Source organism: Amaricoccus sp. W119, from assembly GCF_047275745.1.
Lineage (GTDB): Bacteria > Pseudomonadota > Alphaproteobacteria > Rhodobacterales > Rhodobacteraceae > Amaricoccus.
Genome location: NZ_JBKQWU010000018.1, coordinates 1 through 57,057, shown reverse-complemented (window position 1 = coordinate 57,057; position 57,057 = coordinate 1). Strand labels below are relative to the sequence as shown.

At 67.8% G+C, this 57,057-nt stretch carries 48 protein-coding genes and 1 riboswitch (1 of these 49 only partly in view); of the genes, 40 read left to right on the top strand and 8 right to left on the bottom strand.

The genetic code is table 11. The features are described 5' to 3' along the window. Together ilvN and ACLJK8_RS11615 are read right to left on the bottom strand one after the other, a co-directional pair. Nucleotides 1-349, bottom strand: the 5' portion of a protein-coding gene (gene ilvN / locus ACLJK8_RS11620; protein ID WP_413150429.1) for an acetolactate synthase small subunit. It extends 224 nt beyond the left edge of the window; only the first 349 of its 573 coding nucleotides appear in the window; its start codon is at nucleotides 347-349; its stop codon lies off the left edge, out of view. A 15-nt stretch (nucleotides 350-364) separates the two neighbouring features. Next, nucleotides 365-2,119, bottom strand: a complete 1,755-nt coding sequence (locus ACLJK8_RS11615; RefSeq protein ID WP_413150428.1) for an acetolactate synthase 3 large subunit — start codon at nucleotides 2,117-2,119, stop codon at nucleotides 365-367. Between the two features lie 559 nt (nucleotides 2,120-2,678). Between ACLJK8_RS11615 and ACLJK8_RS11610 the strand changes: the two genes are divergently transcribed. The 6 genes from ACLJK8_RS11610 (at nucleotide 2,679) to ACLJK8_RS11585 (ending at nucleotide 12,222) form a co-directional block, all read left to right on the top strand. Beyond that, nucleotides 2,679-3,218 carry a TRAP transporter small permease subunit gene (locus ACLJK8_RS11610; RefSeq protein ID WP_413150427.1) on the top strand — a complete coding sequence of 180 codons (540 nt, stop codon included), beginning with the start codon at nucleotides 2,679-2,681 and terminating at the stop codon, nucleotides 3,216-3,218. A gap of 33 nt (nucleotides 3,219-3,251) precedes the next feature. After that, nucleotides 3,252-4,745: a TRAP transporter large permease gene (locus tag ACLJK8_RS11605; protein ID WP_413150426.1), complete on the top strand. Its 1,494-nt coding sequence runs from the start codon at nucleotides 3,252-3,254 to the stop codon at nucleotides 4,743-4,745. 30 nt (nucleotides 4,746-4,775) lie between these two features. Continuing rightward, complete coding sequence (locus ACLJK8_RS11600) at nucleotides 4,776-5,876, top strand: TRAP transporter substrate-binding protein (protein WP_413150425.1); 1,101 nt, start codon at nucleotides 4,776-4,778, stop codon at nucleotides 5,874-5,876. 256 nt (nucleotides 5,877-6,132) lie between these two features. Continuing rightward, a complete protein-coding gene (locus ACLJK8_RS11595; RefSeq protein WP_413150424.1) occupies nucleotides 6,133-7,311 on the top strand; it encodes a biopolymer transporter ExbB in 1,179 nt (392 codons plus the stop codon). Nucleotides 7,312-7,314: 3 nt separating this feature from the next. Next, nucleotides 7,315-8,598 (top strand): peptidoglycan -binding protein, encoded by a 1,284-nt coding sequence (locus ACLJK8_RS11590; protein ID WP_413150423.1) that lies wholly within the window; start codon nucleotides 7,315-7,317, stop codon nucleotides 8,596-8,598. A 171-nt stretch (nucleotides 8,599-8,769) separates the two neighbouring features. Beyond that, complete coding sequence (locus ACLJK8_RS11585) at nucleotides 8,770-12,222, top strand: pyruvate carboxylase (protein WP_413150422.1); 3,453 nt, start codon at nucleotides 8,770-8,772, stop codon at nucleotides 12,220-12,222. Nucleotides 12,223-12,337: 115 nt separating this feature from the next. On the opposite strand, the gene soxR is transcribed toward ACLJK8_RS11585, so the two are convergent. Beyond that, the gene (gene soxR / locus ACLJK8_RS11580; protein ID WP_413150421.1) at nucleotides 12,338-12,811 is read right to left on the bottom strand and encodes a redox-sensitive transcriptional activator SoxR; all 474 of its coding nucleotides are present in this window, start codon (nucleotides 12,809-12,811) and stop codon (nucleotides 12,338-12,340) included. A gap of 75 nt (nucleotides 12,812-12,886) precedes the next feature. On the opposite strand from soxR, the gene ACLJK8_RS11575 reads away from it, so the two are divergent. After that, on the top strand, nucleotides 12,887-13,600 hold the full coding sequence (locus tag ACLJK8_RS11575) for an MBL fold metallo-hydrolase (RefSeq protein WP_413150420.1): 714 nt from the start codon (nucleotides 12,887-12,889) through the stop codon (nucleotides 13,598-13,600). Between the two features lie 27 nt (nucleotides 13,601-13,627). On the opposite strand, the gene ACLJK8_RS11570 is transcribed toward ACLJK8_RS11575, so the two are convergent. Together ACLJK8_RS11570 and ACLJK8_RS11565 are read right to left on the bottom strand one after the other, a co-directional pair. Then, a complete protein-coding gene (locus ACLJK8_RS11570) occupies nucleotides 13,628-15,115 on the bottom strand; it encodes an NAD(P)H-hydrate dehydratase (protein ID WP_413150419.1) in 1,488 nt (495 codons plus the stop codon). After that, nucleotides 15,115-15,861 (bottom strand): site-2 protease family protein, encoded by a 747-nt coding sequence (locus ACLJK8_RS11565; protein ID WP_413150418.1) that lies wholly within the window; start codon nucleotides 15,859-15,861, stop codon nucleotides 15,115-15,117. The genes ACLJK8_RS11570 and ACLJK8_RS11565 overlap by 1 nt, the downstream gene beginning before the upstream one ends. A gap of 161 nt (nucleotides 15,862-16,022) precedes the next feature. Here ACLJK8_RS11565 and ACLJK8_RS11560 point away from each other — a divergent pair, with 161 nt between their 5' ends. The 23 genes from ACLJK8_RS11560 (at nucleotide 16,023) to ACLJK8_RS11450 (ending at nucleotide 43,964) form a co-directional block, all read left to right on the top strand. Then, nucleotides 16,023-18,707 (top strand): bifunctional acetate--CoA ligase family protein/GNAT family N-acetyltransferase, encoded by a 2,685-nt coding sequence (locus tag ACLJK8_RS11560; RefSeq protein WP_413150417.1) that lies wholly within the window; start codon nucleotides 16,023-16,025, stop codon nucleotides 18,705-18,707. 44 nt (nucleotides 18,708-18,751) lie between these two features. Then, a riboswitch (glycine riboswitch) is annotated at nucleotides 18,752-18,840 on the top strand. A gap of 90 nt (nucleotides 18,841-18,930) precedes the next feature. After that, nucleotides 18,931-20,115, top strand: coding sequence for a glycine cleavage system aminomethyltransferase GcvT (gene gcvT, locus ACLJK8_RS11555; RefSeq protein WP_413150416.1), 1,185 nt, complete (start codon nucleotides 18,931-18,933; stop codon nucleotides 20,113-20,115). 24 nt (nucleotides 20,116-20,139) lie between these two features. Further along, nucleotides 20,140-20,499 (top strand): glycine cleavage system protein GcvH, encoded by a 360-nt coding sequence (gcvH, locus tag ACLJK8_RS11550; protein WP_413150451.1) that lies wholly within the window; start codon nucleotides 20,140-20,142, stop codon nucleotides 20,497-20,499. A gap of 9 nt (nucleotides 20,500-20,508) precedes the next feature. Then, nucleotides 20,509-23,349, top strand: a complete 2,841-nt coding sequence (gene gcvP / locus ACLJK8_RS11545) for an aminomethyl-transferring glycine dehydrogenase (protein ID WP_413150415.1) — start codon at nucleotides 20,509-20,511, stop codon at nucleotides 23,347-23,349. A 405-nt stretch (nucleotides 23,350-23,754) separates the two neighbouring features. Beyond that, nucleotides 23,755-24,120, top strand: a complete 366-nt coding sequence (locus ACLJK8_RS11540) for an NADH-quinone oxidoreductase subunit A (RefSeq protein WP_413150414.1) — start codon at nucleotides 23,755-23,757, stop codon at nucleotides 24,118-24,120. Beyond that, nucleotides 24,117-24,656: a NuoB/complex I 20 kDa subunit family protein gene (locus ACLJK8_RS11535; protein WP_413150413.1), complete on the top strand. Its 540-nt coding sequence runs from the start codon at nucleotides 24,117-24,119 to the stop codon at nucleotides 24,654-24,656. The genes ACLJK8_RS11540 and ACLJK8_RS11535 overlap by 4 nt, the downstream gene beginning before the upstream one ends. A 19-nt stretch (nucleotides 24,657-24,675) precedes the next feature. Beyond that, on the top strand, nucleotides 24,676-25,284 hold the full coding sequence (locus tag ACLJK8_RS11530) for an NADH-quinone oxidoreductase subunit C (RefSeq protein ID WP_413150412.1): 609 nt from the start codon (nucleotides 24,676-24,678) through the stop codon (nucleotides 25,282-25,284). A 90-nt stretch (nucleotides 25,285-25,374) separates the two neighbouring features. Beyond that, on the top strand, nucleotides 25,375-26,589 hold the full coding sequence (locus ACLJK8_RS11525; RefSeq protein WP_413150411.1) for an NADH-quinone oxidoreductase subunit D: 1,215 nt from the start codon (nucleotides 25,375-25,377) through the stop codon (nucleotides 26,587-26,589). After that, complete coding sequence (gene nuoE, locus ACLJK8_RS11520; RefSeq protein WP_413150410.1) at nucleotides 26,589-27,566, top strand: NADH-quinone oxidoreductase subunit NuoE; 978 nt, start codon at nucleotides 26,589-26,591, stop codon at nucleotides 27,564-27,566. The genes ACLJK8_RS11525 and nuoE overlap by 1 nt, the downstream gene beginning before the upstream one ends. A gap of 13 nt (nucleotides 27,567-27,579) precedes the next feature. Beyond that, nucleotides 27,580-28,773, top strand: a complete 1,194-nt coding sequence (locus ACLJK8_RS11515; RefSeq protein ID WP_413150409.1) for a hypothetical protein — start codon at nucleotides 27,580-27,582, stop codon at nucleotides 28,771-28,773. Between the two features lie 95 nt (nucleotides 28,774-28,868). Next, nucleotides 28,869-30,164 (top strand): NADH-quinone oxidoreductase subunit NuoF, encoded by a 1,296-nt coding sequence (gene nuoF / locus ACLJK8_RS11510; RefSeq protein WP_413150408.1) that lies wholly within the window; start codon nucleotides 28,869-28,871, stop codon nucleotides 30,162-30,164. A 3-nt stretch (nucleotides 30,165-30,167) separates the two neighbouring features. Next, nucleotides 30,168-30,653: a DUF3291 domain-containing protein gene (locus ACLJK8_RS11505; RefSeq protein ID WP_413150407.1), complete on the top strand. Its 486-nt coding sequence runs from the start codon at nucleotides 30,168-30,170 to the stop codon at nucleotides 30,651-30,653. A gap of 240 nt (nucleotides 30,654-30,893) precedes the next feature. Next, nucleotides 30,894-32,912, top strand: coding sequence for an NADH-quinone oxidoreductase subunit NuoG (gene nuoG, locus ACLJK8_RS11500; RefSeq protein WP_413150406.1), 2,019 nt, complete (start codon nucleotides 30,894-30,896; stop codon nucleotides 32,910-32,912). A 3-nt stretch (nucleotides 32,913-32,915) separates the two neighbouring features. Then, complete coding sequence (gene nuoH, locus ACLJK8_RS11495; protein ID WP_413150405.1) at nucleotides 32,916-33,953, top strand: NADH-quinone oxidoreductase subunit NuoH; 1,038 nt, start codon at nucleotides 32,916-32,918, stop codon at nucleotides 33,951-33,953. Nucleotides 33,954-33,956: 3 nt separating this feature from the next. Next, a complete protein-coding gene (gene nuoI / locus ACLJK8_RS11490; RefSeq protein WP_413150404.1) occupies nucleotides 33,957-34,448 on the top strand; it encodes an NADH-quinone oxidoreductase subunit NuoI in 492 nt (163 codons plus the stop codon). Nucleotides 34,449-34,458: 10 nt separating this feature from the next. Further along, a complete protein-coding gene (locus tag ACLJK8_RS11485) occupies nucleotides 34,459-35,073 on the top strand; it encodes an NADH-quinone oxidoreductase subunit J (RefSeq protein WP_413150403.1) in 615 nt (204 codons plus the stop codon). 81 nt (nucleotides 35,074-35,154) lie between these two features. Then, nucleotides 35,155-35,460, top strand: a complete 306-nt coding sequence (gene nuoK, locus ACLJK8_RS11480; protein ID WP_413150402.1) for an NADH-quinone oxidoreductase subunit NuoK — start codon at nucleotides 35,155-35,157, stop codon at nucleotides 35,458-35,460. A gap of 4 nt (nucleotides 35,461-35,464) precedes the next feature. Next, on the top strand, nucleotides 35,465-37,690 hold the full coding sequence (gene nuoL / locus ACLJK8_RS11475; RefSeq protein ID WP_413150401.1) for an NADH-quinone oxidoreductase subunit L: 2,226 nt from the start codon (nucleotides 35,465-35,467) through the stop codon (nucleotides 37,688-37,690). A gap of 1 nt (nucleotide 37,691) precedes the next feature. Then, nucleotides 37,692-39,227 carry an NADH-quinone oxidoreductase subunit M gene (locus tag ACLJK8_RS11470; protein WP_413150400.1) on the top strand — a complete coding sequence of 512 codons (1,536 nt, stop codon included), beginning with the start codon at nucleotides 37,692-37,694 and terminating at the stop codon, nucleotides 39,225-39,227. A 66-nt stretch (nucleotides 39,228-39,293) separates the two neighbouring features. After that, nucleotides 39,294-40,733, top strand: coding sequence for an NADH-quinone oxidoreductase subunit NuoN (gene nuoN / locus ACLJK8_RS11465; protein WP_413150399.1), 1,440 nt, complete (start codon nucleotides 39,294-39,296; stop codon nucleotides 40,731-40,733). 2 nt (nucleotides 40,734-40,735) lie between these two features. Then, on the top strand, nucleotides 40,736-41,500 hold the full coding sequence (locus tag ACLJK8_RS11460; protein ID WP_413150450.1) for a biotin--[acetyl-CoA-carboxylase] ligase: 765 nt from the start codon (nucleotides 40,736-40,738) through the stop codon (nucleotides 41,498-41,500). 12 nt (nucleotides 41,501-41,512) lie between these two features. Next, entirely contained in the window at nucleotides 41,513-42,280 is a 768-nt protein-coding gene (locus ACLJK8_RS11455; protein ID WP_413150398.1) for a type III pantothenate kinase, read from the top strand. Between the two features lie 10 nt (nucleotides 42,281-42,290). Then, complete coding sequence (locus ACLJK8_RS11450) at nucleotides 42,291-43,964, top strand: ribonuclease J (RefSeq protein ID WP_413150397.1); 1,674 nt, start codon at nucleotides 42,291-42,293, stop codon at nucleotides 43,962-43,964. A 184-nt stretch (nucleotides 43,965-44,148) separates the two neighbouring features. Here ACLJK8_RS11450 and ACLJK8_RS11445 read toward each other — a convergent pair whose 3' ends face one another. Then, nucleotides 44,149-46,023: a DEAD/DEAH box helicase gene (locus ACLJK8_RS11445; protein ID WP_413150396.1), complete on the bottom strand. Its 1,875-nt coding sequence runs from the start codon at nucleotides 46,021-46,023 to the stop codon at nucleotides 44,149-44,151. 289 nt (nucleotides 46,024-46,312) lie between these two features. Here ACLJK8_RS11445 and ACLJK8_RS11440 point away from each other — a divergent pair, with 289 nt between their 5' ends. Next, nucleotides 46,313-47,104 carry a ferredoxin--NADP reductase gene (locus ACLJK8_RS11440; protein WP_413150395.1) on the top strand — a complete coding sequence of 264 codons (792 nt, stop codon included), beginning with the start codon at nucleotides 46,313-46,315 and terminating at the stop codon, nucleotides 47,102-47,104. A gap of 32 nt (nucleotides 47,105-47,136) precedes the next feature. Here ACLJK8_RS11440 and ACLJK8_RS11435 read toward each other — a convergent pair whose 3' ends face one another. Both ACLJK8_RS11435 and ACLJK8_RS11430 read right to left on the bottom strand, forming a co-directional pair. Beyond that, nucleotides 47,137-48,744: a peptide chain release factor 3 gene (locus ACLJK8_RS11435; protein ID WP_413150394.1), complete on the bottom strand. Its 1,608-nt coding sequence runs from the start codon at nucleotides 48,742-48,744 to the stop codon at nucleotides 47,137-47,139. A gap of 78 nt (nucleotides 48,745-48,822) precedes the next feature. Then, a complete protein-coding gene (locus tag ACLJK8_RS11430) occupies nucleotides 48,823-49,434 on the bottom strand; it encodes a LysE family translocator (RefSeq protein ID WP_413150393.1) in 612 nt (203 codons plus the stop codon). 112 nt (nucleotides 49,435-49,546) lie between these two features. Here ACLJK8_RS11430 and ACLJK8_RS11425 point away from each other — a divergent pair, with 112 nt between their 5' ends. The 9 genes from ACLJK8_RS11425 to ACLJK8_RS11385 form a co-directional block, all read left to right on the top strand. Beyond that, complete coding sequence (locus tag ACLJK8_RS11425) at nucleotides 49,547-51,235, top strand: alpha/beta hydrolase (protein ID WP_413150392.1); 1,689 nt, start codon at nucleotides 49,547-49,549, stop codon at nucleotides 51,233-51,235. 119 nt (nucleotides 51,236-51,354) lie between these two features. Continuing rightward, nucleotides 51,355-51,981, top strand: coding sequence for a ParA family protein (locus ACLJK8_RS11420; protein ID WP_413150391.1), 627 nt, complete (start codon nucleotides 51,355-51,357; stop codon nucleotides 51,979-51,981). 12 nt (nucleotides 51,982-51,993) lie between these two features. Beyond that, a complete protein-coding gene (locus ACLJK8_RS11415; protein ID WP_413150390.1) occupies nucleotides 51,994-52,773 on the top strand; it encodes an SDR family oxidoreductase in 780 nt (259 codons plus the stop codon). A 91-nt stretch (nucleotides 52,774-52,864) separates the two neighbouring features. Next, nucleotides 52,865-54,016, top strand: coding sequence for an ABC transporter ATP-binding protein (locus ACLJK8_RS11410; RefSeq protein ID WP_413150389.1), 1,152 nt, complete (start codon nucleotides 52,865-52,867; stop codon nucleotides 54,014-54,016). A gap of 136 nt (nucleotides 54,017-54,152) precedes the next feature. Then, a complete protein-coding gene (locus ACLJK8_RS11405) occupies nucleotides 54,153-54,374 on the top strand; it encodes a twin-arginine translocase TatA/TatE family subunit (RefSeq protein WP_413150388.1) in 222 nt (73 codons plus the stop codon). A gap of 6 nt (nucleotides 54,375-54,380) precedes the next feature. Next, nucleotides 54,381-54,911, top strand: coding sequence for a Sec-independent protein translocase protein TatB (gene tatB, locus ACLJK8_RS11400; protein ID WP_413150387.1), 531 nt, complete (start codon nucleotides 54,381-54,383; stop codon nucleotides 54,909-54,911). A 4-nt stretch (nucleotides 54,912-54,915) separates the two neighbouring features. Continuing rightward, nucleotides 54,916-55,737, top strand: a complete 822-nt coding sequence (gene tatC, locus ACLJK8_RS11395) for a twin-arginine translocase subunit TatC (RefSeq protein WP_413150386.1) — start codon at nucleotides 54,916-54,918, stop codon at nucleotides 55,735-55,737. Next, on the top strand, nucleotides 55,734-56,609 hold the full coding sequence (locus ACLJK8_RS11390; protein ID WP_413150385.1) for an ATP-binding protein: 876 nt from the start codon (nucleotides 55,734-55,736) through the stop codon (nucleotides 56,607-56,609). Before tatC ends, ACLJK8_RS11390 begins: the two co-directional genes overlap by 4 nt. Before the next feature lie 195 nt (nucleotides 56,610-56,804). Then, on the top strand, nucleotides 56,805-57,057 hold a 253-nt coding region (locus ACLJK8_RS11385), incomplete at its 3' end, for a transposase (protein WP_413150384.1).

Genomic DNA, 57,057 nt, shown 5'->3' with positions numbered 1-57,057 from the left:
TAAGCGCGAGTTCGCGTTCCACCGCGGGACCCTCGACGGTCAGGTCGTTCACCTGATGGACCGGCACGAGCCGTCCGAGCTGGGCCTTGATCTGCTCGATCACCGCCGGCGTCCCCGTGGTGACGATGGTGATGCGCGAGCGGTGCCCGAGGTGGTCGGTCTCCGCCACGGTCAGGCTCTCGATATTGTATCCCCGGCCGGAGAAGAGCCCGATGACGCGGGCGAGCACCCCCGCCTCGTTGTCCACGAGCACGCAGAGCGTATGCGTCTCGTTCTGGTCCCCGAGCGGGTTGCGCAGGTCATAGGCGCTGTGGCTCGAGGCACCCTTCTTCAGATGTAGCGCGTTCATCGCCGTCTCCTCGCTTCAGACCAGAACCGCGCCGGTGGCGCCGATGGCGCCCTGGGTCGCGTCCTCGCCGAGCAGCATCTCGTTATGCGCCTTGCCCGACGGAATCATCGGGAAGCAGTTCTCGTGTTTCTCGACCAGGCAGTCGAAGATGACCGGGCCGGGATGGTCCAGCATCTCCTGGATCGCCGCGTCGAGATCGGCGGGGTTCTCGCAGCGGATGCCCTTGGCGCCGAAGGCTTCGGCGAGCTTCACGAAATCGGGCAGGGATTCCGACCAGGACGCCGAATAGCGCTCGCCATGCAGCAGTTCCTGCCACTGGCGCACCATGCCGAGCCGTTCGTTGTTCAGGATGAACTGCTTGACCGGCAGGCGGAACTGCACCGCCGTGCCCATCTCCTGCATGTTCATGAGCCAGGAAGCCTCGCCCGCGATATTGATGACCAGCGCGTCGGGATGGGCGATCTGGATGCCGATCGAGGCGGGGAAGCCGTAGCCCATGGTCCCGAGCCCGCCCGACGTCATCCAGCGGTTCGGCTCCTCGAAACCGAGATACTGCGCGGCCCACATCTGGTGCTGGCCGACCTCCGTCGCGATGTAGCGGTCGCGGTCCTTCGTCAGCGCCTCTAGCCGCTGCAGCGCGTATTGCGGTTTGATGACCTTGTCGGAGCCGCGGTAGGCGAAGCAGTCCTTCGCGCGCCAGGCCCCGATCTGATCCCACCACTTCGCGACGGCCGCGGAGTTGGTCTTCGCGCCGCGCTCCTGCCAGAGGGCGAGGATGTCGTCGATCGCTGAGCCCACATCCGCCGTGATCGGCACGTGGACGTGGATGTTCTTGTTGATCGACGACGGGTCGATATCGACGTGGACGCGGAAGGAATTCGGGCTGAACGCGTCGGTGCGGCCAGTGATCCGGTCGTCGAACCGCGCGCCGAGGCAGAGCATGACGTCGCAGTCATGCATCGCCCAGTTCGCCTCGTAGGAGCCGTGCATGCCGAGCATGCCGATCCAGCGCTCGCCGCTCGCCGGATAGGCGCCGAGCCCCATCAGAGTCGAGGTGATCGGAAAGCCCGTCGCCTCGACCAGCTTGCGCAGCGACTGGCTGGCGGCGGGCCCCGAGTTGATGATCCCGCCGCCGGTGTAGAGGATCGGACGCTCGGCGCGTTCGATCGCTTCGACCGCGGCCAGAATCGCCTCCGGATCGGCCTTGGTGCGCGGCTGATAATGCGAGGTGCGGGCCTTCTCCGGACCCTGGTACCCGGCGGTCGCGAACTGAACGTCCTTCGGAATGTCGACGAGGACCGGCCCCGGCCGGCCATGGGTCGCGACATGGAACGCCTCGTGGATCGTCGTCGCGAGACCGGCCGTGTCCTTCACCAGCCAGTTGTGCTTGGTGCAGGGGCGGGTGATCCCGACGGTGTCGGCCTCCTGGAAGGCGTCGTTGCCGATCATGAAGGTCGGAACCTGCCCCGTGAGCACGACCATCGGAATCGAATCCATCAGCGCGTCGGTCATGCCGGTGACGGCATTCGTCGCGCCGGGTCCGGATGTGACGAGGACGACTCCGGGCTTGCCGGTCGAGCGGGCATAGCCTTCCGCGGCATGCGTCGCCGCCTGCTCGTGCCGGACGAGGATGTGCCGGATGTCGTTCTGCTGGAACAGCTCGTCGTAGATCGGAAGTACCGCGCCACCCGGATAGCCAAAAATGGTGTCCACACCCTGATCCTTCAGGGCCTGGATCACGATCTGCGCGCCTGTCATCTGGCGGGTCATTTTCCGTCTCCGTCGCTTTTATCGAGTCCTCGGGCCATAAAAAAACCCCCTCGGGAGGGGGGCGATGGCGCGGCGTTGTCGGCCGAGGCTATCGCCCCACCGAGTCTCCGCGCCTTCCTACGATTACGAGTTGTCCGGTCATAGGGTCCTCCGCGGATGCTCTTAGGAGCACAAGGGTCGAAGGTCAACCACGCCCCGCGCCGAAAATTACCTGAAAGGCTCCCCGGGCGGATTTTTGTGTCGCGAGGAGAGCTTTGGGCGACGTATTGTGACCCCGCTCGGAGCCGCGCGGATTTGACGCGCGAATCAAGGTGAACGGTGCCTCCGCCCGCTTGACGGATCGCGGGCTTCGTGTTCCCGTGTGCCCGAGGGTCGCGTTGGGGATCGCGGGATGCGCGTCGAATGCGCGACCGGCGAGCGAATGATTAAAGCCACGGCAATCGCGTACCTGCGTGAAGGTAAGACTCTCGAAAACGGATTGCGGCGAACAATTTCCCCCGCTACCTAGCTTGCGAGAATTTCGGTCGGGCTTGATCGCGACGGAAGAAGAGGAAATTCCATGAAAGGCCTTATGCGCCTTTCCGGTGTCATTGACCGGATAAGTCTGTTCTTCGGATGGATCTCGGCCGGGCTTGTCCTGCTCAGTTGTTTGACGAGCGCGACGAATGCGATGTTGCGATACTTGTTCAACATGAGTTCCAACGCCTGGCTCGAAGTCCAGTGGCAGATGTTCGCGGGCATCTTCCTGCTCGGCGCGGCGCAGGTGCTCAAGATGAACGAGCATGTCCGCGTGGACCTGCTCTACGGAAGCCGTTCGCACCGGGGCAAGCTCTGGACCGACGTGTTCGGGATCGTCGCATTCCTGTTCCCGTCGATGGCGATCATGAGCTTCTTCGCCTGGGAATTCTTCATGACCTCCTATCTCAGCAACGAGCATTCGTCGAATGCCGGGGGCACAGTCCTCTGGCCGGTGAAGTTCCTGCTCCCGCTCGGTCTCGCGCTCGTCCTGCTGCAGGGGCTGTCGGAACTCATCAAGCGTATCGCCGGGCTGCGCGGTGATGGCGACGAGACGCTCGAATACGAGCGACCCGTCCAGTGACGTCGCGGCGCAATCCGGGAAAGGCCCCTGTGAATGCTTGACTACGGCTTTATGGCCCCCACGATGTTCGCGGGCCTCGTCCTGTTCCTTCTCTACGGTTTCCCGGTCGCGTTCTCGCTTTCCGCGCTCGGGCTCTTCTTCGGCTTCCTGGCGATCCAGGTCGGCTATTTCGGGCCGGAGTTCCTGCAGGCGCTGCCGTACCGGACCTTCGGCATCATGTCGAACGACCTGCTGCTCGCGATTCCGTTCTTCACCTTCCTCGGCGCGGTGCTGGAGCGAAGCGGGCTCGCGGAGGATCTGCTCGAAGGCGCGGGGCAGCTCTTCGGCGCCTTCCCGGGCGGTCTCGCCTTCGCCGTCGTGCTCGTCGGCGCGATTCTCGGCGCGGTGACCGGCACGGTCGCGGCCTCGGTCATCGCCATGGGCATGATCTCGCTGCCGGTGATGCTGAAGTACGGCTATGACATGCGCGTCGGCACCGGCGTGATCGCGGCCTCGGGCACGATCGCCCAGGTGATCCCGCCCTCGCTCGTGCTCATCATCCTCGCCGACCAGCTCGGCGTCTCGGTGGGCGACATGTATCTCGGCGCGGTCGGGCCCTCGATCCTGCAGATCTCGCTCTTCATGCTCTTCGTGCTCTTCCTCGCGATCTTCCGCCCATCGCTGGTCCCGCCTCTGCCCGAGGAGGCGCGCACGCTCCGGGGCTGGGCGCTGGCGCTCAAGGTCGCCAAGGGCATGGTGCCCTCGCTCGTGCTGATCTTCCTCGTGCTCGGCACGATCTTCCTCGGCCTCGCCACGCCGACCGAGGCCGGCGCCATGGGCGCCTGCGGCGCGATCCTGCTGTCGATCACGCATCGCCGCTTCTCGGTCCCGGTCATGTGGGAGGCGATGAAGACGACGGCGCGGATCACCTCGATGGTGGTCTTCATCCTGATCGGCGCGACCGTGTTCAGCCTCGTTTTCCAGGGCGTGAACGGCGGCCGCTGGATCGAGCATCTGCTCTCGAGCCTGCCGGGCGGACGCACGGGGTTCCTGATCTTCGTGATGGTCTTCGTCTTCTTCCTGGCCTTCTTCCTCGATTTCTTCGAGATCTGCTTCATCGTGGTGCCGCTGCTGCTGCCCGCGGCGCATGCGCTCGACATCAACATGATCTGGTTCGGCCTGCTGCTCTGCGCCAACATCCAGACCTCGTTCATGCACCCGCCCTTCGGCTTCGCGCTCTTCTATCTCCGCGGCATCGCGCCTCCCGAGGTGAAGAGCCGCGACATCTACTGGGGTTCGATCCCGTGGATCTGTCTCCAGCTCACGCTGGTCGCGATCCTCGTCTTCTTCCCCGAGGTGGTCACCTATTTCGTGGGCGAGCATACGGAGCTCGATCCTTCGGTGGTGCAGGAGCAACTCGACAACCTGATCCTGCCCGGCCTCGACGCGCCGGGGGGCGGGGGTCTGCCCGGCCTCGACGCGCCGTCCGACGCTCCGCTGCCCGGTCTCGATCCGGCCGCGCCCGACTTCTCCGACCCGGCCAATTGAGGCCGGGGTCGCAACCCTGGGAGGACTTCCATGGAACGACGCAAATTCCTGAAAGGCGCCGCGACCGGCGGCGCGGCGGCCGCGATCGCCGCGCCACTCGCCGCCCCGGCCATCGCGCAGGAGGCGCCGACGGTTCGCTGGCGGCTGACATCCGGCTTCCCGCGTTCGCTCGACACGATCTTCGGCGCGGCGGAGGTCTTCGCCGAGCAGTGCAAGGCGATGTCCGGCGGCAAGATCGAGATCCAGGTCTTCCCGGCGGGCGAGATCGTGCCCACGCCGCAGGCCGCCGAGGCCGTCGGCACCAACACGGTCGAGATGGCGCATACCTGCTCCTACTACTACTGGGGCAAGGACCCGACCTTCGCGCTCGGAACCGCCGTGCCGTTCGGGCTCAACGCCCGGCTGATGAACGGCTGGCTTTACGAGAACGGCGGCAACGACATGCTGAACGCCTTCTACGCGAAGCATAACATCTTCGGCATTCCGGGCGGCAACACCGGCGTCCAGATGGGTGGCTGGTGGCGCAAGGAGATCGGTTCGGTCGCCGATCTCCAGGGCGTCAAGATGCGTATCGCGGGCATCGCCGGCAGCGTGATGGAGAAGCTCGGAGTCGTGCCGCAGCAGATCCCGGGCGGCGACATCTATCCCTCGCTCGAGCGCGGCACGATCGACGCGGCCGAGTGGATCGGGCCGTACGACGACCAGAAGCTCGGCTTCAACAAGGTCGCGCCGTACTATTACTATCCCGGCTTCTGGGAGGGCGGCCCGACGATCCACTTCTTCATCAACCTCGACAAGTGGAACGAGCTGCCCGAGGACTACAAGTCGATCATGATCAACGCGGGCGCCTATGCAAACACGTTCATGATGGCCCGCTACGACACGCGCAACCCGGCCGCGCTCCGGAGCCTGATCGCCGGCGGCGCCCAGCTCAAGGCCTTCCCGCAGGATGTGCTCGAAGCCGCGCTCGCCGCCTCGAACGAGGTCTATGAGGAGATCTCGGCCTCCAACGCCGACTTCAAGCAGATCTGGGACAGCATGAAGGCGTACCGGAGCGAAGGCTATCTCTGGTACCAGGTCGCGGAATACAGCTTCGACAACTTCCAGATCCGCAACCGCAGCAAGGGCTGACGCGCCCGACGCGCCCGCGCCAGGCCACTGGCGCGGGGGCGAGACGTTCCGCCGGCATCCGCGTTGCGCGCTCCGGCGGGCCGCCCCGACGGCCCCGGGCCTCCCCCGGTGCCGGCTTCGGGACACACTCCGACACACAACGGATTGGCGGCGTTCACCGATTTCCACGAAGCCGGTTGGAATGCCCGCGGCGGCGAAGTAGTCTCGCGCCCGCGTGAGGGAAAACCCCCGCCGGCGAGCAGGAGAGTGAACGCGGATGGTCGCGAAAAAGGAGCTTCGAACCCGCCAGCCGCAGGCTCCGCGCCCCCGCTTCTCGCAGCCGGTGCGCCAGATCGTGATGATGCTGATCGTGCTCGGCCTCGTGGCCGGCCTCGCGATCCTGCTCTTTCCCGAGGTCAAGCCGGTCTTCCTCGCCTCGCCCTGGCTCAACGGTTTCATCGCCTGCGTCTTCCTGATCGGCGTCGCCTCCTGCTTCTGGCAGGTCGCGACCCTCATCGCCTCGGTGAGCTGGATCGAGAATTTCGCGCTCGACCGGCCGGGACATGAATTCAACAAGGCGCCCGGACTGCTCGCGACGCTCGCGGCGCTCCTGAGCGAGCGGCGGGCGCGGCGGGCGCTGACCTCGACCTCGACGCGCTCGATCCTCGATTCCGTCGCCACCCGCCTCGACGAGCAGCGCGACCTGACGCGCTACCTCATCAATCTGCTGATCTTCCTCGGCCTTCTCGGCACCTTCTACGGGCTCGCGACCGTGGTTCCGGAAGTCGTGAACACGATCCGGAGCCTCGCGCCCAGCGAGGGCCAGAGCGCCGTCTCGGTCTTCGAGGGGCTGATGGCCGGCCTCGAAGGCCAGCTTGGCGGCATGGGCACGGCCTTTGCCTCATCGCTGCTCGGGCTCGCGGGGTCGCTCGTCGTGGGCCTGCTCGATCTCTTCACCGGCCACGGCCAGGGGAGATTCTACCGCGAGTTGGAGGAATGGCTCTCCTCGATCACCAAGGTCGGCCTGCCGGGGATGGATGGCGACGAGGTCAACGCGGGCAATGTGCTCGCCGTGCTGGAACATACCGCCGGGCAGATCGAGTCGCTGCGCGAGATGATCGACCGCATGGTCTCGCGGGCGGAGGCGAGCGATGCGCGGGTCGCCGCGCTCGCCGAGGCGATGGCCTCGCCCGACGCGCGCGCGGCCGATCGCGCGGTGATGGAACGGATCGCCGGGGCGCAGGAGCGCGTCGCGGAGCTTCTGAGCGCGCGCGACGAGGAGACCGGGCGGCTCGACGCCGAGACCCGGGCGCGGCTGCGTTCGATCGACACGCAAGTGCTCCGCATCCTCGAGGACCTCTCCGCCGGGCGGCAGGATCTCGTCGCCGAGATGCGGCAGGATCTCGCCGCGCTGACCGATGCGCTGCGCGGGTTGGGGCCCAGGGGGAGGATCTGACGCATGGCGCTTCGGGTCCGCGGCAACCGGTTCCATGGCACGATCTGGCCGGGTTTCGTGGATGCGATGGCCGCGCTGCTGATGATCCTGTTCTTCGTGCTGTCGATCTTCATGATCGTGCAATTCGTGCTGAGAGACACGATCAGCGGCCAGCGCGACGACATCGAGAGCCTCTCGGCGCAGGTCGCCAATCTCGGCGAGGCGCTCGGGCTGGAGCGGAGTCGGGCCGACACGCAGACCGCGCTGGTCGCGACGCTGCGCGAACAGCCCGCGACCGCCGAGGCGCGGATCACCGATCTGCTCGCCCAGAACACCACGCTCGGGGAAGGGCTGGCGGCCGTGGAATCCGAGGCGGCGGGGCTCAGGAGCGAGCTGGACGAGAGTTCCGCCGCGCTGACCGCGATGAACATGCGCCTCGAGGAGGAGCGGCGGAAGGCCGAGGAGACGCTGACACTGCTCGCCGCCGCCGAGGCGGCGCGCGACGCGCTCTCGACCGATCAGGCCCAGGCGCTCGACGATGCCGAGCGGCGGGCGGCGGAGCTCGCCCAGGCCCGCGCGCTGCTCTCCGACCAGCAGGCGGTCTCAGCCGAGGGCCAGCGCCAGATCGCGCTCCTCAACCAGCAGACCGCGCAGTTGCGCGACCAGCTCACCGCGCTGCAGGGGCTGCTCGACGCGGCGCGCGAGGAGGACGCGCAAAGCCAGGTGCAGATCGAGACGCTCGGCGCCAATCTCAACGCCGCGCTCGCCAAGGTCGCCTCCGAACAGGCCGCGCGCGCCGATCTGGAGGAGCGCGAACGCCTGAGGCTCGAGGCCGAGGCGCGGGATCTGGAGCATTTCCGCTCGGAGTTCTTCGGCCGGATGCGCGACATTCTCGGCTCGCAGGAGGGGGTGGAGGTGGTCGGAGACCGGTTCGTCTTCCCCTCGGAAGTGCTCTTCGCGCCGGGCTCAGCCAACCTCAACTCCGAGGGTCGGGAGCAGGTGGCGCGGGTCGCCTCCGTCATCCGCGGCATCATGGACGAGATCCCGCCGGAGATCGACTGGATCCTGCGTGTCGACGGGCATACCGACCGCAGGCCGGTCGGCGCCTCCGGCCCGTTCCGCGACAACTGGGAACTGAGCCAGGCGCGCGCGCTCTCGGTGGTGCGTTACATGATCGAGGCCGAGGAGATGCCGGCCGGCCGGCTCGCGGCCACGGGGTTCGGCGAGTACCAGCCGATCGACGCCGGGACCTCCGCCGCGGCCCTGGCTCGCAACCGCCGCATCGAGCTCAAGCTGACCGAACGCTGAGCCCATGAGCTGACGGGACACCGGGACCGGGCGTGTCGAGCGCCGGGACGGGACACCGGGACCTTCGGGCCTTGCACATAAGGCGCGATTGTATGCTGCGCCGCGGTGGTCTACCAATGGTACGTCGCACCCACATGTCCGGGGGCCATCTGTCCGGGGGACTGTTCATCCATGAAGAGCTTCAAGAAGATCCTTATCGCGAACCGCGGTGAGATTGCCATCCGGGTGATGCGCGCCGCGAACGAGATGGGCAAGCGGACCGTCGCGGTCTTCGCCGAGGAGGACAAGCTCGGCCTGCACCGGTTCAAGGCCGACGAGGCCTACCGCATCGGCGAAGGTCTGGGGCCGGTCGCGGCCTATCTGTCGATCCCCGAGATCATCCGCGTCGCCAGGATGGCCGGCGCCGATGCGATCCACCCCGGCTACGGCCTGCTCTCCGAGAACCCCGATCTCGTCGATGCCTGCGTCGCTGCCGGGATCACCTTCATCGGTCCGAAGGCCGAGACGATGCGGATGCTGGGCGACAAGGCGAGCGCGCGCAAGGTCGCGATCGCCGCCGGTGTTCCGGTCGTCCCCGCGACCGAGGTCCTGCCGGACGACATGGACGAAGTGCGCCGGATGGCCGATGAGGTCGGCTATCCCTTCATGCTCAAGGCCTCCTGGGGTGGCGGCGGCCGGGGCATGCGGCCGATCATGGGTCCCGAGGAGCTGGAGAGCAAGGTGCTCGAAGGCCGGCGCGAGGCGCTGAACGCCTTCGGCAACGGCGAGGGATACCTTGAGAAGCTCATCCTGAACGCGCGCCATGTCGAGGTGCAGATCCTCGGCGACCAGTTCGGCGATCTCTATCACCTCTGGGAGCGCGACTGCTCGGTCCAGCGCCGGAACCAGAAGGTGCTGGAGCGCGCGCCCGCGCCCTATCTCGACCAGGCGCAGCGCGAGGAAGTCTGCGGCCTGGCGCTCCGGATCTGCCAGGCGGCCAACTACGAATGCGCGGGGACCGTCGAATTCCTGATGGACCGCGACACCGGCGCCTTCTACTTCATCGAGGTCAATCCGCGGGTCCAGGTCGAGCACACGGTGACCGAGGAAGTCACCGGAATCGATATCGTGCGCGCGCAGATCATGCTCGCCGAGGGCGCGACCATCGCCGAGGCCACCGGCGCGCCGACGCAGGCCGATGTGCAGCTCCACGGTCACGCGCTGCAGTGCCGCATCACCACCGAGGACCCGCAGAACAACTTCATCCCCGACTACGGCCGGATCACCGCCTATCGCGGTGCGACCGGCATGGGCATCCGCCTCGACGGTGGCACCGCCTATTCGGGCGCGGTCATCACCCGCTACTACGACTCGCTTCTGGAGAAGGTCACCGCCTGGGCTCCGACGCCGGAGATGGCGATCGCCCGCCTCGACCGCGCGCTCCGCGAGTTCCGCATCCGGGGCGTCTCGACCAATATCGCCTTCGTCGAGAACCTGCTGAAGCATCCGACCTTCCTCGATCTCAGCTATACGACGAAGTTCATCGACACGACGCCCGAGCTTTTCGCGTTCGAGAGCCGGCGTGACCGGGCCACCAAGATCCTGACCTATGTCGCCGACATCTCGGTCAACGGTCATCCGGAGACCGCCGGCCGGCCCCGACCGCCGGCGGAGGCGCGCAAGCCCAGACCGCCGGTGGACATGGAGCAGGAGCCGGTTCGGGACGGCACGCGGCAGCTTCTCGAGAAGGAGGGCGCCCAGGCCGTCGCCGACTGGATGCTCGCGCAGAAGAAGATGCTGATCACCGATACGACCATGCGCGACGGTCACCAGAGCCTGCTGGCGACCCGCATGCGGTCCTATGACATGATCAAGATCGCCCCCGCCTATGCGCGGATGCTGCCGGAGCTCTTCTCCGTCGAATGCTGGGGCGGCGCGACCTTCGATGTGGCCTATCGCTTCCTGCAGGAGTGCCCGTGGCAGCGGTTGCGCGACCTGCGCGCGGCGATGCCGAACCTGATGACGCAGATGCTGCTCCGGGCCTCGAACGGCGTGGGCTACACGAACTATCCCGACAATGTCGTGGAGGCCTTCGTGAAACAGGCGGCCGAGTCGGGGGTCGATGTGTTCCGCGTCTTCGATTCGCTGAACTGGGTCGAGAACATGCGCGTCGCGATGGACGCGGTCGTCGGCACCGGCAAGGTCTGCGAGGCTGCGATCTGCTACACCGGCGACATCTTCGACCCGGACCGGGCGAAATATGACCTCAAGTACTATGTCGCCATGGGCAAGGAGCTGAAGGCCGCCGGCGCGCATGTGCTTGGCCTGAAGGACATGGCGGGCCTCCTGAAGCCGGGCGCGGCGCGGGTGCTCTTCAAGGCGCTGAAGGAGGAGGTGGGCCTTCCGATCCACTTCCACACCCATGACACGAGCGGTGTCGCGGCCGCCACCATCCTCGCGGCCGCCGATGTGGGCGTCGACGCGGTGGACGCGGCGATGGACGCCTTCTCGGGCAGCACCTCGCAGCCCTGCCTCGGCTCGATCGTCGAGGCGCTGAAGCATTCCGAGCGTGACACCGGCCTCGACATCGAGGCGATCCGCCAGATCTCCGACTACTGGGAGGCCGTGCGCGCGCAGTACCTCGCCTTCGAGGCGGGGCTGCAGGCGCCGGCTTCCGAGGTCTATCTCCACGAGATGCCGGGCGGGCAGTTCACCAACCTTAAGGCGCAGGCGCGTTCGATGGGGCTGGAGGAGCGCTGGCACGAAGTCGCCCACATGTATTCCGAGGCGAACAAGATGTTCGGCGACATCGTGAAGGTGACGCCATCCTCGAAGGTCGTCGGCGACATGGCGCTGATGATGGTGGCGCAGGGGCTGACGCGCGCGGAGGTCGAGGACCCGGGCGTCGACGTGGCCTTCCCCGACAGCGTGGTGGACATGCTGAAGGGAAATCTCGGCCAGCCCCCGGGCGGCTGGCCCGCCGATCTGCAGGCGAAGGTGCTGAAGGGCGAGCAGGCTTCGACCGAGCGCCCCGGCGCCGTGATGCCGGCCGCCGATCTCGACACGATGCTCGGGGATCTGAAAGGCCAGGTCGCGGGCGAGGAGATCGACAACGAGGACTTCTGCGGCTACCTCATGTATCCCAAGGTCTTCCTCGATTACATGACGCGGCATCGCGACTACGGTCCGGTCCGGACGCTGCCGACGCCGGTCTATCTTTACGGGATGGAGCCGTCTGAGGAGATCTCGGTCGAGATCGATCCGGGCAAGACGCTGGAGATCCGGCTGACCGCCTTCGGCGAGACCAACGAGGACGGCGAGGTCCGGGTTTTCTTCGAGTTGAACGGCCAGCCGCGCACGGTCCGCGTCCCGGACCGCAAGGCGCAGTCCTCGGCGCCGAAGCGGCCGAAGGCCGAGGCCGGCAATCCGGCGCATGTCGCGGCGCCGATGCCGGGGGTGATCGCCACGGTCGCCGTCTCCGCCGGGCAGCCTGTGCAGCCGGGCGATCTGCTCTGCACGATCGAGGCGATGAAGATGGAGACCGGGCTGCACGCCGACAAGGGCGGGAAGGTCAAGGCGCTCCATGTGAATCCCGGCGCGCAGGTCGATGCGAAGGATCTGCTGATCGAGCTCGAACTCGACTGAGGCCCGGCTTTCCGGTCGGCGGGAGGGCGCATTCTTCGTGTGCCCCCGCCGCTCGGAAGATTGAACCGCGCCGGCGGTGCTCCGTGACCGGCGTTTGGATGCCCGGTCGCGAGGCTCAGCTGTCGGATCGCCCCGTCCCGGCCGCGTCGGGCAAGAGCCCGACCGCGCCGGTGCCCCGCGAACCGGCGATGTCGCGCGGGTTGGCGAGCGGGCATTGTTCGACCGAGAGACAGCCGCAGCCGATACATCCCGCCAGCCGGTCGCGGAGCGCCACAGTGCGCGCGATCCGCTCGTCAAGCATCGCGCGCCAGCGCGTCGCGATCCGCTCCCAGTCCCGCGCGTTCGGAACCCGCTCGGCGGGCAGGGTGTCGAAGGCGGCCTTCACCTCCCTGAGCGGGATGCCGAGTTCGGTCGCCACGCGGATGATCGCCACGCGCCGGAGCACGGCCCGTTCGTATCGGCGCTGGTTCCCGTCGCTGCGGCTCGCCGAGATGAGTCCCTTGCGCTCGTAGAAATGCAGCGCGGAGACGGCGACACCGCCGCGTCGCGCCACCTCCGCCGGTGTGAGCATCGCCTTGATCCGCGTCATGACGGGCCCCTTGACCTCAACCAATGTTGAGGTTCTATATCAGGTGCTCCCGATACGAAGGCAAGGAGCACTCACATGACCACGATCATGACCCCGACCCCGACCCCGACCCCGACCCCGATCACGGCGGCGGCGGGCCTCGAGCCCGTGACGGCCCATCTCCTCGCCGGCGATCCGCTGGAACTGGGCTTCGCCCCCGGGATGGTGGTGCGCTCCTTCCTGCTGCGCGGCGCGGACGGCAATGTCCTGGTGAACGCCAGCGACGGCATCCTGAGGAATGGCGAGGCCGTGGAGGCGGCGGGCGGGGCGACGGCGCTCTGGCTCGGCCACTGGCATGAGGCGATGCTGGGCGCGGGGGCGATCGCCAAGCGTTTCGGCACTCCGGTCCACGTCCATCAGGCCGACCACGAGGAGGCGGCGAAACGCGTCGCGGTCGCCGGAACCTTCGACGGGCCGAAGCAGATCGCGCCGGACCTGCGGGCCATCCCGATCCCCGGCCACACGCCGGGCTCCACCGCCTATCTCTGGCGCGGGCCCGAGGCGAGGTGCCTGTTCACCGCCGACAGCCTCTATGTCTCGGAGGGCGAGCTTCGGGGCGTGCTGCTCGGGGACAGCGACCGCGGAACCTTCCTCGACAGCCTCCGGCGGCTGCGCGAGGTGGAGTTCGATCTGCTCGTGCCCTGGGTGGCGCGGGCCGGCGCGCCCATCGCGACGCCCTTCACCCGCGATGGCTTCGCGCGGAGCATCGACGCGGTCATCGGCCGGGTCACCGCCGGTGCCGATGGCTGAGTTCCGGGGCGCCCGGGGGCCGGCGCTTCAGAGCGCCGCGCCGTTCCGGCTGAAAAGCCCGGTCAGGACGCGGCGGAGCGCCGGCGCGAGGTCCTCGGCGATCAGGCCCGGACCGATCTCGTTCGCCGCCGCGCCGTGCATCCAGACCGCGGCCTCCGCCGCCTCGAGCGCCGGCATGCCCTGGGCGAGCAACCCGCCTGTGATCCCGGCGAGCACGTCGCCCGAACCCGCCGTCGCGAGCCAGGGCGGGGCATTCGCATTGATGACGAGGCGTCCGTCGGGCGCGGCGATCACCGTATCGGCGCCCTTCAGCACCAGGACCGCGCCGGAGCGCGCCGCCGCCGCGCGGGCCCGCTCGGTCTTGAGCGGGTGTTTCGCGAGATCGGGGAAGAGCCGGGCGAATTCCCCGGCATGGGGCGTCAGAACGACCGGGGCCGCGCGTTCGGCGATCGCGGCGAAGAGCCGGTCGGGCATCTCGGCGAACTGGGTCAGCGCGTCGGCGTCGAGCGTGAGCGCGGGGCGCGCGGCGAGCGCGGCCTCGGTGATGGCCCGTTCCGCCGGGCCGGCGCCCATGCCCGGACCGAGCACCGCCGCCGTGTATCGCGTGTCGGCGAGCAGGTCGGTGAGATCCTCCGGCCCGTCCATCCGCGTCAGCATCACCGCCGTCAGATGCGCGGCGTTCACCATCAGGGCCGAACCGGGGCTCGCGACCGTCACGAGCCCCGCGCCCGCGCGCAGCGCCGCCTCCGCGGCGAGCCGGGCGGCGCCGGTGCGGGTGGCGGGTCCCGAGACGACGGCGACATGGCCGCGGGTATATTTGTGCGCGACGCCGCTCGGCCGGGGCAGGGCGGCGTCCCAGAGCGCGGGGACGTTCTCGTAGCCCTCGATCCCCGTCTCGGCGAGGACCGCGTCCACGATGCCGATATGGGCCAGTTCGAGCGTGCCCCGGAGACTCCGGCCCGGCTCCAGCAGATGACCCGGCTTCTTGCGGAAGAAGGTGACGGTCGCGTCGGCGGCGATCACCGGGCCGGTCGGCTGTCCGCTGTCCGCGTCGAGCCCGCTCGGCACATCGACCGCGAGCACGGGCGTCGCGGAGGCGTTGACCGCCGCGACGATCTCCGCCGCCGAACCTTCGATCGGCCGGTCGAGCCCGACGCCGAAGAGCGCGTCGATGACAAGCGCGGCGGACGGCAGGTCCGGGCTCGCCGGATGGACCGGACCGTGCCATCGCTCCGCCGCGATCGCCGCGTCCCCCCGCAGCGTCTCGCGGGGGCCGAGCAAGGCGAGATGTACCGGCCGGCCGGCCTCGGCCAGCAGGCGCGCCGCGACGAAACCGTCGCCGCCGTTGTTGCCGGGACCGCAGAGCACGAGGACGAGCCCGTCCGGCGCCATCGCCTTGGCAGCCTCGGCGACAGCGCGGCCGGCGGCCTCCATGAGGTCGATTCCGGGAATGCCGCCCGCGATCGTCGCCTGATCGGCCGCGCGCATCTGGGAGGCGTTGAGCAACTCGTGCATCAGAGGATCTCCGAACCGGGGGGAAGGCTGCCGGCGGCCACGGCCCGCGCCGCCGCCCGCTCGGCGCGGCGAAGCGCCGCGCGGCGCTCGCGTTCGGCGACCGCGCGGGCCTCGGCCCCGGCCGCGAACCAGACGAAGGCGGCGATGAGCACGATGATCGGGTTCCGGGTCATCACCCCATAGATCGCGAAACCGACCGCGATCACGCGCCCGACCCAGGCCGCGATCCAGGTCGCCCGCGCGATCGGCGCCCGGGTCCAGATCAACGCGCGCAGCACGCGTCCGCCGTCCATCGGAAAGGCCGGGATGAGATTGAAGATCGCGAGCGCGAGGTTGGCCTGGAGCATGATCGGAACGAACCCCGCGCCCGGCGGCAGGCCGGCGGAGAGCCAGGCGTAGAGCAGGACGGCGATGACGATATTGACCGCGGGGCCGGCGAAGGCGATCGCGATTTCCTCCAGCGGACGTTTCGGGATCGATTCGAGCAACGCCACGCCCCCGATCGGCAGAAGGGTGATGCGCCGGGTGCCGATCCCGAACCGGCGCGCGGTCAGGGCGTGGCCGTACTCGTGCAGGAGCACGCAGAGAAAGAGCCCGAGCACGAGCACGACGCCATCCACGGCGCCGGCGACGGTGCCGGTGCGTTGCCACGAGACATAGCCCACCCAGCCGATCAGGAGGGCGAAGGTCCAGTGCAGATGGACATCGATGCCCGCGAACCGTCCGAGCCTGAGCGCCCTGTTCATCGCCGTTCTCCGCTCCGGGTCTTTCCGGAGGATCTGTCTTTAACACGATCCGCCGGGCGATGGAAAAGGCCGGGGGCGGGCAAAAAGACGCCTGCCCTTCGGCGCCGGGTGGCATATGATCCCGGCGGCGGAATCTTCTCCGCCCTGACCCGGGACCTGCCTTGACCGTCCGTAACCTCGATCCCGCCCTGATGCCGCGCTCGGTCGCCGTGATCGGCGCGGGCGACGAGGCCGCTTCCATCGTCGGGGTGGTTCTCGAGAACATCCTGAGGAACGAGTTCTCCGGAGGCATCTGGCCCGTCGATGCCGGGCGGACCGAGATCATGGGCCTGCCATGCTTCCCCGATCTGGCCGCGCTGCCCGGAGTGCCGGATATCGCGGTGATCACCACACCGCCGGAGACGGTGCCGGGGCTGATCGCCGAACTGGGCGCGCGGGGCGGGCGGATCGCCGTCGTGACGGCGGGGAAATTCACGCCCGAGCAGCGCCAGCGGATGCTCGACGCCGCGCGGCCCTATCTCCTGCGCGTGATCGGGCCGTCGAGCGGCGGGCTGATCGTGCCTGCCGCGCGGCTCAATGCGAGCACGGCGCACATGGATGCGACGGAGGGCCGGATCGCGCTGCTGACGCAGTCGGCGTCGCTCGGCTTCTCGCTGCTCGAACGGGCGGCGGAGCACGGGATCGGCTTCTCGCAATTCGTGACGCTCGGCGAAATGGCCGATGTGGATATCGGAGATTACCTCGACCTCATCGCGGCCGACGGACATACGCGCGCGATCCTCATCTATCTCGAGAGCATTCCCGCGCCGCGCAAGTTCCTTTCGGCGGCGCGCGCGGTCTCGCGGCTGAAGCCGGTGATCGCGATCAAGGCCGGGCGGAGCGCGGCGGCGGCGCGGGCCGCGGCGACGCATACCGGCGAGCTCTCGGGCGCGGACCTGGTCGTGGAGGCCGCGCTGCGCCGTTCCGGCATCCTGCGGGTGGGCGGGCTCGCCGAGATGTTCGCCGCGGCGGAGACCGTGGCGCGCTTTCGGCCGCTGAACCGGGCGCGGCTCGCGGTCGTGACCAACAGCGGCGCCGCCGGTGTGCTCGCGGTCGATCGGCTGAGCGAGGTCGCGGGGCAGCTCGCGACTTTCGACCCCGGGACGATCGAGTCGATCGGCGGCCGGGTCGGCCGCGACTGGAGCGAATCGAACCCGGCCGATATCAACGCCGATGCCTCGCCGGAGGACTATCTCGGGACGATCGAGGCGGTCGCCGCCGATCCGGGCGTCGATGTCGTGATGGCGATGAATACGCCGTCCGGTCTGGTCTCCTCGCTGGATGTGGCCGACGCGCTGGCGGGCGGTGTCACGCGGGGGATGATCGGGGGCAAACCGGTGATCGCCTGCTGGCTCGGCGGCGCGATGGCGGCGCAGGGTCGGGGCATCCTGCGCGCCGCCGGGGTCGCGTCCTACAACAATCCCGGCGGGGCGGCGGCGGCGGTGTCGCATCTCACGAACTGGGGCAAGGCGCAGGCGGCGGTGCTGCGGGTCCCCGACCGCGAGGCCGAGCAGGCGCAGCGCGCGACGCCGGACGGCGCCTATTCGCGCGCGCTGACGGTGATCACCAAGGCGGCGGGCGAAGGGCGGCGGATGCTGACGGAGCCCGAGGCGAAGGCGGTCATCGCAGCCTACGGCATCCCGACGCCCACGACGCGCGTCGCCCGTGATGTCGTCTCCGTGCGCGGCATCGCCGAGGCGCTGCTGCGGGAAAGCCCGAAAATCGTGATCAAGGTGATCTCGCATCAGATCTCCCACAAGTTCGAGATCGGCGGCGTGGTGCTCGGGATCGCGACCCCGGCCGAGGCGGTGGCGGCGGCCGAGGGCATCTCCGACCGGCTGCGCCAGGGCCGGCCCGACGCCACGCTCGCAGGCTTCGCGCTGCAGCCTATGATCTATCGCGCGGGCTCGCACGAGCTCATCCTCGGCGTCTCGCACGATCCGGTCTTCGGTCCGGTCATCCTCTTCGGGGCGGGCGGGCTCACGGTCGCGGTCGTGCGCGACACGGCGATCGCGCTGCCGCCGCTCGACGCGGGCCTCGCCGCCGATCTCATCTCGCAGACGCGCATCTCGCGGCTCCTCGAAGGGGTGCGTGGGATCGCGCCCGCGAACTTCCCCGCGATCCAGGGCGCGCTGATCGCGCTCTCGCATCTGATCGAGGATTTTCCCTGTCTCAGGGCGCTCGACGTGAACCCGCTGCTGGCGAATGCCGAGGGGGTGACGGCGCTCGACGCGCGTATCGAGATAGACCCGGAGGATCTCGACCGCCGGGGGCCGAATCCGGACCTCGCGATCCGGCCGTATCCGTCGGGCTGGCGGCGCGAAGTCACGCTCAAGGGCGGGACCTATCTGCTCCGGCCCATTCTTCCGGTCGATGCGACGCTCTACCCGGATTTCCACGCGCATCTCTCGGCCGAGGATATCCGGATGCGGTTCCTGGCACCCCGCCGGTCGTTCAGCCAGACGCATGACCTGCGCCAGACCCAGCTCGACTACGACCGCGAGATGGCCTTCATCGCCATTGCGCCCTCGGGGGAGATGGCCGGGGTGTCGCGGCTGAGCTGTGATCCCGACAAGCGCTCGGCGGAATACGCACTGCTGGTCCGGAGCGACATGAGCGGGCGCGGGCTGGGCCGGGCGCTGATGACGATCCTGATCGAATACGCGCGCGCGGAAGGGCTGGAGTGGCTTGAGGGCATGGTTTTCGCGCAGAACCGCGGCATGCAGCGGCTCATCGCCTCGCTCGGCTTCACGGCGGAGTCGATGGCGGACGAGCCGGACGTTACGATGACTCGGCTGCGACTCTGAAGCGCATTCCCGATTGCGCCCTCATCGCCCCGACACTAAGGTCGTATTCGCCGGACCGGGAGAAGCGGTCGAGGCCGTGCCGAAGGAGCAACCGCCCCGGAAACTCTCAGGCAAAGGGTACCGCCGGCACCAAACTCTGGAGAGAGGCGCGATCGCGCCCGCCGGGGCAGGCCCCCGGGACATGGGCGCGCTGGACCTGCGCGCTCGACCTTGAGGAGACGCGATGTCCGGCGAACAGACCTTGAACGAATCCGGGACCCGACCCGAGACGGAATCCGAAACCGCGGCGCGCACGCCGCTGCATGAGCTCAACGTGTCGCTCGGCGGTCGGATGGTGCCTTTCGCCGGCTACGAGATGCCGGTGCAGTTCCCGGCGGGAATCCTGAAGGAGCACCTCCATACACGCGAGGCGGCGGGGCTTTTCGACGTGAGTCACATGGGCCAGTTCGCCCTGCGTCCGAAATCGGGCGATCTCGCCGATGCCGCCCGGGCCTTCGAGGCGCTGGTGCCGGTCGACGCGCTCGGGCTCAAGCCGGGCCGCCAGCGCTACGGTCTCTTCACCAACGACGCGGGCGGGATCGAGGACGATCTCATGTTCGCCAACTGCGGCGACCACCTCTTCGTCGTCGTCAACGCGGCCTGCAAGGCGGCGGACGCGGCGCTCATGGAGGCGGGTCTGGGCGAGAGCTGCGAGATCGAGCCGCTCGACCGCGCGCTCCTGGCCCTGCAGGGGCCGACGGCGGAGGCCGCGCTGGCCGCGCTGGCGCCCGAGGTCGCGGCGATGCGCTTCATGGACGTCCGCGGGGTCACGCTGACGGGGGCGCTCGCCGGTACGGAGACCATCGTCTCCCGCTCGGGTTACACCGGCGAGGACGGGTTCGAGATCTCCGTGCCCACCGGCGCGGCCGTCGCGCTCGCCGAGGCGCTGCTCGCCCAGGAGGGCGTGCTGCCGATCGGGCTTGGCGCGCGTGACTCGCTGCGGCTCGAGGCGGGGCTCTGCCTCTATGGCCACGACATCGACCGGGAGACCACGCCGGTCGAGGCCGCGCTCGAATGGGCGATCCAGCCGGCACGCCGCACGGGCGGCGCGCGGGCGGGCGGTTTCCCCGGCGCGGAGCGAGTGCTCGGCGAATTCGCCACCGGCGCCGCGCGGCGCCGCGTCGGGCTGCGGCCGGAGGGCCGGGCGCCGATGCGCGAGAGCGTGGAGATCACCGAGGGCGAGGAGGTCGTGGGCCGGATCACCTCCGGCGGCTTCGGCCCGAGCCTGAACGCGCCCGTCGCGATGGGCTACGTGCCGACCCGCCTCGCCGAGCCCGGAACCGAGCTGGCGGCGATCCTGCGCGGGAAACGCTTGCCGGTCGCGGTTTCCGCGCTTCCTTTCGTCACGCCGGGTTACAAACGGGGCTGAGCCCCCCAGATGGAGACACGCATGCTGAAATTCACCGAGGAGCACGAGTGGCTGCGCCAGGACGGCGAGGAGGTGACCGTCGGGATCACCCAGCACGCCACCGAGCAGCTGGGCGATCTCGTCTTCATCGAGCTTCCCGAGGAGGGCGCCAGCGTCATCAAGGGCGACGAAGTGGTGACGATCGAGAGCGTGAAGGCGGCGAGCGACATTTCCGCGCCGCTCGACGGCGTGATCACCGAGGTGAACACCGCGATCGTGGCCAATCCGGCGCTCGTCAACGACGATCCGATGGAGAACGGCTGGTTCTTCAAGATGACCCTCGCCGACGCGGGCGATCTCGACTCGCTGATGGACGAGGAAGCCTACCAAGAATACATCGCCTGAGGGGGCGTCATGCCGTTTCGTGAGTCAGACTACCACCCGTACGATTTCGCCAACCGCCGGCACATCGGGCCCAGCCCGGCGGAGATCGCCGAGATGCTCGCGACGATCGGGGTGCCGAGCGTCGAGGCGCTGATCGACCAGACGGTGCCGGGGAGCATCCGTCAGCGAAAACCGCTCCAATGGGGCAAGCCGCTCAGCGAACAGGGGGTGCTCCGGCGGCTGCGCGATGTCGCGGGCCGCAATCAGGTGCTGACGAGCCTGATCGGGCAGGGCTATCACGGAACGGTAACGCCGCCCGTCATCCAGCGGAACATCCTGGAGAATCCGGCCTGGTACACGGCCTATACGCCGTACCAGCCGGAGATCAGCCAGGGCCGGCTGGAGGCGCTCCTCAACTACCAGACCATGGTCTGCGACCTGACCGGGCTCGACGTCGCCAATGCCTCGCTTCTCGACGAGGCGACGGCGGCCGCGGAGGCGATGGCGCTCTGCGAGCGCGGGTCGAAGTCGAAGGCGACGGCCTTCTTCGTCGATCATGCGTGCCATCCCCAGACCATCGCCGTGATCCGGACCCGGGCCGAGCCGCTCGGCTGGGAGGTGATCGTCGGCGATCCGTTCAGCGATCTCGACCCGTCGAAGGTCTTCGGCGCGATCTTCCAGTATCCCGGCACTCACGGCGACTTCCACGACTTCGCCGAGCCGATCGCGGCGCTTCACGCCGCCTCGGCGCTCGCCTGCGTCGCGGCCGATCCGCTCGCGCTGACGCTGCTGCGGCCGCCGGGCGAGATGGGGGCCGATATCGCGATCGGCTCGACCCAGCGCTTTGGCGTGCCGCTCGGCTTCGGCGGGCCCCATGCCGCCTATATGGCGGTGACGGATGCCTTGAAGCGGATGATGCCGGGGCGCCTCGTCGGCGTCTCGATCGACGCCCGCGGCAACCGTGCCTACCGGCTGAGCCTGCAGACGCGCGAACAGCATATCCGCCGCGAGAAGGCGACCTCGAACATCTGCACCGCGCAGGCGCTGCTCGCGGTCATGGCCTCGATGTACGCGGTCTTCCACGGGCCGGACGGGCTGAAGGCGATCGCCCAGCGGGTCCACCGCAAGACGGTCCGGCTGGTGAAGGGGCTCGAGAGTCTCGGCTTCCGGATCGATCAGGATACCTTCTTCGACACGGTGACGGTCGAGGTCGGACCAAGTCGCGAACTGGTGCTCAGGGCCGCGGTCGCCGAGGGGATCAACCTGCGCCGGGTCGGAACCACGAAGATCGGCATCGCGCTCGACGAGCGCACGCGGCCGGAGCATACCGAGGCGGTCTGGCGCGCCTTCGGCGGCGATATCGCCGACGGGAGCTTGGCGCATGAATATCGGCTTCCGGAAAACCTGCTCCGGACAAGCGACTACCTGACGCATCCGATCTTCCATCTGAACCGGGCCGAGGCGGAGATGACGCGCTACATGCGCCGCCTCGCCGACCGTGACCTCGCGCTCGACCGGGCGATGATCCCGCTCGGCTCCTGCACGATGAAGCTCAATGCGACCGCCGAGATGATGCCGCTCTCCTGGCCCGAATTCGCCGATATCCATCCCTTCGCGCCCGAGAGCCAGACGCTCGGCTATTCGGAGATGATCACCGATCTCGGCGCCAAGCTCTGCGCCATCACCGGCTACGATGCGATGTCGATGCAGCCGAACTCGGGCGCGCAGGGCGAATACGCGGGGCTGCTCACCATCCGGGCCTACCACCGCGCCCGGGGCGAGGGGCATCGCGACATCTGCCTGATCCCGACCTCTGCGCACGGCACCAATCCGGCGAGCGCGCAGATGGCGGGAATGAAGGTCGTCGTGGTCGCCTCGGCGGCGAACGGCGATATCGACCTCGCCGATTTCCGCGCCAAGGCGGAGAAGCACGCGGCCAATCTCGCCGCCTGCATGATCACCTATCCCTCGACCCATGGCGTCTTCGAGGAGACGGTGCGCGAGGTCTGCGAGATCACCCACGCGCAGGGCGGTCAGGTCTATCTCGACGGCGCCAACATGAACGCGATGGTCGGGCTCGCCCGGCCGGGCGACATCGGCTCGGACGTGAGTCACCTGAACCTGCACAAGACCTTCTGCATCCCGCATGGCGGCGGCGGTCCCGGCATGGGGCCGATCGGGGTCAAGGCGCATCTCGCGCCCTATCTGCCCGGCGCGCCGGACGGGGCGGGCGCGGTCTCGGCCTGCGAATACGGCTCGCCCTCGCTTCTGGTGATCTCCTGGGCCTATTGCCTGATGATGGGCGGGGAGGGCCTGACGCAGGCGACGAAGATCGCGATCCTGAACGCGAACTACATCGCGACGCGGCTCTCCGGAGCCTATCCGATCCTCTACTCCCGCGATGGCCGGGTGGCGCATGAATGCATCGTCGATACCCGGCCCCTGAAGGAAATCGCCGGGGTGAGCGTGGACGATGTCGCGAAACGGCTGATCGACTGCGGCTTCCACGCGCCGACGATGAGCTGGCCGGTCGCGGGCACGCTGATGATCGAGCCCACGGAGAGCGAGCCCAAGACCGAGCTCGACCGGTTCATCGCGGCGATGCTCGGCATCCGGGCCGAGGTCCAGGCGATCGAGGACGGGGCGATGGACCGGAAGGACAATCCGCTCGCCCGCGCGCCTCACACGGTCGAGGATCTGGTGGGCGAATGGGAGCGTCCCTACAGCCGGGAGCAGGCCTGTTTCCCCCCGGGCGCCTTCCGCGTCGACAAGTACTGGCCGCCGGTCAATCGCGTCGACAACGTGCACGGCGACCGGAACCTGATCTGTTCCTGTCCGCCGGTCGAGAGCTATTCCGAAGCCGCCGAGTAGAGGCCATTCCGGGCGGGTCACCCGACCCGCCCGGAACCGTCGCCCCGGCCGCGCGAGCCCGTCCGTACCGCTTGCCAATCCCCTGTGAGACCGGCCGGATTCCGGCGGTCCGCCTCGCTTGGCATGAGTTCCGCCGGTGCCGGTTCGCGCGGCCTTCGGTGCGTGGTGGGCGCGTTCCGCCGCGTGTCCTGACCGGGCCCCGCCCCTGCTCGGAAGACGACCAGTCCCGGGCATTAATCTGACAGATTTACTTGGGTTTTTGGGCTATTCTGGCCGCGGAATCATGAATGGATTCGCGCCGTCGCCGTCCCGGGTCATGTTGACGTTGTGCGGCGCGGCGGATAATCCTCGGGATCAGGTCGCGAGCCGGTTCTGGCTCAGGCCCAGCACCAGATGGAGGCACGCATGGAAGATCTCTTGCGCGAGTATCTCCCGATCCTGATTTTCCTCGGCCTCGCGATCGCTCTCGGATTGGTTCTGCTGATCGCCGCCGTCATCGTGGCGGTGAGCAATCCCGACCCCGAGAAGATCTCGGCCTATGAATGCGGGTTCAACGCCTTCGACGACGCGCGCATGAAGTTCGATGTCCGCTTCTATCTCGTGTCGATCCTGTTCATCATCTTCGATCTGGAGGTGGCTTTCCTGTTCCCATGGGCGGTGAGCTTCCAGAATCTGGGCGACCTCGGCTTCTGGTCGATGATGGTGTTCCTCGCGGTGCTGACCATCGGCTTCGCCTATGAATGGAAGAAGGGGGCGCTCGAATGGGAATGACTGAGACGAGCCCCGCGCTGGCGACCCAGGCCGGCCCGGACAAGGAAGTCGCCGCGCGGATGCTGTCGGACGAGCTGGCGGACAAGGGGTTCCTCGTCACCTCCACCTCCGCCGCGATCAACTGGGCGCGTACCGGCTCGCTGCACTGGATGACCTTCGGCCTCGCCTGCTGCGCCGTCGAGATGATGCAGACCTCGATGCCGCGCTACGACCTCGAACGCTTCGGCACCGCGCCGCGCGCGAGCCCGCGGCAGTCCGACCTGATGATCGTCGCCGGCACGCTCACCAACAAGATGGCCCCCGCGCTCCGCAAGGTCTACGACCAGATGCCCGAGCCGCGCTACGTGATCTCGATGGGCTCCTGCGCCAACGGCGGCGGGTACTACCACTACAGCTATTCGGTGGTGCGGGGCTGCGACCGCGTGGTGCCGGTCGATGTCTACGTCCCCGGCTGCCCGCCGACGGCCGAGGCGCTGCTCTACGGAATCCTGCAACTCCAGCGGAAGATTCGCCGCACGGGAACGATTGTGCGCTGAGGCGCGACGGGAACACGACATGGAAACCGAAACCGCGCTCGACGAACTCAGTGAAACCATCACCACCGGCCGCCAGGCCGCGTCGATCGTCGAGGTGATCAGCGAGGTGGGCGAGCTCACGCTCGTGGTGCCGCTCTCGGAGATCGTGGCGGTGGTGAACTACCTCCGCACCGACGCGAACTGCCGCTTCACGACGCTGGTCGACATCACCGCCGTGGACTGGCCCGCGCGCGAGAAACGGTTCGACCTCGTGTATCACTTCCTGTCGATGCACCTGAACCAGCGCATCCGGGTCAAGGCGCGCGTCGGCGAGGATGACATCGCGCCCTCGATCATACCCGAGTTTCCCTGCGCCAACTGGTTCGAGCGCGAGGTCTTCGACATGTACGGCATCCTCTTCTCCGGTCACCCCGACCTGAGGCGGATTCTCACCGACTACGGTTTCTCCGGCTATCCGCTCCGCAAGGACTTCCCGACAACCGGCTATGTCGAGGTACGCTACAGCGAGGAGCAGAAGCGGGTGGTCTACGAGCCGGTGAAGCTCACGCAGGAATACCGGCAGTTCGATTTCATGAGCCCCTGGGAGGGGGCGGACTATATCCTGCCCGGCGACGAGAAGAAGGCATGAGCCCGGTGGAGGTGAGCATTCGAGTCACCGTCGGCGCCGCTCCGACCCTCGGTCGGCGGCCCGGCGAAGGCGCGGCGGGAGCATAGCGGCATGGACACGAAATACGACGTTGTCGACATGGTCGGCGAACAGAAGATCCGGAACTTCAACATCAACTTCGGCCCCCAGCACCCGGCGGCGCACGGCGTGCTGCGTCTGGTGCTGGAGCTCGACGGCGAGATCGTGGAACGCTGCGATCCGCATATCGGCCTCCTGCACCGGGGCACCGAGAAGCTGATGGAGAGCCGGACCTATCTCCAGAACCTGCCCTATCTCGACCGGCTCGACTATGTGGCGCCGATGAACCAGGAGCATGCCTGGTGTCTCGCCATCGAGCGGCTGACCGGCACCGAGGTGCCGCGCCGGGGCCAGCTGGTCCGCGTGCTCTTCTGCGAGATCGGCCGGATTCTGAACCACCTCCTGAACGTCACGACGCAGGCGATGGACGTGGGCGCGCTGACCCCGCCGCTCTGGGGCTTCGAGGAACGCGAGAAGCTGATGGTCTTCTACGAGCGGGCCTGCGGCGCGCGTCTCCACGCGGCCTATTTCCGGCCCGGCGGCGTGCATCAGGATCTGCCGCGCGATCTCGTCGACGACATCGAGACCTGGGCGAAGGCATTCCCCGCCGTGCTCGACGACATCCACGGGCTCCTGACCGAGAACCGGATCTTCAAGCAGCGCAACGTCGATATCGCCGTGGTGAGCCAGGAGGAATGCCAGTCGCTCGGCTTCTCCGGCGTGATGGTCCGGGGCTCCGGCCTCACCTGGGACCTCAGGCGCGCGCAGCCCTACGAGTGCTACGACGAGTTCGACTTCAAGATCCCGATCGGCAAGAACGGCGACTGCTACGATCGCTACCTCTGCCGCATGGCCGAGATGTACGAGAGCACCAAGATCATCCTCCAGGCCGTGGACAAGCTCCGCGAATGCGAGGGCGAGGATGTGATGAGCCGGGGCAAGATTTCGCCGCCGCGGCGCGAGGTGATGAAGTCCTCGATGGAGGCGCTGATCCATCACTTCAAGCTCTATACCGAGGGCTTCCATGTGCCCGCCGGCGAGGTCTACGCCGCCGTCGAGGCGCCCAAGGGCGAGTTCGGCGTCTATCTGGTCGCCGATGGCACCAACAAGCCGTGGAAGGTCAAGCTGCGCGCGCCCGGTTTCGCGCATCTGCAGGCGATGGACCACATCTGCCGCGGCCATATGGTCGCCGACGTCGCCGCCGCGCTCGGCTCCCTTGATATCGTGTTTGGCGAGGTTGACCGCTGATGCTGCGCCGTCTCTATCCCGAGCAGCCCTCGAGCTTCGAGTTCACGCCCGCCAATCTGGATTGGGCGAAGGCCTGGATCGCGAAATATCCCGAAGGCCGGCAGGCCAGCGCGGTGATCCCGCTGCTCTGGCGGGCGCAGGAACAGGAAGGCTGGGTCACGCGGCCCGCGATCGAATATATCGCGAACATGCTCGGCATGGCCGATATCCGTGTGCTGGAAGTCGCGACATTCTACTTCATGTTCCAGCTGCAACCGGTTGGAAATGTGACGCATTTCCAGATCTGCGGCACGACTTCCTGCATGATCTGCGGCTCGGAGGATCTGATCGAGGTCTGCAAGCGCCGGATCTCGCCCAACCCGCATCAGCTCTCGGGCGACGGCCGGTTCTCCTGGGAAGAGGTCGAATGCCTCGGCGCCTGCGCGAACGCGCCGATGGCGCAGATCGGCAAGGATTACTACGAGGATCTGACGGCGGAGAGCTTCGAGGCCCTGCTCGACGAATTCTCGGCCGGCGCCGTGCCGCGGCCGGGCTCGCGGATCGGCCGGTTTTCCTCGGAACCGCTCGACGGGCCGACGACCCTGACCGAGGGAGAGCGCGTCGAGAGTGCCAATGCGTCGGTCGCACTGGCCACGCAGCTTGGCGACACGATCGCGCGGATCACCGGGGAGCCGGTCGCCGACCGCGCCTCCTTCGCCACGCCCGAGCCGGTCGCCCCGGAGCGGCTGGAGGCGCCGAGGGCGGGCGCTGCGGATGATCTGAAGATCATCAAGGGCATCGGCCCGCAGCTCGAGGAATTGTTGCACAGGCTGGGATTCTACCACTTCGACCAGATCGCCGCCTGGACGGACGCTGAAATCGCCTGGGTGGACGAGAATCTCGAGGGCTTCCACGGCCGCGTCATTCGCGACAGATGGGTTGAACAGGCTCGCGTGCTGGTCTCCGAAGGAACCGGCGGCGCGGGCGAACAAGAATAAGGGAGGTCAAGGCATGGCTGACAAGGACTTCCGCGGTTTTCCGGGGCCGGCGTTCTGGATCGCCACGAGCATGGCCCCGGCGATGTACGCCGGGCAGATGACGCTGCGCATGATGCAGGCGATGCAACGCATGGGCGGCCCGGCGCGGATGATGATGACGGGCTCGTTCGGTCCGACCGGCTGGACACCCGATGTCAAGGGCGGGCCGGAGACGCATGCCGCCAGGAAGCAGGCCGCGCCGAAACAGGCGGGAGCGAAGCGGGCCGAGGCGGTCGAGGCCGAGGTGATCCCGCGCAGCCGGGATGTCGTGCCGACGCCGACCGAGGTCATGGCGGATGTGGCGCAGGTCACGGAGCCGCTGATGCGCGCGGCGCGCGAAACGCTCGAGACGATGAACGAGACGCTCAAGGGCATGACGGCGAGCCCGCCGACGGGGCGCGCGGAAATCGCCGAACCGGCTCCGCTCGCCGAGGCGATGGAACCGGAGACGATGAAGCGCGAGGCGTCGTTCCGGGCGCCGGGGGAGTCGAAAGCCGTGGAGTCGAAGGCCGGGGAGTCGAAAGCCGCCGCCAAGGCGGAGGCGACGACCAGGCCGGCGAAGCCCGAATCCGAGGCGGAGGCCCCGAAGGCCGAGGCTGAGGCTCCGAAGGCCAGGGCGACAGGGACCGAGACGCCGGGACCGGAGATGGCGAAGGCCGAGGACGCGAAAGCCCCGCCTGCGAAAACTCCGGAGGCGAAAGTCGAGAGCGCGGGGACCGAGAATGTGGAGGTCGGGCCGGCGGTGAAGTCGGAGGAGGCGGCGAAGTCGGAGGAGCCGTCGACCAAGGCCGCGGAGACGGGCAAGGTTGTGGAAACGGGCAAGTCCGCCGAGACGGGGGCGCGGGCAAGTGAGCCGAAGTCTTCGGGCGCGGCATCGGCCGACGCCGACCGACCGACCGCGCTCACCGCGCCGAAGGGCGCGGCGGATGACCTGAAGAAGATCAAGGGCGTCGGGCCGAAGCTCGAAGGCACGCTGAACGAGCTTGGCTATTTCCATTACGACCAGATCGCGGCCTGGGGGCCGGACGAGTTGCGGTCGGTGGACGAGAGCCTCGGCGGCTTCGCGGGCCGGGCGACGCGGGACGACTGGATCGCCCAGGCGAAGCTTCTGGCCGCGGGTGGCGAGGCCGGCGCGCCGAAGCGCTCGGGACAGGGCGGGCTGCACTGACGGCCGGGGCCGGACCCCGGGGGAGAGCTCCCCGGGGTACGAGAATTGGACGGGGCGCCCCGCGCGGGGACGCCCTCGGATATGAGGGCTGAGGCATGCTGGCGGACACGGACCGGATCTTCACGAACATCTATGGCATGTACGACCGCTCGCTCGCGGGCGCGCGCAAGCGGGGCCTCTGGGACAATACCGCCGAGATCATCGGGCGCGGCCGCGACAAGATCATCGAGGAGATGAAGGCGAGCGGCCTGCGCGGTCGGGGCGGCGCCGGCTTCCCGACCGGCCTCAAATGGTCCTTCATGCCCAAGGGCAGCGACGGCCGTCCGCATTACCTCGTCGTCAACGCCGACGAATCCGAACCCGCGACCTGCAAGGACCGGGAGATCATGCGCCACGATCCGCATACGCTGATCGAGGGCTGCCTGGTCGCCGGTTTCGCGATGGGGGCGCACACCGCCTATATCTACCTCCGGGGCGAGTATATCCGCGAGCGCGAGGCGCTGCAGATCGCGATCGACGAGGCCTATGACGCCGGTCTCCTCGGCTCGAACGCCTGCGGGTCCGGATGGGATTTCGACGTCTACCTGCACCACGGCGCGGGCGCCTATATCTGCGGCGAGGAGACCGCGCTGCTCGAAAGTCTCGAAGGGCGCAAGGGGATGCCGCGGCTGAAGCCGCCGTTCCCGGCCAATACCGGCCTCTATGGCTGCCCGACCACGGTCAACAACGTCGAATCGATCGCGGTCGCGCCGACGATCCTGCGCCGGGGCGCGGGGTGGTTCGCCGGGATCGGCCGTCCGAACAACGTCGGGACCAAGCTCTTCGCGATGTCGGGGCATGTGAACCGCCCCTGCGTCGTCGAGGAAGCCATGGGCATCTCGATACGGGAACTGATCGACAGGCACGGCGGCGGTGTTCGCGGTGGCTGGGACAATCTCAAGGCGATCATCCCCGGCGGTGCCTCCTGCCCGGTACTTCCGGCGGAGCTCTGCGGCGAGGCGATCATGGATTTCGACGGCATGCGCGAGCTCAAATCCTCGCTCGGCACCGCCTGCATGATCGTGATGGACAAGGACACCGACGTCGTGAAGGCGATCTGGCGCCTCTCCAAGTTCTTCAAGCACGAGAGCTGCGGCCAGTGCACGCCCTGCCGCGAGGGCACGGGCTGGATGATGCGGGTCATGGAGCGGCTCGTGACCGGCGACGCCGAGGTCGAGGAAATCGACATGCTGCTCTCGGTGACGAAGCAGGTCGAGGGCCACACGATCTGCGCCCTCGGCGACGCGGCCGCCTGGCCGATCCAGGGGCTGATCCGGCATTTCCGGAACGAGATCGAGGACCGGATCAAGGCGAAACGCACGGGCCGCGTCAGCGCGGTGGCGGCGGAATAGATGATGCATCTGGCGCAGCTCAATATCGGCAGACTCGTCGCTGACACGGATGATCCCCGTGTCGCCGAGTTCATGGGCGCGCTCGACCGGGTGAACGGGCTCGGCAAGCGGATGCCGGGTTTCGTCTGGATGATGGAGGGCTCAGGCGAGCCCGGCACCGGCAATACCGACATCAAGATCGATGGCGATCCCAGGTTCGTCTCGAATCTGACGGTCTGGGAAAACGTCGAAAGCCTCGAACATTTCGTCTGGAACACGGTGCACCGGCAATTCTACGAACGCCGCGCCGAGTGGTTCGAAGTGCTCGGGGAGCAGCATTTCGTGATGTGGTGGGTGCCCGAGGGGCATCGCCCGAGCCTCGACGAGGCGCTAGGGCGGCTCGCGCATCTCGAGGCCAACGGGAACAGTGATCACGCCTTCGGCTGGTCGCATCTGAGAGAGGCGCGGCTCTGGCGGGTCCGGAACTGCGCCGGGCTGGCGGCGGAATAGGCGGGACCGGCGTTCCGCGGGCGACGCGCGGAGGCCGGGACGGGATGGGGAGACGGATCGGATGACGGGATCAATTCCTGACGACCTCGCCGAACTGGGACGGCTGGCGGGCGATTGCCTCGCCGCGGTCTGGCAGCGTCGCGGCGAGCTCGGGACGAGGGAACCGTCGGCGGCACGTGAGCGGGCGTCTTCGGACGGGCGAGAGGGCCGGCCGGGAAACCGGCGGGCTAGGAGGAGCAAATGAGCGACCTGCGCAAAGTCATCATCGACGACATGGAGGTGGAGGTTCCGCCGGCCATGACGCTTCTGCAGGCCTGCGAATTCGCCGGCGTCGAGATCCCGCGGTTCTGCTATCACGAGCGGCTCTCGATCGCCGGCAACTGCCGCATGTGCCTCGTCGAAGTGGTCGGCGGCCCGCCGAAACCCGCCGCCTCCTGCGCGATGCAGGTCAGGGACCTGCGCCCGGGGCCCGAGGGCCAGCCGCCGGTGATCAAGACCACCTCGCCGATGGTGAAGAAGGCGCGCGAAGGGGTGATGGAGTTCCTGCTCATCAACCACCCGCTCGACTGCCCGATCTGCGACCAGGGCGGGGAATGCGACCTGCAGGACCAGGCGATGGCCTATGGCGTCGATTTCTCGCGCTACCGCGAGCCGAAACGCGCGGCGCTCGACCTGAACCTCGGGCCGCTGGTCAAGACCTCGATGACGCGCTGCATCTCCTGCACCCGCTGCGTCCGGTTCATCACCGAGGTGGCGGGCGTTCCGGAGATGGGGCAGGTCGGCCGCGGCGAGGACAGCGAGATCACCAACTATCTCGGCCAGATGCTGACCTCCGAGCTTCAGGGCAATGTCATCGACCTCTGCCCGGTCGGCGCGCTGACCTCCAAACCCTATGCCTTCACTGCCCGGCCGTGGGAGCTGAAGAAGACCGAGTCGATCGATGTGATGGACGCGCTCGGCTCCAACATCCGCGTCGATGTGAAGGGCCGCGAGGTGATGCGGATCATGCCGCGCAACCATGACGGCGTGAACGAGGAATGGCTCGCCGACCGGTCCCGCTTCATCTGGGACGGCTTGCGCCGCCAGCGGCTCGACCGGCCCTACGTGCGCAAGGACGGGCGGCTCACGCCCGTGCCCTGGGCCGAGGCCTTCGCCGCCGTCGCCACCGCGATGAAGGGCAAGCAGGTCGCGGCGCTCGCCGGCGATCTGGCGCCGACCGAGGCGATCTTCGCCCTGAAGACGCTGATCGGCGAACTCGGCGGCAAGGTCGAATGCCGGACCTCCGGCGCCGCGCTTCCCGCCGACAACCGCTCCGCCTATGTCGGCACCGCGCGGATCGAGGATATCGACACCGCGAGCTTCGTGCATCTCGTCGGCGCCAACCCGCGAGCCGAGGCGCCGGTCCTGAACGCGCGAATCCGCAAGGCCTGGCTCCGGGGCGCGCGGGTCACGATGATCGGCGAGGCGGTGGACCTCAGCTTCCCGTATTCCTATCTCGGCGCCGGTCCGGCCGAGCTCTCCAAGCTCGTCGATGCCGCGAACCCGCCCGAGGAAGGCGCCGGGCCGGGCGTGGTCATCATCGGCCAGCCGGTGCTGAACCGGGCCGATGGAGCCGCGGTTCTGGCGGCGGCCATGGCGCTCGCCGAGAAATCCGGGGCGAAGTTCCTCGTCCTGCATGACGCGGCGGCGCGGGTCGGCGCGCTCGACCTCGGCTTCGTGACCGAGGGCGGCGTCGAAGCGGCGCTCGACGGCGCGGAGGTGGTCTACAACCTCGGCGCCGACGAGATCGAGATCCCGGACGGTCCCTTCGTGATCTACCAGGGCAGCCACGGCGACCGGGGCGCGCACCGGGCCGATGTGATCCTGCCCGGAGCCGCCTATACCGAGGAGCCCGGCATCTTCGTCAATACCGAGGGCCGGCCGCAGATGGCGAACCGCGCCGGCTTCCCGCCGGGAGAGGCGCGGGAGAACTGGGCGATCATCCGCGCGCTTTCCGCGCATCTCGAGGCGACGCTGCCGTTCAATTCGCTGCCAGAGCTCCGCGCGCGCATGTTCGAGGCCGCGCCGCATCTCGCGGCCATCGATCAGGTGCCGGAAAACGCATGGACGCCCCTCGCGAGGGGCGATATGGACGGGACCGATTTCGCGGGTCAGACGCGCGTTCACTATCTGACCAATCCGATCGCGCGGGCGAGCCAGGTCATGGCCGAGCTCGCCAAACTGGCCAGCGACGGGGCGCGTCCCCTGGCGGCGGAGTAGGGCATGGAAGGCTTTTTCTCGAGCGGCTTCGGCCTGTTTCTCCTGATCCTCGGGCAGTGCCTTCTGGTGACGGTGTTCATCCTCGTCTGTCTTGCGTTCCTCATGTACGCCGACCGCAAGATCTGGGCCGCGGTGCAGATCCGCCGGGGGCCGAACGTCGTCGGACCCTGGGGGCTGCTCCAGAGCTTCGCCGACTTCCTGAAGTACATCGTCAAGGAAGTGGTGGTTCCGGCCGGCGCCGACAAGATCCTGTTCTTCCTCGCGCCGATGGTGAGCTTCGTGCTGCCGGTGATCGTCTGGGCGGTGATCCCCTGGGCGCCGGGCTGGGTGATCTCCGACATGAATGTCGGCATCCTGTTCATCTTCGCGATCTCATCGCTGCACGTCTATGCCATTATCATCGGCGGCTGGGCCTCGAACTCGAAATATCCCTTCATGGGCGCACTCAGGTCGGCGGCGCAGATGATCTCCTATGAGGTCTCGCTCGGCCTCATCATCATCGGCGTGCTGATCTCGACGGGCTCTCTCAACCTCAGCCGCATCGTGATGGCGCAGGACGGCAACTTCGGGCTCCTGAGCTGGTACTGGCTGCCGCATCTGCCGATGGTGGCGCTGTTCTTCATCTCCTCGCTCGCGGAGACGAACCGTCCGCCCTTCGACCTGCCGGAAGCTGAATCGGAGCTCGTCGCGGGCTATCAGGTCGAGTATTCCTCGACGCCGTTCCTGCTCTTCATGATCGGCGAGCTGATGAGCGTCTTCTTCATGTGCGCGCTCATCTCGATCCTGTTCTTCGGCGGATGGCTGTCGCCGGTGCCGTTCCTGCCGGACGGGGCGCTGTGGCTGTTCCTGAAGATGCTGTTCTTCTTCTTCATGTTCGCGATGGTGAAGGCGATCGTGCCCCGCTACCGCTACGACCAGCTGATGCGGATCGGCTGGAAGGTCTTCCTGCCCCTCAGCCTCGGCTGGGTCGTGCTGGTCGGACTCTTCGCGCATTACGGATGGTTCTGGGGCGCCTACCAGCGCTGGATGATTGGGGGCTGAACGATGGGAATCCCGTTCGATCGCGCCGCGCGCTACTTCCTTCTCGGTGACTTCTTCGAGGGTTTCCGACTGGGCATGAAGTACTTCTTCAAGCCGAAGGCGACGCTCAACTATCCGCATGAGAAGGGGCCGCTCAGCCCGCGCTTCCGGGGCGAGCACGCGCTTCGCCGCTACGCCAACGGCGAGGAGCGGTGCATCGCCTGCAAGCTCTGCGAGGCGATCTGCCCGGCGCAGGCGATCACCATCGACGCCGAGCCGCGCGACGACGGCTCGCGCCGCACGACGCGCTACGACATCGACATGACGAAGTGTATCTACTGCGGCTTCTGCCAGGAAGCCTGCCCGGTCGATGCCATCGTCGAGGGTCCGAATTTCGAGTTCTCGACCGAGACGCGCGAGGAGCTGTTCTACAACAAGGAAAAGCTCCTTTCGAATGGCGACCGCTGGGAGCCGGAGATCGCGCGCAATCTCGAACTCGACGCACCTTACCGGTGAGGAGCTGAGCATGGGTTTCGCGGTCTTCGCCTTCTACCTCTTCGCCATCGTCGCGGTCGTCTCGGGCGTGCTGGTCATCTCGGCGCGCAACCCGGTGCATTCGGTGCTGTGGCTGATCCTCGCCTTCTTCTCGGCCGCCGGGCTCTTCGTGCTGCTCGGCGCGGAATTCGTCGCGATGCTGATGCTGATCGTCTATGTCGGCGCGGTCGCGGTGCTGTTCCTCTTCGTCGTGATGATGCTCGACGTCGATTTCGCCGCGCTCCGCGCCGGGGTGGCGCGCTACCTGCCGATCGGGCTCCTGATCGGGCTCGTGCTGCTCGTGCAGCTCGGTTTCGCCTTCGGGGCCTGGGAGCTTTCGGACGAGGCGCTGAGCCTGCGCCAGGCGGTGACGCCGCCGCCCGATCAGGTGCACAACACCGCCGCGCTCGGCGATCTGCTCTACACGCGCTACGTTCTCCTGTTCCAGCTCGCGGGCCTCGTGCTCCTCGTCGCGATGGTGGGCGCCATCGTCCTCACCCTGCGCAAGCGGGTCTATGTGAAGCGCCAGAGCGTCGTCGAGCAGATGTATCGCGATCCGAAGGCGGCGGTCGAACTCCTGGATATCAAGCCGGGGCAGGGGGCATGAACGCCGGGTCATGGATCGCGGTGACGGTCGGAATAGCGGCGGCGGTTCTCGTCGCGAACGGTTGGCTCAGGGGGTGAGACGATGATCGGTCTCGGACATTATCTGACGGTCGCGGCGGTGCTGTTCGTGACGGGAATCTTCGGCATCTTCCTGAACCGGAAGAACGTCATCGTGATCCTGATGTCGATCGAGCTCATCCTGCTCGCGGTCAACATCAATCTCGTCTCCTTCTCGGCGCATCTCGGCGATCTCGTGGGACAGGTCTTCACGCTCTTCGTGCTCACGGTCGCGGCGGCGGAGGCCGCGATCGGGCTCGCGATCCTGGTCTGCTTCTTCCGCAACCGCGGCACGATCGCCGTGGACGACGTCAACGTGATGAAGGGCTGAGAGCATGACCACGATCACCCTCTTCGCGCCGCTGCTCGGTGCCTTGCTCTGTGGTTTCGGCCACAAGTGGTTCGGCGAGAAGAACGCGACCTATATCTCGACCGGCCTGCTCTTCGTCGCCGCCTTCTTCGCCTGGATCGTCTTCCTGACCTTCGACGGCGAGACCCGGCACGTGCCGATCTTCCGCTGGATCGAATCCGGCACGCTCGCGGGCGACTGGGGCATCCGGCTCGACCGGCTGACGGCGATCATGCTGATCGTGGTGACGACGGTGTCCTCGCTCGTCCATCTCTACAGCCTCGGCTACATGGCGCATGACGAGAACTGGAAGGAGGGCGAGAGCTACAAGCCCCGGTTCTTCGCCTATCTGTCGTTCTTCACCTTCGCGATGCTCATGCTCGTGACGGCGGACAACCTGCTCCAGCTCTTCTTCGGCTGGGAGGGCGTCGGCGTCGCTTCCTACCTCCTGATCGGCTTCTACTACCGCAAGTCGAGCGCGAACGCCGCCGCGATCAAGGCCTTCGTCGTCAACCGCGTCGGCGACTTCGGCTTCCTGATGGGGATCTTCCTCACCTATGTCGCGGTCGACTCGATCGCCTTCGACGACATCTTCGCCGCCGCGCCGAGCCTGGCGCAGTCGAGCCTGCATTTCCTCTGGCGCGACTGGACGGCGTCGGAAGTGATCGCGGTGATGCTCTTCATCGGCGCGATGGGCAAATCCGCGCAGCTTTTCCTGCACACCTGGCTGCCGGATGCGATGGAAGGCCCGACGCCGGTCTCCGCGCTCATCCACGCCGCGACCATGGTGACGGCGGGTGTCTTCCTCGTCTGCCGCATGTCGCCGCTCATCGAATACGCGCCGCAGGCCAAGACGTTCATCGTCTATGTCGGCGCCTCGACGGCCTTCTTCGCCGCGACCGTGGGTCTGGTGCAGAACGACATCAAGCGCGTGATCGCCTATTCGACCTGTTCGCAGCTCGGCTACATGTTCGTGGCCGCGGGCGTCGGCGTCTATTCCGCCGCGATGTTCCACCTCTTCACCCATGCCTTCTTCAAGGCCATGCTCTTCCTCGGCGCCGGCTCGGTCATCCACGCGATGCATCACGAGCAGGACATGCGGAACTACGGCGGCCTCAGGAAGAAGGTGCCGATCACCTTCTGGGCGATGATGATCGGCACGCTCGCGATCACCGGCGTCGGCATCCCGCTGACCGCGATCGGCTTCGCCGGTTTCCTCTCCAAGGACGCGATCATCGAGAGCGCCTGGGCGGGTGGTACAGGGGCCTCGGCCTATGCCTTCTGGCTCCTGGTCATCGCGGCGATGTTCACCTCGTTCTACTCCTGGCGGCTCATATTCATGACCTTCTTCGGGGAACCGAGGGGCGACCATCACGCGCATGACCACGCGCATGAGAGCCCGCGGACGATGACGGTTCCGCTGATGGTACTGGCCGTCGGGGCGATCTTCGCCGGCATGGTCTGGTACAAGCCCTTCTTCGGCGATCATGAGCGCGTGCTGAGCTTCTTCGGGATACCGAGCCACGCGGCCGCCGAGGCGGGAGGCGAGGCCGCGGCCGAGGGCGACCACGCCGCCCCGGCGCCGAGCGAGAGCGCGGAAGCGCAGGCGCCCGAGGCGGCGGCCCCGGCCGCCAGCGAAAACGCCGAGGCGCATGCTCCGGCGGAAGGAACGGCCCCCGTGGCGAGCGAGAGCGCCGAGGCGCACGCGCCCGCGACCGAGGAAGGCCACGCCCCCGAAGGCGGGGCGGCGGATCACGCGGGTCCGATCGGCGCGATCTACATGGCGCCCGACAATACCGTGATGGACGACGCGCACCATTCGCCCGCGCTGGTGAAGATGTCGCCGTTCATCGCGATGCTGATCGGGCTCGGTGTCGCCTATCTCTTCTACATCGTGAACCCCTCGCTGCCGAAGCGCCTCGCCGAGCAGCAGCGGCCGCTCTACAACTTCCTGCTCAACAAGTGGTATTTCGACGAGATCTACGACTTCCTCTTCGTGCGCCCCGCGATGTGGCTCGGGCGCTTCCTCTGGAAGAAGGGCGACGGCGACACGATCGACGGCACCATCAACGGCGTCGCGATGGGCTTCGTGCCCTTCATGACGCGGCTCGCCGGCCGGGCGCAGTCCGGCTACCTCTTCCACTACGCTTTCGCCATGGTGATCGGCCTCGTCGCGCTCCTCGCCTGGATCAGCATCACGAGCGTGGGTTAAGATGAACAGCCTCCTCTCCCTCGTCACCTTCCTGCCGCTGATCGGCGCGGTCGTCCTGCTCATCTTCCTGAAGGGCGACGACGCCGCCGCGCGCAAGAATGCGAAGCTGCTCGCGCTCTTCACCACGACCGCGACCTTCCTGCTCTCGCTCTTCATCCTCTTCGGTTTCGATCCGGCGGATACCGGCTTCCAGTTCGTCGAGGAACGCACCTGGCTCGGCGGGCTCACCTACAAGATGGGCGTGGACGGGATCTCGGTCCTGTTCGTGCTGCTCACGACCGTGCTGATGCCGATCGTCATCCTGTCCTGCTGGGCGGTGAAGGACCGGATCAAGGAATACATGATCGCCTTCCTCGTGCTCGAGACGCTGATGATCGGCGTCTTCTGCGCTCTCGATCTCGTGCTCTTCTATGTCTTTTTCGAGGCCGGCCTCATTCCGATGTTCCTCATCATCGGCATCTGGGGCGGCAAGGACCGGATCTACGCGGCGTTCAAGTTCTTCCTCTACACGCTGCTCGGCTCGGTGCTGATGCTGGTCGCCATGATCGCGATGTACGCCCAGGCGGGGACGACCGACATCCCGACGCTGCTCACGCATTCCTTCAGCGCGGAGCCGATGCGGGTCCTGGGCTTCACCGTGATCGGCGGGGCGCAGACGCTGATGTGGCTGGCCTTCTTCGCCTCCTTCGCGGTCAAGATGCCGATGTGGCCCGTTCATACCTGGCTTCCGGACGCGCATGTGCAGGCGCCCACGGCGGGCTCCGTCGTGCTGGCGGCGATCCTCCTGAAGATGGGCGGCTACGGTTTCCTGCGCTTCAGCCTGCCGATGTTCCCGGTCGCCTCCGACATCATGCAGAACTTCGTCTTCACACTCTCGGTCATCGCGATCGTCTACACGAGCCTGGTCGCGCTGATGCAGGAGGACATGAAGAAGCTGATCGCGTATTCCTCGGTCGCGCATATGGGCTTCGTGACCATGGGGATCTTCGCGCTGAATCGTCAGGGGCTCGACGGCGCGATCTTCCAGATGCTCTCGCACGGCTTCATCTCGGGCGCGCTCTTCCTTCTCGTCGGCGTGATCTATGACCGGATGCACACCCGCGAGATCGCGGCCTATGGCGGGCTCGTGATCCGCATGCCGGTCTTCGCGCTGCTCTTCATGCTCTTCACGATGGGCAATGTCGGCCTTCCGGGGACGAGCGGTTTTGTCGGCGAGTTCCTGACCATGGCCGGCGTATTCCGGGTGAACAGCTGGGTCGCCTTCTTCGCCGCCTTCGGTGTGATCCTGTCGGCCGCCTATGCGCTCTGGCTCTACCGCCGGGTGGTGTTCGGCGATCTGATCAAGGAGAGCCTGAAGACGATCAAGGACATGAGCTCGCGCGAGAAGCTGCTCTTCGTGCCGCTGGTCGTCGCGACCATCGCGCTTGGCGTCTATCCCGCGCTCGTGCTCGACGTGATCGGCCCCTCGGTCGACGCGCTCGTGGCGCATACCGAGGCGGCGCTGGCGGCGAGCCAGCCCAGCCTCGCCCAGAACTGACCGCGGCGTTGACCGCGGAACCGACCGCCGTACTGACCTACGCCCGCATACCTTCGAGGGACCCAGATGTTGAACCAGGACCTTAGCGTAGTCGCCCCCGAGCTCATCCTGGCGGTGCTTGCCATGGCGGGCCTGATGTGGGGCGCCTATGCGCGTACGGATGTCAGCCGGGGGGCGCACTGGGCCGCGGTGGTCCTGCTCGTGCTGCTCGGCCTCTGGGTCGGCTTTCAGCCCTCGGAGACGACGACGGCCTTCGGCGGTTCGTTCATCAACGACGGCTTCGCCCGGTTCTCGAAGGTGATGATCCTGTTCGGCGCCGCCGCGACGCTCGCCATGAGCGTCGACTATCTCGCGCGGACCGACATGCTGAAATTCGAGTTCCCGGTCCTGATCCTGCTCGCCACGGTCGGCATGATGGTCATGGTCTCGGCGAACGATCTGATCGTGCTCTACCTCGGCCTCGAACTGCAGAGTCTCGCGCTCTATGTCGTCGCCGCCTTCCGCCGCGACAGCGTGCGCTCGACCGAGGCGGGGCTGAAATACTTCGTGCTCGGCTCGCTCTCGTCCGGGCTGCTGCTCTACGGCGCGAGCCTGGTCTATGGCTATGGCGGCACGACGAGTTTCGACGGGATCGCGCAGATCGTCGGGCAGGACGGGCCGCTCTCGCTCGGCCTGATCTTCGGCCTGGTGTTCCTCTCGGCGGGCATGGCCTTCAAGGTTTCGGCGGCGCCGTTCCACATGTGGACGCCGGATGTCTACGAAGGCTCGCCGACGCCGGTCACCGCCTTCTTCTCGACCGCGCCGAAGGTCGCGGCGGCGGCGATGTTCGCGCGCGTGCTCTTCTCCGCCTTCGGCGGCGCGGTGCCGGAATGGCAGCAGATCCTCGCCTTCCTCTCCGTCGCCTCCATGGCGCTCGGCGCGGTCGCGGCGATCGGCCAGACCAACATCAAGCGGCTCATGGCCTATTCCTCGATCGGCCACATGGGCTACGCGCTGATGGGTCTCGCCTCGGGCACGGTCCTCGGCGTCGAGTCGCTGCTGATCTATCTCGCGATCTACGTGGTGATGAACGTTGGCGTCTTCGCCTTCATCCTGAACATGGAGAAGGACGGGCAGCCGGTGACCGATATCGCCTCGCTCGGGCTCTATTCGCGGGTGGAGCCGATGCGCGCCGCCGCGCTCGGCGTGCTGATGTTCAGCCTCGCGGGCATCCCGCCGCTGGTCGGCTTCTTCGGCAAGTTCTACGTGCTCAAGGCCGCGATCGATGCCGGGCTGATCTGGCTCGCCATCGCGGGGATGATCGCGAGCGTGGTGGGCGCCTACTATTATCTCCGCATCGTCTATCTCATGTATTTCGGCGAGCCGGCGGACGGGTTGAACGGCCGGATGCCGACCATGCACTGGGGCCTGCTCAGCGTTTCCGCGCTGGTGATGGTGCTCGGGGTGGTGAACCTCTTCGGCGTCGATTCCATCGCCGCTTCCGCCGCCGCGACGCTCGTACCGTGAGCATGAGCGAATGGCCCGGGGGCGTCGGCCGCGAGGTCCACGCCGAGATCGACAGCACCAACGCCGAGGCGCTCCGCCGGGGCAAGGCCGGCGACCGGAATCCGGCATGGATTCTCGCGGCGCGCCAGACCGCCGGCCGCGGACGGCGCGGCCGGAGCTGGCATCAGGACCAGGGCAATTTCGCGGCGAGCCTCTACACGCTCGTGGACGGCGACGCGACCAGCGCGGCGCAGCGGTCTTTCGTGGCGGCGCTGGCGCTTTTCGACGCGCTGGTCGACGTGACCGGCCGGCCAGAGCTTTTCGCACTGAAATGGCCAAATGACGTGCTGCTCTCCGGCGGGAAGCTGGCGGGGATTCTGCTGGAAAGCGAGACGGTTCCCGGGCGCGGCGGTATCGCGCTGGCCGTCGGGATCGGCGTCAACCTGCGCTCGGCCCCCGAGGCGGAGAGCCTCGGCGCCGATGCCACGCGGCCGGTGAGTCTCGCCGGCACGGTCGGCGCGGCGCCGACGCCCGAGGAGTTCCTCGACCTGCTGGCTCCGGCCTTCGCGCATTGGGACGCGCGGCTGACCCGCGAAGGCTTCAAGCCGATCCGCGCCGCCTGGCTCGCGCGCGCGGCCCGGATCGGCGAGCCGATCGTCGCGCGTTTGCCGGACCGGGAAATCTCCGGCCTCTTCGAGACGATCGACGCGGAGGGCGCGCTCGTGCTCGCGGCACCCGAGGGCCGGATCACGCTTCGGGCCGCCGACGTCTTCTTCGTGCCCGGCTGAGGATTCCGCGCGATGCTGCTCGCAATCGATGTCGGCAACACCAATACCGTGTTCGCGCTCCATGACGGCGCCGCGCTGATCGCCGAATGGCGCTGCAGTACCGACCGTCAGCGGACGGCGGACGAGTATTTCGTCTGGCTTGGACAGCTCTTCGAGCACCACGGGCTCCATCCCTCGGTCCGCTCGGTGGTGATCTCCTCGGTCGTGCCGCAGGTCGTCTTCAACCTGCGCGTGCTCGCCGACCGATATTTCCACACCCGGCCGAAGGTCGTCGGCAAGCCGGACGTGAAGCTCGGCGTGCCGGTCCGGGTCGATCCGACGACGCATGTGGGGGCGGACCGGCTCGTCAACACGGTCGGGGCCTATGACCGCTACGGCGGCGATCTGATCGTCGTCGATTTCGGCACCGCGACCACGTTCGACGTGGTCGGCCACGACGGCGCCTATGAAGGCGGGGTGATCGCGCCGGGCGTCAACCTCTCGTTGAAGGCACTGCACGACGCCGCCGCCGCCTTGCCCTTCATCGATGTGACGCGGCCGGAGCATGTCGTTGGAACGAATACGGTTGCCTGCATGCAGTCGGGCATCTACTGGGGCTATGTCGCTCTGATCGAGGGGCTCTGCGCGCGCATCCGCGCCGAACGCGGAACCCCGATGACGGTCATTGGAACCGGGGGACTGTCCACCCTCTTCGCGCAAGGGACAGACGTACTGGAGAAGGTCGATACGGGGCTCACGATCCACGGGCTCGTTCTCATCGACCGGTTGAACGAGGAGTAGCACCGGGATCATGGCAGGCAAGGAAAGGCTGATCTATCTCGCGCTCGGCGGCGCGGGAGAGATCGGCATGAACATGTATCTCTACGGCTATGGTCCGCGCGACGCCGAGCGGCTGATCCTGGTGGATGTCGGGGTCACCTTCCCGGACATGGACTCGACGCCCGGGGTCGATCTCATCATGGCCGATCCGGCCTGGGTACAGGCGCGGGCGGATAGGCTCGAAGGCATCTTCATCACCCACGCGCATGAGGATCATGTCGGCGCCCTCGGGATGCTCTGGGCCCGGCTCGGTGCTCCGGTCTACGCGCGGCGTTTCACCGCCGCGATCGCGCAGAACAAGATGGAACGCGCGGGGCAGCCGACGAGCGAGGTGCGTCAGGTCAACCCCTGGCCGCATATGGTCGAGGCGGGACCGTTCAAGGTCGGCTTCGTGCCGGTCTCGCATTCCATTCCCGAGAGTTCCAGCCTCGTCATCGAGACCCCGGCGGGCCGTATCCTGCACAGCGCGGATTTCAAGACCGACCTGACGCCGGTCGTCGGTGACCCCTTCGACCCTGACGTGTTCCGGAGCATTGGCGATCAGGGCGTCAAGGTGATGACCTGCGATTCGACGAATGTCTTCTCGCAGCATCCGGGCCGCTCCGAGGCCACGTTGACCGAGCCCATCCGCGCGCTGATGCGCGAGGCGGAGGGGATGGTCGTGGCGACGACCTTCGCCTCCAACGTGGCGCGGCTCAGGACGCTCGCCGAGGCGGGGCACGCGGTGGGGCGGCAGGTCGTGGTGCTCGGCCGCGCGATGAACACGATGCTCAAGACCGCGCGCGCTACCGAGGTGCTCGAGGGCTTTCCGCCGACGATTGATGTCTCGGATGCCGATTCGGTGCCGCGCAGCCAGCTTCTGGTGCTCGCGACCGGAAGCCAGGGCGAGCGCCGCGCCGCCGCGGCGCAACTCTCGGTCGGCCGCTACATGGGGCTGGAGCTTCGTCCGGGCGATACCTTCCTCTTCTCGTCCAAGACGATCCCGGGCAACGAGATCAGCGTCAACCGGATCATGAACGCGCTGAGCGAGAAGGGCGTGCGGATCGTCGACGACGCCGATGGCCGCTATCACGTCTCGGGCCACGCCAACCGGCCGGACCTCGCGGTGATGCAGGATCTGCTGCGGCCCTCGGTGATCGTGCCGATGCATGGCGAGCACCGTCACCTGACCACACATGCCGAATACGCGGAGTCGCGGGGTTACGTCGGCGTGGTGGCGCCGAATGGCGCCATGCTCGATCTGACCGGGCCGGCGCCGAAATTCGCCGAGAAGGTGGAGACGGGGCGGCTCTATCTCGACGGGACCGAACTCATCGGCGCGCTGGACGGCATCGTGCGGGAGCGCATCCGCATGGCGGTCCGCGGCCATGTGATCGTCAGCATCCTGATCGACGAGGGTGGCAAGCCGATCGGCGGCGCCTGGGTCGAGACGGTCGGTCTGCCGGATGTCGAGCGATTCCGCGACGGGCTCGCCGGCGCGCTCGAGGATGACATCGGGCGTGAGCTCAACCGAGCGAAGCGGTCGGATCTCGACGATGACGACGCCATCGAGCAGATCGTCGGGCGTACCGTCTCGCGGCGCTGCAACGAGCTGATCGGCAAGAAGCCCGTCTGCACGGTGATGATCAGCAGGCTCGAGGCCTGAACGCGGCCAGCGCGGGATCGCTGGCCGCGAGGTGGCCCGATCCCGTGGTGCGGGGCGCCGGGGGTCCAGAGCCTGAATCATGGGGGCGAGAGCCCGAATCAAGAGAGCCTCCGGCGCGCCGGAGGCTCTGAAGATTCGCGGGGCGCGCGCGTGCTGAGCGTCCCCCACTGGCAGTTCGGTACGGTCAGGCGGCGGGCGCGGTCTGCTCCACTTCCGCAGCTTTGGCGCGCGCCGTCACGCGGCGGCGCGGAGCGCGAGGCTTCTTGGCCGGCGTGGGGCTCTCCTTGGCCTCGCCCTCGGCGCCTGCTTCGGCTGCTACCGTCTCGGCCTCCACAGGCTCCGTCGGCAGAACGTCGGTCGCGCCTGCTTCGGCCTCCGGTACGCTGGCCTCCGGTGTCTCGGCCGCGCGGCTCTCGGCGCTCGCGGCGGGCGTTTCGGCCGCCGGCTCCGAAGCGGTCACTTCGGCCGCCGTCCCGTTCGCCGCGTCTTCCACCGCCATGTCTTCCACCATTGGCGCCGCCACGGCCGCTTCTACCTCGACCGGATCGGCTTTGGCGGCCGCGCGCCGTCTGGTCGGCTTGGCCGCCGGTTCGGGCGCCGTTGGCGTGGCTGCCAGCGGGGGATCGAGGCGGAATTCCCGCATCAGGAAGGCCGGAACGTGATCGCCCATGCCGACGACCGAGGAGCGGTCCTCGCGGCGTCCCTGACGCCCGCCGCGCTCGGCCTTGTCGCCGCGGGTCCGGGAAGGCTCGGGCCGCGAGGGCTCGGATTGCGTTCGGGTCCGGGTGTCGCCGCGATCGTCGCCCGCGCGTGCCTCGGGGCGGCGCGACTCGGAGCGCCGGGCGCGTTCGGACCTGCGGGGCGCCGGGGCGGCCGCGTCGGTCTCCTCGTCCCCCGCCGTCTCGGCGGCGCCGAGCGGGCTCGGGAGGATGGGGATCGATTTCTTGACCAGTTCCTCGATCTTGGCGAGGTACTTCTCCTCATGCGGGAAGCAGATGGTGATCGCCTTCCCGGCCCGTCCGGCCCGTCCGGTGCGGCCGATGCGATGCACGTAATCCTCGGAGTGGATCGGCACGTCGAAATTGATGACATGGCTCACGCTCGGGATGTCGAGCCCGCGGGCCGCGACATCGGAGGCGACGAGCACCTTGAGCGCGCCGTCGCGAAAATCGCCGAGGATCTTCATCCGCATCGACTGCTCGAGGTCGCCATGGAGCGGCGCCGCGTCGAAACCATGCTTCTTCAACGACTTGGCGACAACGTCGACGTCACGCTTGCGGTTGCAGAAGATGATGCCGTTGGTGAGCGTCTCGCCCTCGCCGCGGATCAGCCGGCGCAGCACCTCGCGCTTGTCCCGGTCGGCGCCGTCGCGGCGCTTCGGCGTGTGCTTGCAGACGTACTGATCGATCGTCTCCGAGGTGGTCGCCTGGCGCGCGACCTCGACCCGGACCGGATTGTGCAGGAATTCCTGGGTGATCCGCGTGATCTCCGGCGCCATGGTGGCGGAGAAGAACAGCGTCTGGCGCGTGAAGGGGACCAGTTTGAAGATCCGCTCGATATCGGGGATGAAACCCATGTCGAGCATCCGGTCGGCCTCGTCCACGACCATGATCTGCACGCCGGTCAGCATGAGCTTGCCGCGTTCGAAATGGTCGAGCAGCCGGCCCGGCGTCGCGATCAGCACATCGACGCCGCGGTCGATCAGCTTGTCCTGATCCTTGAAGCTCACGCCGCCGATCAGCAGCGCCATCGAGAGCTTCACATGCTTCGAATACTTCTCGAAATTCTCCGCCACCTGCGCGGCGAGTTCGCGCGTAGGTGCGAGCACGAGGCTGCGCGGCATCCGGGCGCGGGCGCGGCCCTTCGAGAGATGCGTGATCATCGGCAGGACGAAGGAGGCGGTCTTGCCGGTCCCCGTCTGCGCGATCCCGAGCACGTCGCGCCCTTCGAGCGCGTGCGGGATCGCCTGTACCTGGATCGGTGTCGGGGTTTCGTACCCGGCTTCGGATACGGCTTTGAGTACCTTGGGGTCCAAGGCGAGGTCATTGAATTTGGTCATGTAGCCCGTTTCGCTGTGTTCGCGGCTTGATGGCCGCACAGTTCACGCGGCCCCGAGCTTCCGGATTGAAGCTCCCTTCGTGGGAGCACATATATGCGCCGCGGCGGCTTTGGTCAATCGGGACGGTCGATTCCGGCACGGTTGGTGCCCAAATCATCGGAAAAAGCCGCGGAAATGCCGTAAAATAGAGCATTTTAACGGTGTTTCGGGCCGCCGGGGCCTTCTCGAAGTCTTTCCGCTGGCGCGAAGGAGGTGTATTGGAGGCGAGATTCGAGGGAGTTTGTCAGGTATGAACGAGGTAGTGGAAAAGGCCCTGCGGGGCATGGCGTTGCTTCCGGTGAGCAACATCCGTCACTGGACGGACCGCACGTTTTCCTTCTCGGCGGAGCGTCCGGCCGGGTTCCGGTTCCGCTCGGGCGAATTCGCGATGATCGGGCTGATGGTCGAGGGCAAGCCGCTGCTGCGTGCCTATTCGATCGCCTCGCCCTCCTGGGCGGAGCATCTGGAATTCTATTCGATAAAGGTCGATGACGGCCCGCTGACTTCGCGGCTGCAGTCGATTCAGGAGGGCGACCAGATCGTGATGCGGCCGAAACCGGTCGGCACGCTGGTCCATGACGCGCTCCTGCCGGCGAAGCGGCTGTTCCTGTTCTCGACCGGCACCGGCATCGCGCCCTTCGCGAGCGTGATCCGCGATCCGGACACCTACGAGCGGTTCGAGGAGGTCGTGCTGACCCAGACCTGCCGCGACGTGGGCGAACTCGACTACGGCCATGCGCTGATGAAGGAGGTCCGCGAGGACGAGCTTCTGCGCGAGGTCGTCGGCGACAAGCTCCGGTTCCTGGCGACGACGACGCGGCAGCCGAGCGAACTCATGGGCCGGATGACCGACTGGATCCGGGACGGCCGCTTCGCCGAGGCGACCGGCGCGCCGCTCAACCCGGAGACCGACCGGGTGATGATCTGCGGCTCGATGGCGATGCTGCAGGATCACAAGGCGCTCTGCGAGGCGGCCGGGATGCTCGAAGGCTCGAACTCGGAGCCGGGGCATTTCGTCATCGAGAAGGCCTTCGTGGACTGAGGCCGATCGGGCGGACCTCGGTCCGCCCTGCTTCACACCATCATTTCCTTCACCGCCGTCAGGCGTAGCTCGGGGAAATCGCGCTCCACGCGGTCGATGTCCCATTGCAGCCGCGTCATGTAGACCGGGTCGCCGTCGTGGTCCTCGGCCATGTGGCCCTTGTTCGCCTTCACGAAGGCCTCGATCCTGTCCTTCGGGCCGGAGATCCAGCGGGCCGAGGTGAACTGCGTCGGCTCGAACCGGACCGGGAGCCCGTACTCCTGCTCGATCCGGCTCGCGAGCACGTCGAACTGGAGGGGGCCGACGACGCCGACGATGAAGCCCGAGCCGATATTGGGCTTGAAGACCTTCGACGCGCCTTCCTCGGCGAATTGCAGCAGCGCCTTTTCGAGATGCTTCGCCTTCATCGGATCGCCCGAGCGCACGGATTGCAGGAGTTCGGGCGCGAAGGAGGGGATGCCGGTGAATTTCAGCGTCTCGCCCTCGGTCAGCGCGTCGCCGATGCGAAGCTGGCCGTGGTTCGGGATGCCGATGATGTCGCCGGCCCAGGCGTCCTCGGCGATCTCGCGGTCGGCGGCGAGGAAGAGCACCGGGTTCGAGACCGCCATCGGCTTGCCGGAGCGGACGTGGAGCAGCTTCTGGCCGCGCTCGAAATGGCCCGAGCAGAGGCGGACGAAGGCCACCCGGTCGCGGTGCTTCGGGTCCATGTTCGCCTGGACCTTGAAGACGAAACCGGTCACCGGCTGCTCCCAGGGGCCGACCTCGCGGCTCGCCGAGGGGCGGATCGCGGGTTCGGGGCCGAACCGGCCGATGCCCGACATCAACTCCTGCACCCCGAAGGAGTTGATCGCCGAGCCGAACCAGATCGGCGACAGGTTCCCGTCGAGCATCGCCTGCTGGTCGAAGGCGGGCAGAAGCTCGCGCGCCATCTCGACCTCCTCGCGGAGCGTCGCGAGCATGTTGGCGGGCATGTGATCGGCCATGCGCGGATCGTCGAGCCCATCCATCTTCACGCTCTCCGCCCGCTTGTTGCGGTCGGCGCGGTCCATCAGTTCGAGCCGGTCGTTGAGCATGTCGTAGCAGCCGAGGAAGTCGCGGCCCTGACCGATCGGCCAGGAGGCGGGGCAGACGTCGAGCTGCAGCTCCTGCTGTATCTCGTCGATTATTTCAAAGGTATCGCGGGCTTCGCGGTCCATCTTGTTGCAGAAGGTGAGGATCGGCAGGTCGCGCAGCCGGCAGACTTCGAAGAGCTTGCGCGTCTGGCTCTCGACGCCCTTGGCGCCGTCGATGACCATGATCGCCGCGTCCACGGCGGTCAGCGTGCGGTAGGTGTCCTCCGAGAAATCCGAGTGGCCCGGCGTATCCACGAGATTGAACCACCAGTCCTGGAACGGAAACGACATCGCCGAGGCCGAGACCGAGATGCCGCGGTCCTGTTCGAGCTTCATGAAGTCCGAGCGCGTGCGCCGCGCCTCGCCCTTGGCGCGCACCTGCCCCGCCATCTGGATCGCGCCGCCGTAGAGCAGGAACTTCTCGGTCAGCGTGGTCTTGCCCGCGTCCGGGTGGCTGATGATCGCGAAGGTGCGGCGCCGCGCGATCTCGGGCGGCAGCGGCGGGTGATTTGATGAACGGTCCAGCATGGCGCTCCTATACTGGCGCCGCGGGCCGGGGAAAAGGGGCGGCGCCCAGAGAGTACTCAGGGGGCGTTCAGGGCGCCCTCAGCGGGCGATCATCGCACCGGCGGCGCCGGCCATCATGCCGCCGGAAAGCCGGTTCGCGAGCCGCTGGCCGGCGGGCGAGCGGAACAGCATCCGCGCCCGCGCCGCGGCCAGCACCCAGGCGAAATCGACGACGATGAGCACGGCGGCCATGACCAGCGTCAGTTCGAGCCAGCCGCCGATGCCCACGCCGCCGAGATCGAGGATCGAGGGCAGGAGTGCGAGGTAGAAGACCATGATCTTCGGATTGCCGAGCGTGACGGCGAGCCCGGCGCCGAAGAGCCGCCACGCCGAACCCGCGCTCGGCAGCGACCCGGCCGGGCCGACCGGCGCGCTCCAGCTCTTCCAGGCGAGCCAGAGCAGATAGGCGACGCCCGCCCATTTCAGGACGGCGAAGGCGGTCTGGAAGGTCTGCGCCAGAAGCGCCAGGCCGAAGACGGTGGCGGTGAGCCACATCGCCTCGCCGATCCACATCGCCGCGAGGAATGGCAGCACCGATCGCGGCCCCCGGCTCAGCACGCGGGCGACAAGCGCGGCGATCGATGGCCCGGGCGACCCCGAGGCGATGGCGAGCGCGCCGGCGAAGAGGATGAGGGAGGAAAGGTCGATCATGGCGGCATGTCCGGGCGCGGGCGGGTCCGGCGGAAGATAGATCGCGACGGTGCTCCGTGCTAGCGGGAATCCGGCGATGCGATTGATGATGTATCTCGGGGGGAGGCAACCGATGGCCCTGGCGACGGAGCGGACCGCCGCGGCGCGGGATCTTGCCTGGCCGAACATCTCGCCGCTCGGCCTCGTGCTCGCGGGGGCGTTCTTCGGCGCCTCTCTCACGCCGTCGCTGATGCCGCGGGACCCGATGCTGCTCGGCGTGCTCGGCGGCGTCGTCGCGGCGATCGGCCACGAGATCGGCGGCGGGCTCCAGTGGATCTGGCGGTTCTTCGGCATGCCGGTGGGCCGGCGCTCCGCGAAAGGGCCGATCCGGCTCGCCGCGGCGGCGATCGGTCTCGCGCTCGCGGTCTTCGCGCTCACCCGGGTGACGGGCTGGCAGAATGCGACGCGCGCGGTGACCGGGGCGGCGCCGGTCGAGAGCTCCTATCCGATGGAGGTGGCGGGGATCGCGGCGGTGTTCCTCGTCGCGCTCTGGCTCGTCTTCCGCCTGATCGGCTGGGCGATCCGCCGGGTGACGGGCCTGCTCTCGCGCGGGCTCCCGCCGCGGGTCGGGGCGGTGATCGGCACCGCGCTGGTGCTTGTTCTCGTCTGGACGGCGGTGCAGAGATCGGTGCTGCGCTCCTTCATGGAGGCGGCGAACGCATCCTTCGCGGCGGCGGATGCGCGGATCGAGCCCGACATTCCCCAGCCGCGCGCGCCGGAGAAGACCGGGAGCCCGGCCTCGCTTGTGAAATGGAACGAGATGGGGCGCTGGGGGCGGTCCTATATCGCGACCGTCCCGACCCGCGAGGAGATCTCCGCCTTCTTCGGGGCCGGGGCGGCGGACCCGATCCGGGTCTATGTCGGCCGGGGAGCCGCTCCCACGGCGCGCGAGCGGGCGCGGATCGCGCTCGACGAGATGATCCGGGTCGGCGCCTTCGAGCGTTCGGCGATCATCGTGACGGTTCCGGTCGGCACCGGCTGGATGGACCCGGGCGGGCATGACACGGTCGAATTCATGCTCGGCGGCGATGTCGCGACGGTCGCGGTGCAGTATTCCTATCTGACGAGCGTGCTTTCGTTGATCGATGACAGCTCGAAGGGGATCGAGCAGGCGCGCGAGCTCTTCAACCTCGTCTATGACTACTGGCACGAACTGCCCCGCGACCAGCGTCCGGAATTCTATGTCCATGGGCTGAGTCAGGGCGCCTTCAACACCGAGGCGACGCTGCCGCTGCTCGACATGCTGGGCAATCCGATCCAGGGCGCGCTCTGGGCCGGCTCGCCCTTCTTCAGCCCGCTCTGGGCCAATGTGCGGGACCGGCGCGACCCGGAGAGCCCGGTCTGGCGGCCGCGCTGGGGCAATGGCTCGCTGGTGCGGACGATGAACCAGGAGGGCGGTCTCGACGGTGAATTCCTCGACGGGGATTTCGCGCCCTGGGGGCCGACGCGGCTGGTCTTCCTCAACTACGGCAGCGACCCGATCGTGCTCTTCACCTTCGACAGCGCCTTCCGCCCGCCGGCGTTCCTGAATGAACCGCGCGCGCCGGATGTCTCGCCCCGGCTGCGCTGGTTTCCGGTCGTGACCATGCTGCAGCTCGCGCTCGACACCGCCATCGCGCTCGAGACGCCGGGTTACGGGCATTTCTACATCGCGCCCGACTACATCACCGGCTGGGCGGCGGTGGTCGATCCGCCGGGCTGGTCGCCGGAAAGGGCCGAGGCGCTGCGGCGGATCTTCGAGGCCCGTCCCGCGCCGTTCTGAGACCGGGGTTGCGCCCACCGCCGGCGCCGGTAGTTTGGCGCTCTCGACAGGCGGCCGGCGCGGGCCGGAGCAGGCGGCCGGGGCACGTCGCGGCAAGAACAAGAACGGCGGGGGAAGAGATGCGCACGATCCTGGTGGCAAACCGCAAGGGCGGTGTCGGCAAGACCACGGTGGCGATCACCATCGCCTCGGCGCTGGCCGCGCAGGGGCGGGGCGCGGTCGCGCTCGCCGACGCCGATCCGCAGAAATCGGCGCTCCGCTGGCTGAAGGCGCGGCCCGCCGACGCGGCCACGCTGCGGGGGCTCGACTGGACCGACGCGGGCGAGATCGGCGACGCGCCGAAGGGGCTCGAGTGGCTGGTGATCGACGCGCCGGGCGCCCTGAAGGGCGGGCGGGCGAGCAAGCTCATCGCCGAGACGGAGGAGTTGATCGTGCCGGTCATGCCCTCGTTCTTCGACATCGACGCCACCCGGCGCTTCCTGAAGGAACTCGAGGAGATGAAGCGGGTGCGCAAGGGCAAGGTCGGTCTCCGCGTGCTCGCGAACCGGGCGCAGACGCGCGGGCGGGCGACCGAACGGCTGCGGACCGCGCTGGCGCGCATCGATCAGGAGCCGCTCGGCTGGATCACGGAACGCGCGGCCTATGCCGAGCTTGCCGAGCGCGGGCTCGGCATCTTCGACGACCGCCGCCGGCTGCTCGAGCCGCTCAGGGAACAATGGGTGCCGGTGCTGGCCGCGCTCGAATAGGGAGAAGATGGCATGGATCTCGGGATCAAGGGTCGGAGCGGCATCGTCACCGCCGCGTCGAAGGGCCTGGGGCGCGGCTGCGCCGAGGCGCTGGCCGAGGCGGGCGTCGCGCTCACGCTGAACGCGCGCGGCGCCGAGGCACTGGAGGCGACGGCGGCGGAGATCCGCGAAAGATATGGCGTGACGGTCACGACCGTGGCGGGCGACATCACCACCGAGGCGGTGCGCGCCGAGGTGATGGCCGCCTGTCCCGCGCCCGACATTCTCGTGACCAACGCGGGCGGCCCGCCGCCGGGCATGTGGTCGGACTGGAGCCGCGACGATTTCATCAAGGCGATCGATTCCAACATGCTCACGCCGATCGCGCTCATGCAGGCGGCGCTGCCGGGGATGATGGAGCGCGGCTGGGGCCGGGTGGTCAACATCACCTCGCAGTCGGTCAAGTCGCCGATCGCCGCGCTCGGCCTCTCGAACTCGGCGCGCGCCGGCCTCACCGGTTTCGTCGCGGGCACGAGCCGGCAGGTCGCGCCGAGCGGCGTCGTGATCAACAACCTGCTGCCCGGCATCCACGACACCGACCGCGCCGCCTCGCTCGACGCCGGCGTGATGAAGGCCGAGGGCATCAGCCGGGAGGAGGCGCGGGACAGGCGCGCGGCGGCGATCCCCGCCCGGCGCTACGGCACCCCGGCGGAATTCGGCGCGGCCTGCGCCTTCCTCTGCTCGCAATACGCCGGTTTCATCATTGGCCAGAACCTGTTGCTGGACGGGGGCGCGCTCAACAGCACGCTCTGAGACGGCCCGGGACTTGCAGGCGGGGGCGGCTAGCTGCTATCGAGGCAAATCCGATGCTTTTCGTCGGAGAATCCGGCCCCCGTGATCGAAGATGCAGCGAGACTATTCCGACCCTTCCGACCTCGCCGAAGCGCGGGCCAGCTGGACAGAAGCCGGGCCGGCGCGGGCGTTCGAACCGGGTCCGGTCCGTCTGGCGATCGACGCGATCAGTCATGATTTCGGTGGCGTTCCCGTCCTATCCGACATCGCGCTGACGCTCAGGGCGGGGGAGATCATCTGCCTGCTCGGGCCGTCCGGCTGCGGGAAATCGACGCTGCTCCGCATCGCCGCCGGGGTGGAGCGGCAGCGCCGCGGGCGCGTCGCGATCGAGGGCCGCGTCGTCTCCGAAGGCGCCACGCATCTGCCGCCGGAAGCGCGCGCGGTGGGGCTCATGTTCCAGGATTTCGCGCTCTTCCCGCATCTCAGCGTCGCGCGCAACGTCGCTTTCGGCCTGCGTGGTCCGGCGGCGGAGCGCGCCGAGCGGGCGCGGGCGCTGCTCGACCGGGTCGGGATGGGCGGGCACGCGGAGAAATACCCGCACCAGCTTTCGGGCGGCGAGCAGCAGCGCGTGGCGCTGGTCCGGGCCCTGGCGCCGAGACCGCGCATCCTGCTGATGGACGAGCCGTTCTCGGGGCTCGACAACCGGCTTCGCGACGGCATCCGCGACGAGACGCTGGCGATCCTGAAGGAAGAAGGCGCGGCGGTGATGCTGGTCACGCATGAGCCGGAGGAGGCGATGCGCATGGCCGACACGATCGCCCTGATGCGCGCGGGCCGCATCCTGCAGCGCGGCGCCCCCTACGAGATCTACCACAGCCCCGTCGACCGGGGCGCGGCGATGTTCTTCTCGGACATCAACGTCACCCGCGGGACCGTGCGCGGTCATCGCGCCGAAACCCCGCTCGGCGCCTTCGACGCGCCCGGGCTGGCGGAGGGCGCGCGGGTCGAGGTGGTGATCCGGCCCGAGCATCTGCGCGTCGAGCCGGAAAGTCCCGGGGTCGCCCGGCTCGGAGAGCTCCCGGCGCGCGGCCTGGTCATCCGCTCGCGGTTCATGGGGACGCGAAGTCTTGTCGAAGTCGCGATGGCGGCGGATGGCGCGCGGATGACCGCGACCCTGCCCGGGGCATTCCTGCCGGCGCCCGGCACGCCCCTCCTCGTCACGCCGGCCCGTGAGCGCTGTTTCGTATTCGCGGCGGCGGATTGACGCGCCGCGTCATTGCTCCACATCACTCGTTAGTGCGGTCGCGGCGTCGTTTGGGGTTTGAACGTCTCCCGCATTCACCATATGTCTTTCATTCCGTCGGGACCGATGTGTCCCGGCTGCTCGATGGAGGCGAGAGATGTTGAACAACATTGGTCCGGCCGGCCTGCTCCTGATCGCGGTGGTCGTGCTGGTGCTCTTCGGCCGCGGCAAGGTCGCGGGCCTGATGGGCGAAGTCGGCAAGGGCATCACGAGCTTCAAGCGCGGGATGAAGGAAGGTTCGGACGAGCTCGAGAACGACCGGAAGTCGGCGGCCGCCGACCAGGCGCGCGACATCACGCCCGAGAAGGAAAAAGTCTGATCCGCCATGTTGGATATCGGCTGGGGTGAGATGTTCCTGCTCGGGCTCGTGGCGCTGATCGTCGTGGGTCCGAAAGATCTTCCCGCGATGTTCCGGACGGTCGGCAACTTCATGGGCAAGGCGCGCGGCATGGCGCGGGAGTTCCAGCGCTCGATGGAACAGGCGGCGAACGAAGCCGGCGTGAGCGAAATGTCCGAGAGCCTGCGCGCGATCGACCGCGGCCTCGACAATGCGACGGGCGGTGCCCGGAAGCTCGCCAAGTCGATGGTGTCGCAGAAGCCGACCGCGGTGCCCGATCCTTCGGCGCCCGCGCCGGCGGAGCCGGCGCCGGACGCGCTCGTGCCCGATCCTTCGGCGCCCGCCCGTTCGTCCGCGCAGTCGGGGGCGGCTCAGCCGGCCACCGCTCGGTCGGGGGCGGAGCAGTCCAACGGGACGGAGGAGCCGCGGGGCGCGGAATCCAAGGCGACGCGGGGGCCTTCCGGGGGTGACACGGCATCGGCCGGCGATGGGGAGGCTGGCCGGGGTTCGGCCGCGTAGCGCGATGAGCGACAAGGATATCGACGACACCACCGCGCCGCTGATCGAGCATCTGGCGGAGCTCAGGACGCGGCTGATCCGCTGCGTCATCGCCTTCAGCATCTGCATGATCCTCGCCTATACCGTGGCGGGACCGATCTTCAATTTCCTCGCCGCGCCGCTCTACAAGCTCTTGATCGCGCATGGCCAGCGGCCGGAGATGATCTTCACCGGGCTGCAGCAGGGCTTCATGACCCAGGTGCGGATCTCGGTCTTCGGCGGGTTCATCATCGCCTTCCCCTATCTCGCCTTCCAGCTGTGGCGCTTCGTCGCGCCCGGGCTCTACCGGCAGGAGAAACGGGCCTTCATGCCATTCCTGATCGCATCGCCCGCGCTGTTCCTGCTTGGCGCCAGCTTCGCCTTCTACGTGGTGATGCCGCTCGCCTATGATTTCTTCCTGAGCTTCCAGCAGTTCGGCACCGGCGAGATCGCCGGCGAACAGGTCGAGATCGAATATCTCGGCACGATCAACGAGTATCTCGGCCTGACGATGAAGTTCATCATCGCCTTCGGCCTCTGTTTCCAGCTGCCGGTGCTGCTTACGCTGATGGGGCTCGCCGGTCTCGTCACCGCGAAACAGCTCGCCGGGTTCCGGCGTTACGCGGTGGTCCTGCTGCTGCTCGTCGCGGCGCTCGCGACGCCGCCCGATGTGATGTCGCAGGTGACGCTCTTCATGGCGGTCTATCCGCTCTACGAGGTCTCGATCATCCTCGTGCGCTATTTCGAGCGCAAGCGGGAGGCCGAGCTCAAGGCGCAGGGGCTCTGGGACGAGGAATCGCAGGCATGAGTCTCGATGAGGGCCGGATCGACGCCGAAGCGCTCCGCCGGATCGCCGAGGCGCTGGAGCGGGTCAGCCCGCCGCCCGCCGCGGCGCCCGATCTCGACGCGGCGGATGCCTTCGTCTGGCAGGTCAACCCGGACCGGCTCGACCCCGTGCCGCGCGTGGCCAGGGTGGAAATCGGCCTGCTGGTCGGCGTCGACCGCGCGCGCGATACGCTCCTTGCCAATACGCTGCAGTTCGCGCGCGGATTCCCGGCCAACAACGTGCTGCTCTGGGGTGCGCGTGGCATGGGCAAGTCGAGCCTCGTGAAAGCCGCCCATGCCGAGGGCGCGCGGGCGACAGGCGGGCGGCTGAAGCTCATCGAGCTGCACCGCGAGGACCTGCCCTCTATCGGCCGGCTGCTCGGTCTGCTTCGCGGCTCCGACCACCGGTTCATCCTCTTCTGCGACGATCTCAGCTTCGACAAGGATGACAGCCATTACAAGTCGTTGAAGGCCGTGCTTGACGGGGGGATCGAAGGCCGGCCCGAGAATGTCGTGCTTTACGCCACCTCGAACCGCCGTCATCTCATGCCGCGCGAGATGATCGAGAACGAGCGCCAGACCGGGATGAATCCCTCCGAGGCCACGGAGGAAAAGGTCTCGCTCTCCGACCGGTTCGGCCTCTGGCTCGGCTTCCATTCCTGCGGGCAGGACGCCTTCCTCGCCATGATCCGGGGCTATTGCGACGCCTATGGCATCGAGATCAGCGACGAGGATCTGCGCGCCGAGGCGATCGAATGGAGTCAAACCCGCGGTGGCCGCTCGGGCCGCGTCGCCTGGCAGTACGTGACCGACCTCGCAGGCCGGCGCGGCGTGAAACTGGACGCCGCAGGCTAGGCGGCAAAGCCATAAATCTGGTTGGCGTTTTGCTGTGTGGCTGATTCAAGGCTCGAAACTGAGGGAGCCCTGGATGACACGTCGCCGGTACGAACTGACCGACCATGAATGGTCGGTNCTAGGCGGCAAAGCCATAAATCTGGTTGGCGTTTTGCTGTGTGGCTGATTCAAGGCTCGAAACTGAGGGAGCCCTGGATGACACGTCGCCGGTACGAACTGACCGACCATGAATGGTCGGTCCTCTCGCCTCTGTTGCCGAACAAGCCGCGCGGAGTTCCCCGTGTTGATGACCGCCGAGTTCTGAACGGCATGCTGTGGCGGTTCCGGACGGGGTCGCCCTGGTCGGAGATCCCGGAGCGCTACGGCCCACCCACCACCTGCTACAACCGCTTCGTGCGCTGGCGGAAGGCCGGTGTCTGGGATCGGCTCCTGCGAGCGGTGTCCGAAG

Bases quoted from the DNA above. Each gene is read 5' to 3' on its own strand.
- ACLJK8_RS11540 (WP_413150414.1), top strand. From the start codon at position 23,755: ATGGAAGATCTCTTGCGCGAGTATCTCCCGATCCTGATTTTCCTCGGC.
- ACLJK8_RS11485 (WP_413150403.1), top strand. From the start codon at position 34,459: ATGGGTTTCGCGGTCTTCGCCTTCTACCTCTTCGCCATCGTCGCGGTC.
- ACLJK8_RS11605 (WP_413150426.1), top strand. From the start codon at position 3,252: ATGCTTGACTACGGCTTTATGGCCCCCACGATGTTCGCGGGCCTCGTC.
- ACLJK8_RS11405 (WP_413150388.1), top strand. From the start codon at position 54,153: ATGTTGAACAACATTGGTCCGGCCGGCCTGCTCCTGATCGCGGTGGTC.
- ACLJK8_RS11415 (WP_413150390.1), top strand. From the start codon at position 51,994: ATGGATCTCGGGATCAAGGGTCGGAGCGGCATCGTCACCGCCGCGTCG.
- nuoK (WP_413150402.1), top strand. From the start codon at position 35,155: ATGATCGGTCTCGGACATTATCTGACGGTCGCGGCGGTGCTGTTCGTG.
- ACLJK8_RS11565 (WP_413150418.1), bottom strand. From the start codon at position 15,861: ATGAACAGGGCGCTCAGGCTCGGACGGTTCGCGGGCATCGATGTCCAT.
- tatC (WP_413150386.1), top strand. From the start codon at position 54,916: ATGAGCGACAAGGATATCGACGACACCACCGCGCCGCTGATCGAGCAT.
- nuoH (WP_413150405.1), top strand. From the start codon at position 32,916: ATGGAAGGCTTTTTCTCGAGCGGCTTCGGCCTGTTTCTCCTGATCCTC.
- nuoN (WP_413150399.1), top strand. From the start codon at position 39,294: ATGTTGAACCAGGACCTTAGCGTAGTCGCCCCCGAGCTCATCCTGGCG.
- soxR (WP_413150421.1), bottom strand. From the start codon at position 12,811: ATGACGCGGATCAAGGCGATGCTCACACCGGCGGAGGTGGCGCGACGC.
- ACLJK8_RS11455 (WP_413150398.1), top strand. From the start codon at position 41,513: ATGCTGCTCGCAATCGATGTCGGCAACACCAATACCGTGTTCGCGCTC.
- nuoI (WP_413150404.1), top strand. From the start codon at position 33,957: ATGGGAATCCCGTTCGATCGCGCCGCGCGCTACTTCCTTCTCGGTGAC.
- ACLJK8_RS11610 (WP_413150427.1), top strand. From the start codon at position 2,679: ATGAAAGGCCTTATGCGCCTTTCCGGTGTCATTGACCGGATAAGTCTG.
- ACLJK8_RS11410 (WP_413150389.1), top strand. From the start codon at position 52,865: ATGCAGCGAGACTATTCCGACCCTTCCGACCTCGCCGAAGCGCGGGCC.
- ACLJK8_RS11435 (WP_413150394.1), bottom strand. From the start codon at position 48,744: ATGCTGGACCGTTCATCAAATCACCCGCCGCTGCCGCCCGAGATCGCG.
- nuoL (WP_413150401.1), top strand. From the start codon at position 35,465: ATGACCACGATCACCCTCTTCGCGCCGCTGCTCGGTGCCTTGCTCTGT.
- ACLJK8_RS11570 (WP_413150419.1), bottom strand. From the start codon at position 15,115: ATGCACGAGTTGCTCAACGCCTCCCAGATGCGCGCGGCCGATCAGGCG.
- ACLJK8_RS11425 (WP_413150392.1), top strand. From the start codon at position 49,547: ATGGCCCTGGCGACGGAGCGGACCGCCGCGGCGCGGGATCTTGCCTGG.
- ACLJK8_RS11530 (WP_413150412.1), top strand. From the start codon at position 24,676: ATGGAAACCGAAACCGCGCTCGACGAACTCAGTGAAACCATCACCACC.
- ACLJK8_RS11430 (WP_413150393.1), bottom strand. From the start codon at position 49,434: ATGATCGACCTTTCCTCCCTCATCCTCTTCGCCGGCGCGCTCGCCATC.
- ACLJK8_RS11600 (WP_413150425.1), top strand. From the start codon at position 4,776: ATGGAACGACGCAAATTCCTGAAAGGCGCCGCGACCGGCGGCGCGGCG.
- gcvT (WP_413150416.1), top strand. From the start codon at position 18,931: ATGTCCGGCGAACAGACCTTGAACGAATCCGGGACCCGACCCGAGACG.
- ACLJK8_RS11450 (WP_413150397.1), top strand. From the start codon at position 42,291: ATGGCAGGCAAGGAAAGGCTGATCTATCTCGCGCTCGGCGGCGCGGGA.
- ACLJK8_RS11420 (WP_413150391.1), top strand. From the start codon at position 51,355: ATGCGCACGATCCTGGTGGCAAACCGCAAGGGCGGTGTCGGCAAGACC.
- ACLJK8_RS11595 (WP_413150424.1), top strand. From the start codon at position 6,133: ATGGTCGCGAAAAAGGAGCTTCGAACCCGCCAGCCGCAGGCTCCGCGC.
- ACLJK8_RS11525 (WP_413150411.1), top strand. From the start codon at position 25,375: ATGGACACGAAATACGACGTTGTCGACATGGTCGGCGAACAGAAGATC.
- ACLJK8_RS11535 (WP_413150413.1), top strand. From the start codon at position 24,117: ATGACTGAGACGAGCCCCGCGCTGGCGACCCAGGCCGGCCCGGACAAG.
- gcvP (WP_413150415.1), top strand. From the start codon at position 20,509: ATGCCGTTTCGTGAGTCAGACTACCACCCGTACGATTTCGCCAACCGC.
- ACLJK8_RS11445 (WP_413150396.1), bottom strand. From the start codon at position 46,023: ATGACCAAATTCAATGACCTCGCCTTGGACCCCAAGGTACTCAAAGCC.
- ACLJK8_RS11440 (WP_413150395.1), top strand. From the start codon at position 46,313: ATGAACGAGGTAGTGGAAAAGGCCCTGCGGGGCATGGCGTTGCTTCCG.
- ACLJK8_RS11585 (WP_413150422.1), top strand. From the start codon at position 8,770: ATGAAGAGCTTCAAGAAGATCCTTATCGCGAACCGCGGTGAGATTGCC.
- nuoF (WP_413150408.1), top strand. From the start codon at position 28,869: ATGCTGGCGGACACGGACCGGATCTTCACGAACATCTATGGCATGTAC.
- ACLJK8_RS11590 (WP_413150423.1), top strand. From the start codon at position 7,315: ATGGCGCTTCGGGTCCGCGGCAACCGGTTCCATGGCACGATCTGGCCG.
- ACLJK8_RS11515 (WP_413150409.1), top strand. From the start codon at position 27,580: ATGGCTGACAAGGACTTCCGCGGTTTTCCGGGGCCGGCGTTCTGGATC.
- nuoE (WP_413150410.1), top strand. From the start codon at position 26,589: ATGCTGCGCCGTCTCTATCCCGAGCAGCCCTCGAGCTTCGAGTTCACG.
- ACLJK8_RS11470 (WP_413150400.1), top strand. From the start codon at position 37,692: ATGAACAGCCTCCTCTCCCTCGTCACCTTCCTGCCGCTGATCGGCGCG.
- ACLJK8_RS11505 (WP_413150407.1), top strand. From the start codon at position 30,168: ATGCATCTGGCGCAGCTCAATATCGGCAGACTCGTCGCTGACACGGAT.
- ACLJK8_RS11390 (WP_413150385.1), top strand. From the start codon at position 55,734: ATGAGTCTCGATGAGGGCCGGATCGACGCCGAAGCGCTCCGCCGGATC.
- tatB (WP_413150387.1), top strand. From the start codon at position 54,381: ATGTTGGATATCGGCTGGGGTGAGATGTTCCTGCTCGGGCTCGTGGCG.
- ACLJK8_RS11575 (WP_413150420.1), top strand. From the start codon at position 12,887: ATGACCACGATCATGACCCCGACCCCGACCCCGACCCCGACCCCGATC.
- nuoG (WP_413150406.1), top strand. From the start codon at position 30,894: ATGAGCGACCTGCGCAAAGTCATCATCGACGACATGGAGGTGGAGGTT.
- ACLJK8_RS11460 (WP_413150450.1), top strand. From the start codon at position 40,736: ATGAGCGAATGGCCCGGGGGCGTCGGCCGCGAGGTCCACGCCGAGATC.
- ACLJK8_RS11615 (WP_413150428.1), bottom strand. From the start codon at position 2,119: ATGACCCGCCAGATGACAGGCGCGCAGATCGTGATCCAGGCCCTGAAG.